Below are 48986 nucleotides of genomic sequence, written 5' to 3'. Positions count from 1 at the left end.
GCCCCGCGGGCGCCCCCCGCGGGGGGGGGGGGTGGGGGGGGGGGGGGGGGGGGGGGGGGGGGGGGGGGGGGGGGGGGGGGGGGGGGGGGGGGTGGTGTGGGCGCGCGGAGCGCTGCCCGCGCACCCACGGAGGGGGAAGGGAGGGGGTGCCCGGGTGGCCGCGATGGGAGGCGGGGCTGTGGGGGTGGTCCGGGATACTGGGGCCATGAGGCTGACCGAGTTCTGGCGACGGATGTATGCGCACTTCGGGGAGGGGTATGCGGAGTCGTTCGCGTCTGATCATGTGATGAGTGAGTTGGGTGGGAGGACGGTGCGGCAGGCGTTGGAGGCGGGGTGGGAGGCCAAGGACGTTTGGCGGGTGGTGTGTGAGACGCAGGGGGTTTCGGCGTTGCTGCGCTGAGCGGCCGTCGCGGGGCGGTGGGTCAGACTGTCCGGGTGACTACGAGTGGTGAGCGGGAGCGCCTCGGCGAGGCGGTGCGGGGTGTCGAGGGGGAACGGGCGGGGCGTGGCGGGGTGTTGTGGGGCGGGATGCCGCCCTGGTTGCCGCGGGCGATGGTGTTGTTCCTGGTGCTGGTGGGGTTGTTCCAGCTCGCGGACTGGGCCTTCCGGCAGCTGATCGATCTGTTCGTGATGCTGTTGGTGGCGTTCTTCCTGTCGTTGGCGCTGGAGCCGGCCGTGGACCGGATGGCGGCGCGAGGGGTGCGCCGGGGGGTGGGGACCTTCCTGGTGTTCGTGGCGGTCGGGGTCGCGGTGGTGGGGTTCCTCGCCGCGCTCGGCACGTTGTTGGTGGACCAGGTGGCGAAGATCGCGGGGGACATGCCGCACCTGGTCGACAATCTGATCGGCTGGGTCAACCGGACGTTCCACCAGGACCTCTCGCTGGGTGAGTTGCAGAAGCGGCTGCTGAAGGACTCCGGGACGATCGAGGGGTACGCCCAGCAGGCCGCGGACAACGTCTGGGGCGTCTCCTCGACGCTGATCGGCGGGCTGTTCCAGACGTTCACCGTGGGGCTGTTCACCTTCTACTTCACCGCCGAGGGGCCGCGGGTCCGGCGAACGGTGTGCTCGCTGCTGCCGCCCGCAAGGCAGGCGGAGGTGCTGCGGGCCTGGGAGATCGCGCTGGCCAAGACCGGCGGCTACCTGTACTCCCGGGCGGTGCTGGCGGTGGTGTCGGCGGCCGGGCACTGGGTGATGTTCGCGCTGATCGACCTGCCGTACTCGGCCGCGCTGGCCATCTGGGTCGGCGTCATGTCGCAGTTCGTGCCGACCATCGGGACGTACCTGGCGGGCGCGCTGCCGGTGTTGGTCGCCCTCACCGTGGAGCCGGTGGACGCGTTGTGGGTGCTCGTCTTCACGGTGGTCTACCAGCAGGTCGAGAACTACGTGCTGCACCCGAGGATCACCGCCAGGACGGTGGACGTGCACCCAGCGGTGGCCTTCGGCGCGGTGATCGCGGGGGCGGCGCTGCTGGGGGCGGTGGGCGCGCTGATCGCGATCCCGGCGGCGGCGACCTTGCAGGGCTTCGTCGGGACGTACGTGCGGCGGTACGAGGTGGCCACCGATCCGCGGATCGACCGGGGCGAGCAGCGGCGGGCCCGGCGGGAGCTGCGCCGGGAGGCGGCGCGGCGGCTGCGCCGGATGGTCGGCGGCGACGGGGAGTGACGGACGGTGCGGGGCGGGCGGCGGGGAGTGACCCGGCCGACCCGCCCCGCGGCGCGTTCGGACCTGCGAAGCTTGAATCGAACAGTTGTTCTTTGTACTCTCCGGCGAGGAGTTTTCCACAGGCGGAGCCGGGTGGGGCTCGTTTGTCAGTGGGACGCGCTAGCGTCGATGACGATGAAGCGCACAGCACAGAACCCGAGGGAAAAAGCCATGGCAGGTACGGACCGCGAGAAGGCCCTGGAGACCGCGCTCGCCCAGATCGAGCGGCAGTTCGGCAAGGGCTCGGTGATGCGCCTCGGTGAGAAGGCGAACGAGCCGGTCGAGGTGATCTCCACCGGGTCCACCGCCCTGGACGTCGCCCTCGGGGTCGGCGGCATCCCGCGCGGCCGAGTGATCGAGATCTACGGCCCCGAGTCCTCCGGTAAGACCACTCTGACCCTGCACCTGGCCGCCAACGCCCAGCGGGCCGGCGGCACGGTCGCCTTCGTCGACGCGGAGCACGCGCTCGACCCCGAGTACGCCAAGAAGCTCGGCGTGGACACCGACGCCCTGCTGGTCAGCCAGCCGGACACCGGTGAGCAGGCCCTGGAGATCACCGACATGCTGATCCGCTCCGGCGCGATCGACCTGGTGATCATCGACTCGGTCGCGGCCCTCGTCCCGCGCGCCGAGATCGAGGGTGAGATGGGCGACTCGCACGTCGGTCTGCAGGCCCGCCTGATGAGCCAGGCGCTGCGCAAGATCGCCGGTGCGCTGAACCAGTCGAACACCACCGCCATCTTCATCAACCAGCTGCGCGAGAAGATCGGCGTGATGTTCGGCTCGCCGGAGACCACGACCGGTGGCCGGGCGCTGAAGTTCTACGCCTCGGTCCGGCTGGACATCCGCCGGATCGAGACCCTGAAGGACGGTACCGAGGCGGTCGGCAACCGCACCCGCGTCAAGGTCGTCAAGAACAAGGTCGCCGCGCCGTTCAAGCAGGCCGAGTTCGACATCCTCTACGGGATCGGCATCAGCCGCGAGGGCGGCCTGATCGACATGGGCGTCGAGCACGGGTTCATCCGCAAGTCCGGCGCCTGGTACACCTACGAGGGTGACCAGCTCGGCCAGGGCAAGGAGAACGCCCGCAACTTCCTGCGCGACAACCCGCAGCTCGCCGACGAGATCGAGCGGAAGATCAAGGGCAAGCTCGGCATCGGCCCGAAGACCGAGGAGCCGTCCGAGGCCGCGCCGGAGGCCGCCGCTGCCGACGGAGCCGCGAAGCCGATCACCGCGACCGCCGCCAAGACGGCCGCGGCGAAGAAGACGGCGGCGGCTGCCAAGGCCTGAACCGTTGACGCAGTACGACACGGTGGGCGGTGGCCCGGCGGGCCCCGAGGACGACGACTACGGGCCGCCGGACTGGTTCGCCGCGGTCGCGGAGGAGCCCGAGCCCGATCCGCGACCGTCGGCGGGCGGGCCGCGGGCGCGCTCGCAATCCCGTCGGGGGCGGCGGGAGCGCGCGACCACCACGCAGTGGGCGTCCGGGCCGTGGGAAGCCGGCCCGGAACCGGAGTTCGACCGGACTCCTGCCCGGGAGCAGCCGACGGGGACCCCGGTCGAGGCACTCGGCCTGGTCTCCGCCTCCGAGCTGCCCACCGGCCGCCGTCGGCGTCGCTCGGCACTGGCCGAGGAGACGGAGGCCACGGACGGTGCGATGCCCGGGGAGCGGGATCCGGGCGGGGCCGAGGCGGCCGGTCACGGGGGTGTGGCCGCCTCGCCCGCCCGAACGCGCCGCGGCCGTCGGAGCGCGCGCTCGGAGGAGGGACTGCCGGACGAGGAGGCGGGCACTGCCCGTACCTCCCGCAGGCGGGCCGAGGAGGAGGCCGATCCGGAGAACCGCGCCCGGGACATCTGCCTGCGGCTGCTCACCGGCGCGGCCAAGTCCCGCAAGCAGCTCGCCGATGCCCTGCGCAAGCGGGAGATCCCGGAGGACGTCGCCGAGGAGGTGCTCACCCGGCTGGAAGAGGTCGGGCTGATCGACGACGCCGCCTTCGCCGCGGCCTGGGTGGAGTCCCGGCACGCCGTGCGGGGCCTGTCCCGGCGGGCGCTGGCCCAGGAGCTGCGCACCAAGGGCGTGGCGGCCGACCTGGTCGAGCAGGCCCTCGCCCAGCTCGACCACGACGACGAGACGGACGCGGCCCGGGCGCTGGTCGAGCGCAAGCTGCGGTCCACCTGGGGACTGGACCCGCAGGTCCGCACCCGGCGGTTGGTCGGGATGCTCGCCCGGCGCGGCTACTCCGAGGGGCTGGCCTTCCGGGTGGTGCGCGGCGTGCTGGAGGAGGAGGCGTCCGGTGAGCCGCCCGGGACCGGGTGGGAGTAGCGGAGGTCCGGCATGTTTCTTGGTCCGAACCTGGGCAAGTCTTGACCCTTTCGTGACCCGCACCTAGCCTCGCACTCAGTGCGGGGCCGCTTCCGGACGTGCCCCGCGCAGTGACGGCCCGCGCAGGCACGGCCCGCGCAGGCACGGCCCGCGCAGGCACGGCCCGCGCGGGAACGGGGGAGTGGGCGGATGAGGATCTCGTCGGGCACCGACACGGGCGCAGTCCTGGTGCCGGTCGTCGGGGCGGGCGTCGCCGTCCTGCTGGTGCTGGCGGCGTTGGCCGTGGTGATCGGCCGGCTGCGGGCCGCGCAGCGGCAGGCCTTGGCGGAGGCCGAGCAGGGCCGCCGACGGGCCGAGGAGCAGGCCGCCCGGCAGCGGGCCGAACTCGCCCGGCGCGAGGAGGACCTGGCCGAGGAACTGCGCCGGCTGCGCCACCGGGAGGACGAACTCGCCGAGCGTTCGGCCGAGTTGGAGCGCTCCCGGAGCGAGGTCGAGGCGCTGGCGGCCCGTCGGGCGGCGGCGCTGGAGCGCGCCGCCGGGCTCTCCGCCGAGCAGGCGCACGCACAACTCCTGCGCGAGGCCGAGGAGTCGGCCCGGCGGGAGGCGGCTGTCACGGTCCGGGAGATCGAGCGCGTGGCGAAGGAGGAGGGCGAGCGCCGGGCCCGGGACATCCTCGCCGGGGCTCTCCAGCGGCTGGCCTCGGAGCAGACCGCGGAGACCGCCGTCACCGTCTTCCGGCTGCCTGGCGAGGAGATGAAGGGCCGGATCATCGGCCGCGAGGGCCGCAACATCCGCGCCTTCGAGGCGGTCACCGGCGTCAACCTGATCATCGACGACACCCCCGCCTCGGTGCAGCTCTCCTGCTTCGACCCGGTCCGCCGGGAGGTCGCCCGGCTCACCCTGGAACAGCTGGTCGAGGACGGCCGGATACAGCCGAGCCGGATCGAGCACGTCCACGAGCGCAGTCGGTCGGAGGTCGAGCAGCGCTGCGTACGGGCCGGCGAGGACGCCCTGCTGGACGCCCGGGTCGGCGGGATGCACCCCGAACTCGTCCGTACCCTGGGCTCCCTGCGCTACCGAGCCTCCTACGGGCAGAACGTGCTCGGGCACCTGCTGGAGTCCGCGCACCTGGCCGGGATGATGGCTGCCGAGCTGGGGGTGGACCCGGAGCCGGTGCGCCGGGCGGCGCTGCTGCACGACATCGGCAAGGCGCTCACCCACGAGGCCGGGGGCAGCCACGCGGCGGTCGGCGCGGACTTCGCCCGGCGGTACGGGGAGTCGCCCGAGGTGGTGCACGCGATCGCCGCGCACCACGGCGAGGTCGAGCCCCGTACGGTGACGGCCGTGCTGACCCAGGCCGCGGACGCCTGCTCGGGCGGGCGGCCGGGGGCGCGCAAGGAGTCGCTGGAGCTGTACGTGCGGCGGTTGGCCAGGCTGGAGGAGATCGCGCGCTCGCACCCGGGGGTGGCCGAGGTGTACGCGATGCAGGCCGGGCGCGAGGTGCGGGTGATGGTGCGGCCGGACGCGGTGGACGACCTCGGTGCGGAGCTGATCGCCCGCGAGGTGGCCCGGCAGGTCTCGGCGGAGCTGTCCTACCCGGGCCAGATCCGGGTCACGGTGGTCCGGGAGAGCCGGGCCACGGCGGTCGCCGGCTAGCTCGCGGAGTCCACCTGCTGGGGCTCCGGGGTCGCTTCCGGCTCGGGCTCCGGCTCGGGCGGGGCCGCGATCGGGGCCGGGCCGCCGCGGGCGCGGTCGGCGAGTGCCAGGAGGTCCTCGGCGGCGGCGCCCTGGGTGACGCCGACCAGGTGGCCGTCCGGGCGAATCAGCAGCACGGTGTGCGGTCCGGCGCCCGGGTACTCCTCGGTGACCAGCACCTCGGCGGGCACCGGCAGCGCGGCGGCGGCCTCGGCGAGCCGGGGCATCAGCCCGGCGCCGAGCCAGTGCTCGGCCGACCAGACCGCGGTGCCGGGCGCGACCAGCAGCAGCAGGAAGGCGGCGCCGAGCCGGGCGTGCAGGTGGTCCGGGGTGCCGTCGGTGGCGAGCACCGGCAGGTCCGGGACGAGCACGCCGGGTGCGGTGGCGGGCAGCAGCTCGCTGAGCGAGGTCACACCGCGCGCGCCGCGCTGCACCGGTACCCGGCCGGGCACTCCGGAGGGCGCCGCCGGGTAGGCGGGTGCGCCGCCGAACCGTCCGGTGCCCAGCTGGCCGTCGGCGAGCAGCGGGGCGTGCTTGCGGAAGCCGCCGACCAGCAGCGAGCGCCGGGTCTGCTGCCAGCCGCGCAGCGGGCGCAGCAGGGGCATGGACTGGTCGACGGCGCGCAGCCGGGCGCCGACCGCGCCGCGGCGTTCGGCCTCGTAGCCGTCCAGCAGGGAGCCGCCGGGCTGGGGGCCGCCGGAGTGGAGGTGCCAGGCGAGGGCGAGCCGCCAGGCGAGGTTGTCGGCGTCGCGCAGCCCGTCGGCGAGGTTCTGCATGCCGAGTGCGCCGTGCAGGTGGGCGGCGTCGCCGGCCAGGAAACAGCGGCCGCTGCGGAAGCGGGCGGCGAGGCGCTGCTGGGCGGTGTGGTCGGCGGCGGCGAGCAGCTCGTAGCGGGGGAGTTCGCCGCACCAGCCGGTGAGGGTGGAGGTGACCCGGGTGAGCAGGGTGTCGCCGGTGACGATGCCGGGCCAGGTGGCGTGCGGGTCGACCTGTTCGGTGGGCGCGGGCCGGCCGGGCGGCAGTCGCCAGTCGAGCCGCCAGACGCCGTCCGGAAGCGGGCGGGCGGTGGCCTCGCGGTCGCCGCGCCACGGGGGTTCGCGGTGCAGCCGGGCGCCGTCGAAGGGCAGGTCGACCCGGACGGTGGCGATGGCGTTGCGGTCGACGGCCGGGCGGCCGGGGAAGCGGATCCTCAGCAGTTTGCGGACGGTGGAGCGGGCGCCGTCGCAGCCGACCAGGTGGCTGCCGCGCCACCAGGTGGTGGAGCCGTCCTGGGTGCCGTGGGTGCGGACGCTGACCCCGTCGCGGTCCTGTTCGAGCTCGACGACCCGGTTCAGCGGGACCAGCCGGACCAACGGGGTGCCGGTCAGGGCGTCGCGCAGGCCGCGCTGGAGGCGGTGCTGGGGGAGGTGGAAGGTGGGCGCGTCGGTGAGGTCGATCCGCAGCACCTCCTGGCGGCGCCGCCAGATGGCGAAGGAGTCCCACAGCGCCGAGTCGGAGACGGCCCGGGAGTAGCCGATCCGGGTCAGGAAGGCGGTGGCGTCCGAGCCGAGGACGAGGCTGCGGGGGCCCTCCGGGCAGAGCCCCGAGCCCTCGTCCAGGACGATGGTCGGCACCTCGTGCCGGGCCAGCGCGAGGGCCAGGGCCAGACCGACCGGTCCGGCCCCGACCACGATCACCGGGTCCATGCGGGGACCTCCGGGCACGAACCGGCCCATGGGCCGGCGTCAGTTACCGCTGCCGCATATGCCGCGTGGATGCTCCCGGGAGGTGTCACGAACAGCAATGCAACAGTTCACCTGCGTGTCCGTCAAGCAGCAGCTGAAGTGCGCCGGTTCGCGCCGCGACGGCCGCGTGCTTCGATCCACCGCGCGAGCGCGGTCAGCAGCAGGCACAGGAGGATGTAGATCGGCGCGATCACCAGCACCACGGGGATGTAGGGGAAGCCCGCGGCGTTCATCGGCTGGCTGGCGATCTTCTTGCCCATGAACAGCAGCTCGTTGTACGTGATGATGTAGCCGAGCGAGGTGTCCTTGAGGGTGACGACCAGCTGGCCGATCATCGACGGCAGCATCGAGCGGACGGCCTGCGGCACCAGGATGGTGGACATCACCTGGGTCTTGCGCATCCCGAGGGCGTACGCCGCCTCCCCCTGGCCGCGCGGGACGGCGTTGACGCCGCTGCGGATGATCTCGGCCTGGACCGAGCCGTTGTAGAGCGTGAGGCCGAGCACCAGCGCCCACATCGGGTCCTTGGCGAAGAACGCGTAGTAGAGCGCGACGATCAGGATCAGCAGCGGCATCGCCCGGAAGAACTGGACGATCGCGGTGCAGACCCAGCGGACCGGCCTGTGGTCGGAGAGCGTCCCGGAGGCCAGCAGCGCGCCCAGGGTGAGCGAGAAGGCGGCCGCCAGGCCGAAGGCCTTCAGGGTGGCCAGCAGCCCGTCCACGATCATCTGCTGGACGAAGTTGTACTGGAACGGGTCCCACAGGTCGGCGTCGAACTGGCCGTTGTCGGCGAGCGCGCTGACGACGTACCAGAGGAGCCCCGCGATGCCGAGCAGCGAGAGGACGCCGAACAGCCGGTAACGGGCGCGGGTCCGGGGGCCGGGGATGTCGTAGAGGACGCTCGCCGAGCCCTGCCGCTGGAACAGGTTCATCGGGCCACCGCCAGTCGGGATTCCAGGAAGCGGAAGAAGGAGGCGACCGTCGCACTGATCAGCAGGTAGGCGCAGGCCACCCAGAAGAAGATCGAGAAGATCGAGTAGCCGCGCTCGGAGAAGGTCTGCTGGGCGCTGTACAGCTCGCTGACGCTGAACGCGCCGGCGATCGCCGAGTTCCTCGGCAGTGCGATGAACACGCTGCTCATCGGGCCCAGCACGGTCCGGGAGGCCTGCGGGAGGATCACCAGGCTGAGGGTCTGGAAGAAGCTCATGCCGAGGCTGCGGGCCGCCTCCGCCTGGCCGAGCGGCACGGTGTTGATGCCGGAGCGGATCACCTCGCAGACGAACGAGGCGGTGTACCCGCCGAGCGCCAGCACCGCGAAGGTGAGGTGGCTGAAGTGCACCCCGAGCGGTGGCAGGCCGAAGGTGACGGCGAAGAACAGCAGGGTCAGCGGTGTGTTGCGGAACAGCGTCACCCAGGTGGTGCCGAAGGCGCGCAGGACCGGCACCGGGGAGACCCGGAAGGCCGCCAGCAGGGTGCCCAGCAGCAGGGCGAGCAGGGCGCTGAGCGCGCTCAGCTCGATCGTCTGCAGGAAGCCGTCGCGGAACAACGCGAAGTTGTCCTGCTCGAACAGGAACCCCATCCGGCGGCCCTCCTCTCACAGATGGTCGGGAAGCGGGGGTGGATCAGTAGCGGTCGAGGGTCGGGATCGCCGGAGCGGCCGAGCCGGACGCGCCCAGGGTCGCGTCGTAGGCCTTCTTCCAGTCGCCGTTGTCCTCGTGGGCCTTGAGGGCGTCGCTGATCGCGTCGCGCAGCGCCTTGTCGTCCTTGTTCAGGCCGACGCCGTAGTTCTCCTTGGTGAACGGCTTGCCGACCACCTTGAGCTTGGGGGCGTACTTGGAGGCGTAGCCCTTGAGGATCGCGTCGTCGGTGGTGACCGCGTCGACCTCGCCCGACATCAGCTTCTCGACGCAGGCCGAGTAGGTGTCGAACTGGGTGATCTTCGGGTTGTACTGCTTGATGTTCTGGATCGAGGTCGAGCCGGTGGCGGTGCAGATGTTCTTGCCGCTGATGCTGTCCGGGCCGGTGATCGAGGTGTTGTCGCTCTTCACCAGGAAGTCCTGGCCGGCGATGTAGTAGGGGCCGGCGAAGGAGACCGTCTTCTTGCGCTCGTCGTTGATGCTGTACGTGCCGACGTAGAAGTCGATCTGGCCCTTGGCGATGGCCGGCTCGCGCTGCGAGGAGACCAGGGTCTGCCACTTGATCTGCTGCGGGGTGAAGCCGAGGTCGGCGGCGACCATCTTGGCGATCTCGATGTCGAAGCCGCTGCGGTCGCCGCTGGCGACGTCCTCCCAGCCGAGGTTCGGCTGGTCGGCCTTGGCGCCGATGATCAGCTGGCCGCGCTTCTTGGCCTCGGCGATGACCGGGGAGTCGACCTTGACGTCGGTCTTGACCGTGTAGGTCGGCAGCGCCGGGGCGTTGCTCGCGCTCGCCGCGTTGGAGGCGGGGGTGCCGTCCTTGCCGCAGGCGGCGGTGGCGGTGAGCGCGACGGCACAGAGCGCCACGGCGAGGGTGCGGGAAGTCCTCATGAGGGTTGTACTCCTGGGGATGGGCCACGGTGTCGACCGGGCTCTGGCGTCTGGAAGTCGTGCACGGGCAGGGCCGTCCGCCACCGTTGCCGGAGGCGGCCCCGCGTGGTCTCGAAGCGTCAGTGGTGCAGGATCTTCGAGAGGAAGTCCTTGGCGCGGTCGGAGCGCGGAGCGGTGAAGAACGCGTCCGGGGTGTTCTGCTCGACGATCTTCCCGTCGGCCATGAACAGCACCCGGTTGGCGGCGGAGCGGGCGAAGCCCATCTCGTGGGTGACGACGACCATCGTCATGCCGTCGGCGGCCAGCTGGCGCATGACCTCCAGCACCTCGTTGACCATCTCCGGGTCGAGCGCGGAGGTCGGCTCGTCGAAGAGCATCACCTTCGGCTTCATCGCCAGCGCCCGGGCGATCGCCACGCGCTGCTGCTGGCCGCCGGAGAGCTGGGCGGGGTACTTGTCCGCCTGAGCCCCGACGCCGACCCGGTCGAGCAGCTCCCGGGCGGTCTTCAGGGCGTGCGAGCGGAGCACCTTGCGGACCTTGACCTGGGCCAGGACCACGTTCTCCAGCACGGTCTTGTGCGCGAACAGGTTGAAGCTCTGGAACACCATGCCGACCTCGGCGCGCAGCCGGGCCAGCTCCCGGCCCTCGGCGGGCAGCGGTCGGCCGGACAGGGTGATCGTGCCGGAGTCGATCGTCTCCAGCCGGTTGATCGTCCGGCAGAGCGTCGACTTGCCCGACCCGGACGGGCCGATCAGCACGACCACCTCGCCCTGCTTGATCTCCAGGTCGATGTCCTGCAGGACGTGCAGCGCGCCGTAGTGCTTGTTGACCTTGCTCAGCACGACCAGCGGGGCGGCTGCGGGGGTGGAGTCCTCGACCGGGCTCTCGGTCATCGCGCCTGCTCCCTCATGTGTCGAACTGGGTCGTTTCATGCCTGCCCGGAAGTTCCAACTCCCTTGGGTGGCAATGGTGGTGCGAATCCGGGAGCCGCGACCGGCGGAGCCGCAGCCCCCGGTGGGGCGACCTTAGGAGCGCTGACGGTGCCCCGTCAGCCGATCTGAGCGGAACTTGAGGATCACGAAACGGCCACACGATGCGTACGGACTGTTCGCGAGGGTGTCGACGGGGCATGTCACAGCGGGAATCCGCGCCGGTGCTCGCCGTCCCCCACGAGCCCGGTGGGCGGTCGAGCCTGGCGCCGGGCCGCCCGCTGGCCCATACTGCGCAGGACCGGGCCCCGAACGGATCGGCCCGGCGATCACGTGGGGGAGGGAGGAGAACGGGATGCGACTGCTGCTCGTCGAGGACGACGAACGCGTGGCCGCGGCACTGGTCGCGGTGCTCGGCCGGCACGGCTTCCAGGTGCGGCACGCCCGCAGCGGGCACGAGGCGCTGGACGCCCTGGTGCCGGACGGCAACGAGCCGTACCGCGTCGTGCTGCTCGACCTCGGGCTGCCCGACCGCGACGGCTTCGAGGTGTGCAGCCGGATCCGGGCCGGCAGCGGTGTGCCGGTGATCATGGTGACCGCCCGCGCCGACATACGCTCCCGGATCCACGGCCTCAACCTGGGCGCCGACGACTACGTCACCAAGCCGTACGACATGGGCGAGCTGCTCGCCCGCATCCACGCGGTCGCCCGCCGCGGCGCCCAGCCTTCCTCGGTGGCGGTGCCCTCGCCCGACGCCGTACCGCAGCAGCGCGGCCCGCTGGAGTCCCGCGGCATCCGGATCGACCGGGAGCGCCGCCGGGTCAGCGTGGGCGGCCGCGACGTGCCGCTCACCCGCAAGGAGTTCGACCTGCTGGCGCTGCTCGCCCAGAGCCCCGGCGTGGTCTACCGGCGCGAGCAGATCTTCAGCGAGGTCTGGCGCAGCGGCTGGGAGGGCAATGGCCGCACCCTGGAGGTGCACATCGGCTCGCTGCGCAACAAGCTCGCACTGCCGGGCCTGGTCGAGGCCGTGCGCGGCGTCGGCTACCGGCTGATCCCCGACTGCCCGACCTCCACCGCGGCCGACCAGGCCCCGTCCGCCCCCGCGGAGCACTGACCGCACGTGCGCACCCGCCTGCTCGGCATCCTGATCGCCCTCATGCTCTGCGTCCTGGCCGCCCTGGGGCTGCCGCTCGCGGCGGCGTTCGCGGCGGCCGAGCAGAGCCGGGTGGTGGTCGACCGGCTCGACGACGCCGCCCGCTTCGCCCAGGACCTGCCCACCTCGGGCGCCGCCGCCCTGGACTCCGCGCTCAAGGCCGACCCGGAACCCGCCCCCGGCGACCTCAGTCGGCGGCACGCGATCGAAGCCGAGGTCCAGCGCTACTTCGACCTGTACGGCGTGCGCCTGGGCATCTTCCAGCGCGACGGTGCACCGATTGCGGTGGCGCCCGCCGACTGGCGGCTGCCCGCCGTCGGCTGGGGCGCCCAGGCCTTCCAGGAGGCGCTGGACGGGCGGCGCAGCCACAACCCGCCGCAGGTCTGGCCGTGGACCGAGGACCGGACGATCACCGTCGCCGCCCCGGTGGTGCGCGACGGCGACGTGGTCGCGGTGGTGCTGAGCGAGTCCCCGGCCGGGGCGCTGCGGGCCCGGGTGCTGCACAAGTGGCTGGTGCTCGCCGGCGGCGAGGCGGCCGCGATGGCCGTCGCCGTGCTGCTGGCCGTGCGGCTCACGGAGTGGGTGCTGCGCCCGGTGCGCACCCTGGACCGGGCCACCCACGACATAGCGACCGGACGGATGGCCGCACGGGTCGCGCCCGGCGGCGGACCACCCGAACTCCAGCGGTTGGCACGCTCCTTCAACGAGATGGCGGACCACGTGGTGCACGCCATGGACCAGCAGAAGGCCTTCGTCGCGGACGCCTCGCACCAGCTGCGCAACCCGCTCTCGGCCCTGCTGCTGCGGGTCGAGGTGCTCGGCCTGGAACTGCCCGAGGGCCACGAGGAGGAGCTCGGTGGCGTCCGCGAGGAGGGCTCCCGGCTGGCCCGGGTGCTGGACGACCTGCTCGGGCTGGCCACCGCCGAGCACGCCCGCCCCGCACCCGAGCAGACCGACCTCGCCCGGCTGACCCTCGCCCGGGTGGACGGCTGGCGGCCGGTGGCCGAGCAGCGCGGGATCGACCTGCGCTGGGAGGGCCCGGCACTGGCGATCGGCATGGCGGACCCGATCGGCTTCGGCTCCGCGCTGGACGCCGTCCTGGACAACGCGCTCAAGTTCGGCCCGTCCGGCAGCCAGGTGCGGCTGCGGGTCGCGGTCCGCCGGGACGAGGTCGCGGTGACCGTCAGCGACGCCGGGCCGGGCCTGACCGAGGACGAGCTGTCCCGGGCCGGGGACCGGTTCTGGCGCAGCCCGCGGCACCAGAACGTGGACGGCTCCGGGTTGGGCCTGTCCATCGCCCGCACCCTGCTGGCCGCCGGCGGCGGCTCGCTCGGCTTCGCCCCGGTCGATCCGACCGGTCTCGCGGTGACCCTCGCGGTGCCGCGGCCGGAACAGCCTTGAGACCGGTCCCCTACGGTTTCACCGATCGGTAGTAGCGCGCCGCGCCCACGTGCAGCGCCAGCGGGTCGGTGTAGACGGCGGTGCGCAGGTCGACCAGCTGGGCGGCGTGCACCTGGGCGCCGATCTGGTCCCGGCTGTCTATCACCGCCCGGGTCATGCCCTCCACCAGGCCCGGGTCCACGTCGTCCCGGGTGACCAGCAGGTTGGGCACGGCCATGGTGGCGACGGGATCCTTGGGCTCGGCGTTCGGGTAGGTGCCCTTGGGCATGGTGGCGGCCCGGTACGCGTCGACGCCGTCGCCCTCCGCCTTGTGCAGCGCCTCGGACAGGTCGGCCAGCGGGACGACCCGGATCCGGAAGTGGTCGGAGAGGTCGGTGAGCGCGCTGGTCGGCAGACCGCCGGACCAGAAGAAGGCGTCCAGCTTGCCCGCGCGCAGCTCGTCCGAGCCGTCGCTGACGCCCGCCGGGACGGCGGTGACGTCGTGGTCCGGGTCCAGGCCCGCCGCCGACAGCAGCCGCCTGGTCACCAGGTTCACCCCGGACCGCGGCAGGCCGACGCCGACCCGAAGGCCCTTGAGGTCGGCGGTGCGGTGCACCGGGGAGTCGGCCGGGACGATCAGCTGCAGGTAGTCGTCGTACAGCCGGGCGATCGCCCGCAGCCGGTCCTTGCCCGGGCCCTGGTAGGCGGCGACCGCGTCGGCGGTGGCGATGGCGAAGGTGTCCTGGCCGGTGATCACCCTGGTCAGGTTCTCCACCGAGCCGTCGGTGCTGTCCAGGGCCAGCCGCATCCCCGGCATGGTCTGCGACACGTGGGCCTGGAGCAGTTGCCCGTACCGGTCGTAGACCCCGCGCGGGACGCCGGTGGCGAAACGGGTCTCCCCGCGCGGGTACCCGGGCGAGCGGCCCGCCGACAGCCACCAGCCGCCGAGGCCGGCGACCAGCAGCACCAGCACCAGCACCGTCCGCCACAACGGGCTGCGGGCCGCGCGGCGGACGGCGGCGCCGAGACGTGACGGATCGGTGGGGGTCATGCAGGGATACTGCCAGGCGCCCCGGCCGAACGGGAGGGGAACGGCTCGGCGAAGCTCCGGGCCCGGCCCGGCGAAGCTCCGGAAAAACCGGCTCGCGGCTGCCCGTACCCTGGTCTGGTGAGCGGTGAGAGCGGATTGAAGAGCTACAAGGTCGTCACGCACGGCTGTCAGATGAACGTCCACGACTCCGAGCGGCTGTCCGGCCTGCTGGAGGACGCCGGGTACGTCAAGGCCGGCCCGGACGGCGACCCGGACCTGGTCGTGTTCAACACCTGTGCGGTGCGCGAGAACGCCGACAACAAGCTGTACGGCAACCTCGGGCAGCTCGCGCCGGCCAAGAGCCGCCACCAGGGCATGCAGATCGCCGTCGGCGGCTGCCTGGCGCAGAAGGACCGCGAGACCATCGTCAAGCGCGCCCCCTGGGTCGACGTGGTGTTCGGCACCCACAACATCGGCCACCTGCCGGCGCTGCTGGAGCGGGCCGCCGTCGAGCGCAAGGCCCAGGTCGAGATCCTGGAGTCGCTGGAGACCTTCCCCTCCACGCTGCCCACCCGCCGCGAGTCCGCGTACGCGGCCTGGGTCGCCATCTCGGTCGGCTGCAACAACACCTGCACCTTCTGCATCGTCCCCGCGCTGCGCGGCAAGGAGGAGGACCGCCGACCCGGCGACGTCCTCGCCGAGATCGAGGCGCTGGTGGACGAGGGCGTCATCGAGGTGACCCTGCTCGGCCAGAACGTCAACGCCTACGGCTCCGACCTGGGCGACCGCGAGGCCTTCTCCAAGCTGCTGCGCGCCGCCGGCCGGATCGAGGGCCTGGAGCGGATCCGCTTCACCTCGCCGCACCCGCGCGACTTCACCGACGACGTGATCGCCGCGATGGCCGAGACCCCGAGCGTGATGCACCAGCTGCACATGCCGCTGCAGTCCGGCTCCGACCGCGTCCTCAAGGCGATGCGCCGCTCCTACCGGCAGGAGCGTTTCCTCGGGATCATCCGCAAGGTGCGCGAGGCGATGCCGGACGCGGCCATCTCCACCGACATCATCGTGGGCTTCCCCGGCGAGACCGAGGAGGACTTCGAGGAGACGATGCACGTCGTCCGCGAGGCCCGCTTCACGAACGCCTTCACCTTCCAGTACTCCAAGCGCCCCGGCACCCCCGCCGCGGAGATGGCGGACCAGGTGCCGAAGGAGGTCGTCCAGGCCCGCTACGACCGGCTGATCGCCCTCCAGGAGGAGATCTCCTGGGACGAGAACAAGAAGCAGGTCGGCCGCACCCTGGAGGTCCTGGTCGCCGAGGGCGAGGGCAAGAAGGACGACCGGACCCAGCGGCTGTCCGGGCGCGCGCCCGACAACCGGCTGGTCCACTTCAGCAAGCCGGAGGAGCCGGTGCGCCCGGGCGACATGGTGACCGTCGAGATCACCTACGCCGCCCCGCACCACCTGCTGGCCGAGGGCCCGGTGCTCGCGGTGCGCCGCACCCGGGCCGGCGACGCCTGGGAGAAGCGCCAGGCCAAGCCCGCCGACAAGCCGGCCGGCGTGATGCTCGGCCTGCCGAAGATCGGCGCCCCGGCCGAGCTGCCGCTGGCCGCCCCGGCGGGCGGCGCCTGCTGCGGCGACTGACGCCCGTGCCCTGACGGCGGCCCGGTGGGAGCGTTGGTCTCCCACCGGGCCGCCGTCGTCGGGAGCCGCTCGGGTCCTGCTGAGGGGATCCGGACGGCAGGCCCTAGAGTGATCGGCATGCTGGTAGCCGCCGCCGTGTGCCCCTGTCCGCCGCTGCTCGTCCCCGAGGTCGCCGCCGGGGCCGCGCCCGAGCTGGACGCTCTGCGCGCCGCCTGCGACGAGGCGCTGGCGGCGCTGGTCGCGGCAGAGCCGCAGCTGGTCGTGGTGGTCGGTGCCGGTCCGGAGGCCGAGGTGTGGACCGAGGGCGGGGCCGGGTCCTTCCACCGCTACGGCGTGCCGCTGGTCGCCAAGCTGCCCGGAGCGCGGGTCGAGGGCCCCGAGCTGGCGCCCTCGCTGACCGTCGGCGCCTGGCTGCTGGAACGCGCCGGGGTGACCCTGCCGACGCACGCCTGCGCGGTGCCCGCCGACGCCCCCGCCGACCGGATGCTCGGCCTCGGCCAGGGCCTGGCCGGCCTCGCCGACCGGGTCGCCCTGCTGGTCCTCGGCGACGGCAGCGCCTGCCGCTCGCTGAAGGCGCCCGGCTACCTGGACGAGCGGGCCGAGGGCTTCGACGCCGCCCTGGCCGCCGCCCTGGGCGCCGCCGACCTGCCCGCCCTCGCCGCCGTCGACCCGGCCCTGGCCGCCGAGCTCAAGGCCGAGGGCCGGGCGCCCTGGCAGGTGCTGGCCGGTGCCGCCGAGGGCGCCGGCCTCACCGCGCGGCTGGGGTACCAGGACGCGCCGTACGGCGTCGGCTACTTCGTGGCGTCCTGGTCCTGACCGGTCACGGCTGCGGGGGCCGGGGGGTCTGACCCTCCTCGCCGCCCGGCTTCGGCTTGTGGGCGAAGTCGCCGACCGCGTCCTTGGCCCTTCCGGCGCCGTGCTCGATCTTGTCGCTGTACTTGCCCTTGGTGGCCTTGTCGATCGCACCGCCGGCCTTGTCCACGATCTGCTCGATCTGGTCGCTGTGCTTGCCCGCGAGCTCGCTGGCCCTCTCCTTGAGCTCCTCGGCCTTGCCCTTGAGGTTGTCCATCAGACCCATGACGATCTCCTTCGTTCCCTGTCTCCGGCACAACGCGCGCGCCTGGTAAAGAGTTCGCAAAATCGACGCTCGGCTGCGGAAACGTCCGGAGACGGTCCGGGGAACAGTCACATCCTCGCGCAGTCGCCGGCGGGCGGCAGCCCGGCCCCGGGCGCCGCGGCGGTTTGCGAGACTGGAGCGGTGAGCAGCTCCCGTGTGATCAGCATCGTCGGCGCGACCGCCGCCGGAAAGTCCGACCTGGCCGTCGCCATCGCCCGCAGCCTCGGCGGCGAGGTGATCAACACCGACTCGATGCAGCTGTACCGGGGCATGGACATCGGCACCGCCAAGCTGACCATGGACGAGCGCGGGGGAGTGCCGCACCACCTGATGGACGTCTGGGACGTCACCGAGGCCGCCAGCGTCGCCGAGTACCAGCGGCTGGCCCGGGCCGAGATCGACCGGCTGTTCGCCGCCGGGCGCACCCCCGTCCTGGTCGGCGGCTCCGGGCTGTACGTCCGGGCCGCGATCGACGAGATGGAGTTCCCCGGCACCGACCCCGGGGTGCGCGCCCGGCTGGAGGCCGAGCTGGAGCAGGCCGGCCCGTACGCGCTGCACCGGCGGCTGGCCGAGCTGGACCCGGCCGCCGCCGAGGCGATCCTGACCGGCAACGGGCGGCGGATCGTCCGCGCCCTGGAGGTCATCGAGATCACCGGGCGGCCCTTCACCGCCAACCTGCCGAGCAACACCGCCGTGTACGAGGCGGTGCAGATCGGCGTGGCCGTCCCCCGCCCCGAACTGGACGAGCGGATCACCCTGCGGGTCGACCGGATGTGGGAGGCCGGACTGCTGGACGAGGTGCGGGAGCTGGAGGAGGCCGGGCTGCGGGAGGGCCGCACCGCCTCCCGGGCGCTGGGCTACCAGCAGGTGCTCGCCCACTTCGCGGGCGAGTGCACCGAGGACGAGGCGCGGGCCGAGACGGTCCGGGCCACCAAGCGCTTCGCCCGCCGTCAGGAGTCCTGGTTCCGCCGGGACGACCGCATCCACTGGCTCTCCCGACCGGCCGGCACCGACCCGGTCGAGTTGCTGGAACGATCCCTCGAACTGATCGGCCGTCAGCAAGGGCAGGGCGCATAGGGCCCGTGTGCGAACTCCTGCCCTCGGGAGTTCGCACACGGGCCCCGGGGGCGCGTTCCGGCCAATCCGGCGGTGCACCTGCGCGCGCAGGTGACCGTGCAGAACGCACCGGGGGTCACGGCCCGATCACGTGATGGCCACGGATCACCCGAGGACCCCGGTCAGGCCCCGAACGTCCCCTCTGGACATGCCATCATCGATGCCATAAGGGTCGGCCCGGGCGGGTCGACCGTGCCCGGCCGCGAGTCCGCTCGTGTCGAACTGTCAGGGGAGGCCGTGTGTCGACCGGTACCGGCCCCGAACCCGGCCAGAGCGGTGGCGTCACCGCACCGGCCGAGGAGTTCGACGAGTCGACGATGGGCGACCTCCCCGTGCTGACCGGCCTGGAGGCGCCGACCTCCTACGCCTCCGCGGTGCCCGCGCTGGACACCCGCACCCCGCCGGACGCCGCCGTGCACGAGCGGGAGATCCGGCCACTGCGCCGGCTGCGGTGGTGGCAGACCCTGCCGATCGCCCTGCTCGGCACCCTCGGCTCGCTGATGTTCGCCTTCCCGCTCGCCTTCGGCTCGGCCGGGGCGCGGGCCACCATGGTCGGCATGCTCGGGCTGCTGTTCACCGCCGCCTCGTTCGGCTGGGGCGCGATGGCCGCCCGGCACGCCGGCTACAAGTGGCCCGGGCTGCCGCGCCGGGGCTCCGGGCGGCGGGCAGGCTGGAAGGCCATCGTGGTCTACACCCTGATCGCGCTGGCCGCCTGCGTGCTCGCGGTGTGGCGGGTCGCCTACCTGCGCTGAGGGGTTCGCCGGACCTCCATACAATCGGAGGGGTGAGCGCATCCTCTCCTCGGCAGTCCTCCGCCCGGCAGTCCTCCGCCCGCCGGGCCGGCCCCCCCTTCTTCAAGGGGCACGGCACCCAGAACGACTTCGTGATCGTGCCGGACCCGGACGGCGTGCTGGAGATCGGCCCGGAGGCGGTCGCCGCGCTGTGCGACCGGCGGGCCGGCATCGGGGGCGACGGGCTGCTGCGCGTGGTGCGCGCGGCCGCCGACCCGGCCGCCGCGGACCTGGCCGACCGGGCCGAGTGGTTCATGGACTACCGCAACTCCGACGGCAGCATCGCCGAGATGTGCGGCAACGGCCTGCGGGTCTTCGCCCGCTTCCTGGTCGAGGCCGGCCTGGCGGAGCCCGGCGAGCTGGCGATCGCCACCCGCTCCGGGGTGCTCACCGCGACGGTCGCCGAGGACGCCGGGGACGGCACGCCCGGCGAGGTCACCATCGGCATGGGCCGCGCCCGGCTGCCTGGCCCGGAGGGCATCGAGGTCGCGGTCGGCGAGCGGCGCTGGCCGGCCCTGAACGTCAACATGGGCAATCCGCACGCGGTGGCCTTCGTGGAGAGCCTGGACCACGCCGGGGACCTGCGCAGCGCGCCGCTGACCAGCCCCGAGGGGGCCTACCCGGAGGGCGTCAACGTCGAGTTCGTGGTGGACCGCGGCCCGCGGCACGTGGCGATGCGGGTGCACGAGCGCGGCTCGGGCGAGACCCGTTCCTGCGGCACCGGCGCCTGCGCCGTCGCGGTGGCGGCCATCCGCCGGGACGCCGCCGACCCGGCGGTCACCGGCGAGGCGGTCTCGTACACGGTGGACGTGCTGGGCGGCCGCCTGGTCATCACCGAGCACCCGGACGGCCGGGTGGAGATGACCGGGCCGGCGGTGATCGTGGCCGAGGGGCGGCTCGACGGGCGCTGGTGGGAGTCGTTGCTCCAGGGCTGACGGCTCGGTTTGCCCAATTCGTTCGGTGACGAATCCCCCCGATCGGGTGATACCGGTCGCGGACGGGAATCACCGCGTCGCGGAACGTGCTCTGCTCGGTAGCATGGACCACCGGGTCGATCACCCCACGGGGAGGGGCAGCGCCCGGCGACGTTGCCGGAGGTGCCGATGACCATCGAAGCCGGGCAGCCCCCTCTCGCGGGGCAGCCGACGAGCGCACGGCAGGCCGGGGCCAGGAGGCCCCTGGGGGAGCTCGGCCGGGCCGCCCTCGGGCGGGCCGGGCGGGCCGCCTTACTGGCCACCGGGCGCCCGCCCGTCCCGGACGCCCTGGAACCGCTGGTCCGGGTGCACCGGCAGCACCATCCGCAGGCGGACCTCGCCCTGCTGGCCCGGGCGTACCGGCTGGCCGAGGCCAGCCACCGCGGCCAGAAGCGCAAGAGCGGTGAGCCGTACATCACCCACCCGCTGGCCGTCACCATGATCCTGGCCCAACTCGGCGCAGGGACGACCACCTTGGTCGCCTCGCTGCTCCACGACACCGTCGAGGACACCGAGTTGACGCTGGAACAGGTGGGCGCCGGGTTCGGGCCCGAAGTCGCCTACCTGGTCGACGGGGTGACGAAGCTGGAGAAGGTCGACTTCGGCGCCGCCGCCGAGGCGGAGACCTTCCGCAAGATGCTGGTCGCCACCGGGGACGACGTCCGGGTGATGGTGGTCAAGCTCGCCGACCGGCTGCACAACATGCGCACCATCCGGCACATGAAGCCGGCCAGCCAGGCGCGGATCGCCAAGGTCACCCGGGACGTGCTGATCCCGCTGGCCGAGCGGCTCGGCATCCAGGTGCTCAAGGCGGAGCTGGAGGACATCGTCTTCGCCACCCTGCACCCCGAGGAGCACGCCCGCACCCGCGCCCTGATGGCCGGTCACGAGGCCGAGCCGGACACCCTGCTGGAGCCCTTCGCCCGTCGGCTGGCCCGTCAGCTGGCCGAGGCCGGGGTCGCCGCCGAGGTGACGGTACGGCCCCGGCACTGCGTCTCGCTGCACCGGGTGCTGGTCAAGCGGGCCGCCGCGCCCGGGCCGGACGGGCAGCCGCAGCGGCCGCAGCCCGCCGACTTCGGGCGGCTCCTGGTGGTGGTCGAGGAGAACGCCGACTGCTACGCCGTGCTCGGCGAACTGCACACCTGCTGGACACCGCTGCCCGGGGAGTTCAAGGACTTCGTCGCCGCCCCCAAGTTCAACCTCTACCAGTCGCTGCACACCGCCGTGGCGCTGGACGGCGCGGTGGTGGAGGTGCTGGTCCGCACCCGGCGGATGCACCAGGTGGCCGAGACCGGAGTGGTCGCGCTCGGCGACCCGTCCCGCACCGGCGCGAGCCAGGACGCCGACGAGCTGGACCGCACCGACCCGGCCCGGCCCGGCTGGCTCAGCCGGCTGCTGGAGTGGCAGCAGGAGACCCCCGACCCGGACGCCTTCTGGTCCGCGCTCACCGCCGACCTGGCCGGCGACCGCGAGATCACCGTGGTGACGGAGAGCGGTGAAACGCTTCAGCTCAGGGCCGGGGCCAGCTGCGTGGACGCCGCCTACCTGCTCGGCGAGGAGACCGGCCACCGGTGCATCGGCGCCCGGGTCAACGGCCGGCTGACCGCGCTGTCCACCGTGCTCCAGGACGGGGACGTGCTCGCGGTGCTCACCGAGGGCCCCCCGGCCGGGAGCGGCCAGCGGGGCGCCGAACCCTCGGGGCCCTCGCCGGAGTGGCTGGCGCACGCCCGCACCCCCGCCGCCCGGCTGGCCATCGAACGCTGGCTGGCCGACCACCCGGCCCGGCTGCCGGTGGTGCGCACCGGTCCGGCCGGCGGCCAGCCCGCCCCGCCCGCGCACCCGGCGGGCGAGCGCCGGGCCGCCCCGGTCGCGGTGGCCGGCCGCCCCGGGGCGACGGTGCGGCTGGCCCGCTGCTGCACGCCCGTTCCCCCGGACGAGGTGGCCGGCTACCCGATCCGCGGCGGCGCGGTGGCCGTGCACCGCACCGGCTGTCCCGCCGGGCAGCGACTGCGCGCGGACGGGCGCACCGAGCTGGAGGTCCGCTGGCGGCCGGAGGACGCCCCCGGGGCCGGACACCGGGTCACCCTGCGGGCCGAGGCGCTGAACCGGCCCCGGTTGCTCGCCGACCTCACCGCGGCGATCTCCGCCGAGGGCGTCGGCATCGTCTCCGCCGAGGTCGAGCCGCCGCAGGAGCTGCGGGTCCGGCACACCTACACCGTCGAACTGCCCGCGCCGGGCGCGCTGCCCGCACTGATGCGGGCGATGCTCAGGGTCTCCGGGGTCTACGACGTGAGCCGTCCGCACGCGCCGGAGGGGACCCGGACCCGGCACGGCGGAAATGGGGATGACCGGCCCGCGCCGGGCATGCGACCATCATGGGGAATTCACGGCCGGTCCACGGCGTTCTCAGGGCACGGGAGCTCTGGCGGGACCCAGGGGCCCCCTCCGCAGCATTCCAGCGACCAAAGGACAGAATGACCTCCACGTTCGACACCCGCGACCACGCCGACGCCCCGCGCCGCCTCGACGGTCTGCGAGCGGAAGCCCTCATGGACGAGGACCTCGCGGCCATCGACGAGGACCTCGGCCACAACTACGACGGCGACCAGTACGACCGCAGCGAGCGCGCGGCCCTGCGCCGGGTCGCCGGCCTCTCCACCGAACTCGAAGACGTCACCGAGGTCGAGTACCGCCAGCTCCGTCTGGAGCGCGTGGTGCTCGTCGGCGTCTGGACCGACGGCACCCTGGAGGAGGCGGAGAACTCGATGGCCGAGCTCGCCGCGCTCGCCGAGACGGCCGGCTCCGAGGTCCTGGACGGCGTCATCCAGCGCCGCGACAAGCCCGACGCGGCCACCTACATCGGCTCCGGCAAGGCGCAGGAGCTGCGCGACATCGTCGCCTCCAGCGGCGCCGACACCGTGGTCTGCGACGGTGAGCTCACCCCCGGCCAGCTGATCCACCTGGAGGACGTGGTCAAGGTCAAGGTCGTCGACCGGACGGCCCTGATCCTGGACATCTTCGCCCAGCACGCCAAGTCCCGGGAGGGCAAGGCACAGGTCTCGCTCGCGCAGATGCAGTACATGCTGCCGCGCCTGCGCGGCTGGGGTCAGTCGCTGTCCCGGCAGATGGGTGGCGGTGGCTCCGGCTCCTCGGGCGGCGGCATGGCCACCCGCGGTCCCGGTGAGACCAAGATCGAGACCGACCGGCGCCGGATCCGGGAGAAGATGGCGAAGCTCCGCAAGGAGATCGCCGAGATGAAGAAGGGCCGCGACACCAAGCGCCAGGAGCGCAGGCGCCACCAGGTGCCGTCCGTGGCCATCGCCGGGTACACCAACGCCGGCAAGTCCTCCCTCCTCAACCGGCTCACCGGCGCGGGCGTGCTGGTGGAGAACGCGCTGTTCGCCACCCTGGACCCGACCGTGCGCCGGGCCCAGACGCCGAGCGGGCGGCTGTACACCCTGGCCGACACCGTCGGCTTCGTCCGGCACCTGCCGCACCACCTGGTCGAGGCCTTCCGCTCGACCATGGAGGAGGTCGCCGACGCGGACCTCATCCTGCACGTGGTGGACGGCTCGCACCCCGAGCCGGAGACGCAGCTGGCCGCCGTCCGCGAGGTCATCGTCTCGGTCGAGGCGCAGAACGTCCCCGAGATCGTGGTGATCAACAAGGCGGACGCCGCCGACCCGCACGTGCTCCAGCGCCTGCTGCGCCGCGAGCCGCACGCCATCGTGGTGTCGGCCCGCAGCGGCACGGGCATCGAGGAGCTGCTGAAGCTCATCGACGACGAGCTGCCGCGGCCGGCCGTCGAGGTGCGGGCCCTGGTGCCCTACACCCAGGGGGCGCTGGTCTCCCGGGTGCACAAGGAGGGCGAGCTGCTCGCCACCGAGCACACCGGCGAGGGCACGCTGCTGCACGCCAAGGTGCCGGCCGAGCTGGCCGCCGAACTGGAGCACTTCGCGGTCGCGCTGCACGGCTGACCGGCCTGCTGAAGTAGCCCCCGGACGATCGCGTCCGGGGGCTACTTCACGTTCTTGGTGAAGTAGTCGAAGGCCTGCTTCGCCTGGTCCTGGAGGGACGGCCCGGCCAGGTGGCCGACCGGGTCGCGGTCGCCGATCGAGCTGACGCTGACCAGGTTGGGCTTGCCGTCCTTGGTGATGAACCAGCCACCGCCGCCCGCGCCGCCGGTCATGGTGCAGCCGATCACGTACATCGGCGGGCTGGCCGGATCGAAGGACAGCCGGCCCGGCGCCGCGGTGGAGTCGCAGTGCTGCAGCTCCATGCCGTCGAAGGGCCGCTCGACCGGGTAGCCGAAGGCGGCGGCCGAGGTGATCTGCTCGCGGGGGGCGTTGAACCAGACCGGGACGGAGCCGCCGACGGTCTCCTCCAGGGAGCGGCCGGAGTCGGACTCGCCGCGCACCCGGACGATCCCGTAGTCGTACTGGTCGCGGGCGCCGACGCCACCCTCCTGCAGCCAGGTCGGCGACACCAGGGCGCGCACCGCCGTCCAGCGGCCGTACGGGGCGGCCTGCTGGTCGCCGTACGGCTTGCCGCGGGCCGCCCGGCCGTCCCGGTTGCTCGCCTGTCCGTCCCGGTTGAAGGCGGGCACGAAGACCAGGTTCTTCACCCAGCCGCCGCCCCTGCCGTCGTGCAGACAGTGGGCGGCGGTGTAGACCAGGTTGCTGCGGCCCGGGTTGAGCGGGTCGGAGACCACCGTGCCGGAGCAGACCGCGTCGCCCTGGGAGGTGGTCATCAGCAGCTTGCCGACCACGGCGGAGTCCGGGCCGTACGGGTGCGGTTGGGGCCGGGCCTGGACGGTGGCCGGCGGGGCGTCCCGCTGGACGGTGCCCGGGGAGGCGGCGGTCAGCGAGTACTCGGGGGTGGGACGGGCCCTGGCGGCCTCCGTCCGGGCGGTCGTCCAGTAGCCGGGGGCCACCTGGTTGGTGAAGCCGCTGTCGGCGACGTACCGGGCCCAGTCCTCCAGCTTCCAGCCGCTCAGGTCGCCGAGGCTGGTCGGCGCGGCCCTGGGCAGCGCCGCGGGCGGGGCGGGCGGGGCGGCGGGGCCGTCCGGCCCGCAGGCGGCCGCGGTGAGCGTCAGGGCGGCGAGCAGCGCGGCGCTGGCCGTGGCGGCCCGCCGCCCCCGGGTGCCGGTGGTGCGGATGGTGCGCAAGCTGAGGTGTCCCCCGTGGTGGTGCCGGTCACTGCTTCCTGGAGATCCAGTCCAGGGCCTGCTTGGCGACCGTCTCCAGGTACGGGCCGCTCAGCGAGGTGTGGTCCTGGGTGCCGATCGAGGTGTTGCTGACCAGGGCGGTCCGGCCGTCCGGCATGGTGGCGAACCAGCCGCCGCCGCTGGCGCCCTGGGTCATGTCGCAGCCGATGGTCAGCATGGACGGGCGCTTGGCGTCGAAGGACAGCCGGGTGGGCTTGCCGCCGTCGCACTTGTAGAGCTCCTGGCCGTCGAACGGCTTGACCAGCGGGTAGCCGACGGCGGAGACCTTGAGCTGGTCGCGGGGCGCGTCGAACCACACCGGGGCGGCCGAACCGACCGTCTCCTCCAGGGACTTGCCGGTGTCGTTCTGGTTGTGCACGCGCATCACGGCGAAGTCGTACTGGTTGGCGGCGTCACCGGTCGAGCCGCCCTCGACCATCCACTGCGGGGAGGTGACGACCTGGTCGGCCCACCAGGTCCCGAGCGGGGCCAGTTCGGCCAGCGGGGCCTTCCTGCCCCCGCTGGAGGCACCCGAGTTGTTGTACGCGGGGACGAAGACCAGGTCCTTGTAGAAGGTGCCGCCCTTGCCCTCGTGGACACAGTGCGCGGCCGTCCAGACCAGGTTGCTCCGGCCCGGGTGCTGCGGGTCGGCGATCACCGTCGCCGAGCAGTTGCCCCGGCCGCCCTGGGCGGAGAAGAACACCTTCCCGGACGGCTGCTTGAGGTACGGGCGGGGCACCTGGACGGCCTTGACCACCGGCGGCTCCGGATCGGTCACGCCGTCGGCGGCGGCCGGCTTGGCGGTCGGCGGGGCCGGGTCGGCGGGCTTGGCGTCACCCATCTTGTCCGGGTTCCAGAAGTCCTTCACCACCGGGTTGTTGAAGACGTGCTTGGACGCCCACTTGTCCCAGTCGTCGAACTTCCACTTCTTCAGGTCGTCCCAGCTCTTCGGCAGACCCTCCAGCAGGCTGCTCGGCAGTCCGGACGGCAGGGTGATCCCGCCGATGACGCCGCCGGGGGTCGCCGGGGCGCTCGCGTCCGCGGCGGGCGGCGGCGCAGGGGTCCCGGCGCCGCCGGCCGGGCCGTCCGGTCCACAGGCGCTCGCGGCCAGCAGCGTTCCGGTGACCAGGGCGGCGGCCAGGGCTGACCGGTGGATCGATGGCATCTGTGCGCTTCCCCCTGTGCTCGGTCGGACTTCGGTGTGGCGGCTCACCGCCCTGGAGTCTTCCATCGCCGGGGAGGACGGCGGCGGCCACCCCCCGGGTTCCGGAGCTGACCGGACGTCACCGGTCCGTGACGCGCGACCGTTCCCCTCGTTGGCACAGCAGGGCCGCCCCGCCCGGTGGTGCACTATCCCCGGTCTTCACCCGGACGAGTGATCGGTCCTTGTGATCACCCGTCGGGGATAGGTAACCCTTACCTGACGCGACGGTGCGAGCGCCCGCCGACCCCCTCCACCACCAGCGCGCGTCCGCACCCCCACGCGCACCAAGGAGCAGCCTTGAGCACCGCCCTCACCGGAGCCCCGCCCGTACCGCCGCCGATGGCGGAGCGGGCCGCCTCGCCCGACCCGCTGCTGCACCCCGATCCCGCCGTCGCCGCCGAACAGGCCGCCGTGGAGGCCCTGTTGCGGTGCTGGACCCGGGAGACCGGAGCCCGCCCCGCGGCGGACGGCCGACTGCGGATCGACGTCCTCGGCGGCGCCGCCCGGCTCACCGCCCCGGTCCGCCACTGGTCGCCCGGCGGCTGGCACCGCTTCGGCCCGGCCACCCTCTCCGCGGGGGAGGGGACCGCGGAGGCCCCGGTGGACGCCGTCACCGCCGCCGCGCTGCTCGCCGCCGCGGCCGCAGAACGGCCCGACCCCGGACGGGTCGCCGACCTCGCCGCCCGGGTCGCCGACTCGGTGATGCGCACCGCCGAGATCCTCGCCCACCGCCGCACCGGCGCCGAACCCGGCGGGCCGGAGCGCTCCCACTTCCTCGCCGCCGAGCAGTCCCTGCTGCTCGGCCACCCGCTGCACCCCACCCCGAAGAGCCGCGACGGCCTCGGCCCGGCCCAGAGCGCGGCCTACTCGCCAGAACTCCACGGCTCCTTCCCGCTGCACTGGTACGCCGTGGACCGTGCGCTGCTCGCGGCCGACTCGGCCGTCGCCCAGAGCGCCGACCGGCTCACCGCCGCCCTGCTCGGCGGCGGCACCGCCCTGCCCCCCGGCACCGCCGCCCTGCCGCTGCACCCCTGGCAGGCCCGCGAACTCGCCCACCGACCGGCCGTCGCCGCCCTGCTCGCCGACGGGCTGCTGCACGACCTCGGCCCGGCCGGCGAGCCCTGGCACCCCACCTCCTCGGTGCGCACCGTCTACCGGCCCGGCACGCCGTGGATGCTCAAGCTCTCGCTCGGCCTGCGGATCACCAACTCCCGCCGGGAGAACCTGCGCAAGGAGCTCCACCGCGGCCTGGAGGTGCACCGCCTGCTGGAGAGCGGCCTCGCCGCCGAGTGGCGGGCCGCCCACCCCGGCTTCGACATCGTCCGCGACCCGGCCTGGATCGGCGTCGACCACCCCGACCTCGGCGACCCGGGCGGCCTGGACACCGTGCTGCGCGCCCAGCCCTTCGCGCCCACCGACCGCGCGCTGTGCGTGGCCGGGCTGGTCGCCGAACAGCCGCGCGGCACCGGCACCACCGTGCCGTCCCGGCTCGGCGACACCCTGCGCTCGCTCGCCGCCCGCACCGGCCGCCCGCTGCGCACCGTCGCCGCCGAATGGTTCCTGCGCTACCTGGACGCCGTCGTGCTGCCCGTCCTCTGGCTGGACGGCCGGGGCGGCATCGCGCTGGAGGCGCACCAGCAGAACAGCATCGTCCTGCTGGACGCCGACGGCTGGCCCAGCGGCGGCCGCTACCGCGACAACCAGGGCTACTACTACCGGGAGAGCGCCGCCGAGCGGCTCACCGCCCGACTGCCCGGACTCGGCGCGCGCAGCGACACCTTCCTGCCCGACGCCGTCATCGACCACCACTTCGCCTACTACCTCGGCATCAACCACGTGCTCGGGCTGATCGGGGCCCTCGGCTCCCAGGGCCTCGCCGACGAGACCGTGCTGCTGGCCGGGCTGCGCCGGTTCCTGGCCGACCCGCGGGCGGCCGCCACCGGATCGGCGCTGCCCGCACTGCTGCTGGACGCGCCCACCCTGCCCTGCAAGGCCAACCTGTTCACCCGGATCAACGGCCTGGACGAGCTGGTCGGGCCGGTCGCCACCCAGTCCGTGTACGTGGACATCCCCAACCCGGTGGCGGGTGGCTGATGCGGGTCGACCCGCCCGGGTGGGGTGAAGTCCCCACCCCGGCCGGCCGGTTCCGGCTCGGCCCGGTCCGGCTGCCCGCCGACCTGGAGCTGCTCACAGGCTGGATGAACGACCCCGAGGTCGCCGAGTTCTGGGCGCTCGCCGGGCCGCCCGCCGTCACCGAACGGCACGTCCGGGCCCAACTCGACGGCGACGGGCACAGCGTGCCCTGCCTGGGCCTGCTCGGTGGCGCGCCGATGAGCTACTGGGAGGTCTACCGGGCCGACCTCGACCCGCTCGCCGCGCACTACCCGGCCCTGCCGCACGACACCGGTGTGCACCTGCTGCTCGGCCCCGCCGCCAGCCGTGGCCGGGGCCTGGGAGCCCACCTGCTGGCCGCACTGGCGGGAATGGTCTTCGGTCACGTTCCTTCCTGCGAGCGCGTGGTGGCCGAACCGGACGTCCGCAACCTGCGCTCGGTCCGGGCCTTCGAACGGGCCGGATTCCGGGCCGCCGCCGAACTCGACCTGCCCGACAAGCGCGCCGCCCTGATGGTCCGCGACCGAGACCCGCTCCCCGCCTAGGAAACGCCAGTGGACACCCTCCTCCCGCACGACCCCCCGTACGACCTGCTTGGCGTCGGCATCGGCCCGTTCAACCTCTCGCTCGCGGCCCTCGCCGAGCCCGTACCCGGCCTGCGCACGCTCTTCTGCGACCAGCGCCCGGAGTTCCGCTGGCACCACGGCATGCTGGTGGACGGCGCCCGGATGCAGGTGCCCTTCCTCGCCGACCTGGTCTCGCTGGTGGACCCGACCAGCCCATGGTCCTTCCTCAACTACCTGCGCGCCCAGGACCGGCTGTTCCCGTTCTACTTCGCCGAGCGCTTCCAGCTGCCCCGCCGGGAGTACGACCACTACTGCCGCTGGGCCGCCGAACGGCTGTCCAACTGCCGCTTCGGCACCGAGGTCACCGCCCTGCACCGGGAGGGCCCGCTGTTCCGGGTCGAGCTGACGGACACCGCGACCGGGCGGCGCACCGAGGCCAGGGCCCGCAACCTCGCGCTCGGCGTCGGCACCCGGCCCGTGCTGCCCGAGGCCTTCGCCGGGCTGGCGAACCACCCGCGGGCCTTCCACTCCGCCGAGTACCTGGACCGCCGCGCCGACCTGGCCGGCGCCCGGGACATCACCGTGGTCGGCAGCGGACAGTCCGGTGCCGAGGTCTTCCTCGACCTGCTCCGCCGCCACGAGGGCGACGGCGTCCGGCTGCGCTGGCTCACCCGGACCAGGGCGCTCGCCCCCATGGAGTACTCCAAGCTCGGCCTGGAGCACTTCACCCCCGACTACACCCGCTACTTCCACGGCCTGCCCGGCCCCGTACGGGACGCCCTGGTCACCGCCCAGTGGCAGCTGCACAAGGCCGCCAGCGCCGAGACGCTCGCCGAGATCCACGACCACCTCTACGAGCGCACCATCGGCCGCCCGATCGACACCGCCCCGGTCGAGATCACCCCGGGCACCGCCGTCACCGATGCCCGCCCCGGCCCCTGCGGCGGCCTCGAACTGTGCTGCCGGCACACCGACTCCGGCGCCGAGCACGTGGTGCGCACCGATGCCGTGGTGCTCGCCACCGGCTACCGCGCCGCCCGCCCGGCCGCCCTCGAACCGCTCGCCCACCTGATCGACTGGGACGAGTCCGGGCGCTACCGGGTCGACCTCGACCACAGGGTCGCCACCCGGCCCGGGCTCGCCGGCGGCCTCTACGTCCAGAACGCCGAACTGCACACCCACGGCGTCGGCACCCCCGACCTCGGCCTCGGCGCCCACCGGGCCGCCGTCATCCTCAACGCCGTCACCGGACGGACCGTCCACCGGCTGCCCGAGCGCACCGCCTGGACCGGCTTCGCGCCGCCCGTCCCCGCCGCGGCCACCGTCCCGGCCGTCCCCACCGCCCCGACCGAACCACCCGCCCCCGTCGTCCCCCGCCCCCAGGAGCTGACCCGTGCCGCAACCGTCGGCCGCTGAACCGCCGCTCTACCTGCCCCCGCACCTCACCGCCGGGCACTGGCAGCGGGCCGGCCGCGCCCTGCTGGCCAAGATGCTCGGCGAGTTCGCCTACGAGGATCTCATCAGGCCCGTCCCGGGCGCGCTCGACGGGGAGTACCTGCTGAAGCTGCCCGAGGCCGAGTACCGCTTCGCCGCCCGGCGCGGCGCCTACGACAGCTGGCAGGTCGACCCGGAGTCGGTCCGCTGCTCCCAGCCGGACGGCCTGGACCCGCTGCGCTTCCTGCCGTACGCCCGGGAGACCCTCGGGATGCGCGGCGAGACCACCGCCCACCTGATCCGCGAACTCTCCGCCACCCTGACCGCCGACGCCCGCCAGCTCGCCACCGCGCTCACCGCCGCCGAACTCGCCGACCTCGACCACCCCGCTCTGGAGGGGCGGCAGGGCGGCCACCCGTGGATCGTCCCCAGCAAGGGCCGGATCGGCTTCTCCGGCACCGACTCCGCCCGCTGGACCCCGGAGGCCCGCAGCCCCCGCCCGCTGCCCTGGATCGCCGTCCACCGCCGGCTCGCCCAGTACCGCGGCGTGCCCGGCCTGGAGCACCCCGAGCAGCTGTACGCCCGCGAGGTGGACGACGTGGCCGCGCTGCGCGCCCCGCTCGGCGCCGACGCCGACGACTACCTGCTGCTGCCCGTCCACCCCTGGCAGTGGGACGAGACGGTCCTGCCGCTGTTCGCCCCCTGGATCGCCTCCGGCGAGATCGTCCCGCTGCCCTCGGACGGCGACCCACGGCTGCCCCAGCAGTCCATCCGCTCCTTCTTCAACACCGCCCACCCCGAGCGCTGCACCGTCAAGCTGCCGCTGTCCATCCTCAACACACTGGTCTGGCGGGGACTGCCGGTCGAACGGACCCTCGCCGCGCCCGCCGTCACCGCCTGGCTGCACCGGCTGCGCGACGCGGACCCGTACCTGCGGGACGAGTGCCGGGTGATCCTGCTCGGCGAGATCGCCTCCGTCACCGTCGACCACCCCGTCTACCGGGAGATGCCCGAATCGCCGTACCAGTACAAGGAGCTGCTCGGCGCGATCTGGCGCGAGCCGCTCGGACCCTTCCTCGCCCCGGACGAACGCGCCCGCACCCTCGCCGCCCTGCTGCAGACCGGCTCCGACGGGCGGGCGCTGGCCGCCGAACTGATCACCCGCTCCGGCCTCACCCCCGCCGAGTGGACCGGCCGGCTGTTCGCCGCGATGCTGCCGCCGCTGCTGCACTTCCTCTACCGCTACGGACTGGTCTTCTCCCCGCACGGGGAGAACGCCATCGTGGTCTTCGACGAGCGCGGCACCCCGACCCGGCTCGCGGTCAAGGACTTCGTCGACGACGTCAACCTCAGCGACCAGGATCTGCCCGAACTGCGCGACCTGCCCGCCGAGGTCGCCGACGTGCTGCTGCGGGACGACCCCCAGGGCCTGTGCCAGTTCATCCACTCCGGGCTGTTCATCGGCGTCTTCCGCTACCTCGCCCCGCTGCTGGAGGCGCAGACCGGACTGCCCGAGGCCGAGTTCTGGGCCCTGCTGCGCGCCGGGATCCACCGCTACCAGGACCGCTTCCCCGAGCTGGGCGAGCGCTTCGAGCTGTTCGACCTGTTCCGGCCCCGGATCGACCGGCTCTGCCTCAACCGCAACCGGCTGATCATGGACGGCTACCAGGACCGCCCCCACCGCCCGCACGCCGTCCGGCACGGGACGGTGCCGAACGCCCTGGTCACCGTGGAGGTGCGCCTTCCGGGACAACGGGACCGGATTGTCACCCCGGCCCCGTAGGGTGGAAGGGTCATGACGAACGACTCCGAATCCCAGCCCGCGACGGACCTCGGCGACGAGGCCGAGGAAGCCGTCGCCGTCCCGCGCTCGCGGATCCCCGAGCTGCTGCACGCCGCGGTCGAGTCCGTCGGCGGCGTCGAGCGCCCCGGCCAGGTGCGGATGGCTGAGGCCGTCGCCGACGCCGTCGACCACGCCGAGCACCTGCTCGTCCAGGCCGGCACCGGCACCGGCAAGTCCCTCGCCTACCTGGTGCCGGCCCTCGCCCACGGCGACCGCGTGGTCGTCGCCACCGCGACCCTGGCGCTGCAACGCCAGCTGGTGGAGCGGGACTTGCCGCGGACGGTGGAGGCGCTGCACCCTGTGCTGCGCCGCCGTCCGCTGTACGCGATGCTCAAGGGCCGCTCCAACTACCTGTGCCTGCACCGGGCCAACGAGGGCACCCCGAGCGACGAGGGCGAGGGCCTGTTCGACCCGGTGGACGCGCTCGGCGGCCCCACCGGCAAGCTCGGACAGGAGGTGCTGCGGCTGCGCGACTGGGCGGACGAGACCGAGACCGGGGACCGGGACGACATGAGCCCCGGCGTCTCGGACAAGGCCTGGGCGCAGCTGTCCGTCAGCTCCAGGGAGTGCCTGGGCGCGAGCCGTTGCGCGTACGGGCAGGAGTGCTTCGCGGAGAAGGCCCGGGAGCGCGCCAAGCTGGCGGACGTCGTGGTCACCAATCACGCGATGCTCGCGATCGACGCGATCGAGGGCGCGCCGGTGCTGCCCGAGCACGGGTTGCTGATCGTGGACGAGGCGCACGAGCTGGTGAACCGGGTCACCGGCGCGGCCACCGCCGAACTGACCGTCGGCGCCGTCAACCGGGCGGTGAAGCGGGCGGCCCGGCTGGCCAACGAGAAGGCCGTGGACCTGCTGCAGGCCGCCGCCGAGAACTACCACGGCCTGATGGAGACCGCCCAGCCCGGCCGGGTCGAGGAGCTGCCCGAGTACCTGGCGTACGCGGTCACCGCGATCAGGGACGCCGCCCGGCAGGTGATCACCTCGCTCGGCGAGACCAGGGACAAGGGGCTCAGCGACGAGGACGCGGTCCGCAAGCAGGCGATGGCCTCGGCCGAGACCCTGCACGAGACCGCCGAGCGGCTGCTGGAGGACTCCGAGTACGACGTGATCTGGATCGAGCGCAGCGACCGCTACGGGCTGGGCACCGCCTCGCTGCGGGTCGCGCCGCTGAGCGTGTCCGGGCTGCTGCGCGAGGGGCTCTACAAGGAGCGCTCGGTCGTGCTCACCTCGGCCACCCTCAAGCTCGGCGGGGACTTCAACGGGGTGGCCGGCTCGCTCGGTCTTCCCAAGGAGACCCGGCTGCCGGACGAGCGCACGCCCGGCGACAACCCGGAGCCCGGCTTCGGGGAGGATTCCGTCCCGTACTGGCGGGGGATCGACGTCGGCTCGCCGTTCAAGTACCCCAAGCAGGGCATCCTGTACGTCGCCAAGCACCTCGCCGACCCCGGGCGCGATCCCGAACGGCCGGACATGCTGGACGAGTTGGAGGAGCTGATCGGTGCGGCCGGCGGGCGGACGCTGGGCCTGTTCTCCTCGATGCGCGGGGCGAAGGCGGCCGCGGAGGCGATGCGGGAGCGGCTGGACCACCGGATCCTGCTCCAGGGCGAGGACACCCTGGGCGAGTTGATCCGGGAGTTCGCCTCGGACGCGACCACCTGCCTGTTCGGCACGCTCTCGCTGTGGCAGGGCGTGGACGTGCCCGGCTCGGCCTGCCAGCTGGTCGTGATGGACCGCATCCCCTTCCCCCGGCCCGACGACCCGCTGATGAGCGCCCGTCAGAAGGACGTCGAACAGCACGGCGGTAACGGCTTCATGGCCGTCGCGGCGACGCACGCGGCGCTGCTGATGGCGCAGGGCGCGGGCCGGCTGGTGCGTGCGGCGGACGACCGGGGCGTGGTGGCGGTGCTCGACCCGCGGGTGGAGACCAAGCGGTACGGGGGATTCTTCCGGTCCTCGATGCCGGAGTTCTGGTACACCACGGACCGCAACCAGGTGCGCCGCTCGCTGGCGGCGATCGACGCCTCGGCGGCGCCGGTGCGGCCGGTGGTAAAGCGGGGCTGAGGGCCCTACTCCGCCTTCGGGCCCTCCTCCGCCTTCGGGCCCGTGAACGCCGGAGGGGCTCCCCGCTGCCGCGGTGGAGCCCCTCTCCGGTGTGCGGCGGTCCGCGCCGATCAGAGCCGGCGCAGGACCGCGACGACCTTGCCCAGGATGGTGGCGTTGTCGCCGTTGATCGGCTCGTACGCCGGGTTGTGCGGCATCAGCCAGATCCGGCCGTCCTCGCGCTTGAGCCGCTTCACGGTGGCCTCGCCGTCGATCATCGCGGCCACGATGTCGCCGTTCTCGGCGACCGGCTGGCGGCGCACGGTGACCCAGTCGCCGTCGCAGATGGCCGCCTCGATCATCGAGTCGCCGCGCACAGTGAGCGCGAACAGCTCGCCCTCGCCGACCAGCTGGCGGGGCAGCGGGAAGACGTCCTCGACGGTCTGCTCGGCCAGGATCGGGCCGCCGGCGGCGATCCGGCCGACCAGCGGCACGTAGGAGGTGGAGGGGCGCCCGGCCGTCTCGGCGGTGTTGGGGCGGGCCACCTCGACGCCGCGGACCTCGTAGGCGCGCGGGCGGTGCGGGTCGCGGCGGAGGAACCCCTTGCGCTCCAGGGCCATCAGCTGGTGGGCGACCGAGGAGGTGCTGGACAGGCCCACGGCCTGGCCGATCTCGCGCATGGACGGCGGGTAGCCGCGGCGCTGGACGGAGTCGCGGATGACCTCGATCACCCGGCGCTGGCGCTCGGTGAGGCCGGCCTCGTCGGTGCGGATGCCGGGGGGGCGGCCGGGCATCGCGCGGGCCGGCGAGGGGTGGGTGTCGTCCATGGCGGGGGGGTGTTCGATCGGCTGGTCGGGAACACGGCCGGTGGTGGAAACGGCCGGGCCGGAGAGGCGGTGGTCTTCGCTACGGTCCATGCTGATGTCCACGCTCTGCTGATTCGTGGTGCGCTGCCCCACCTTGAACTGGGAGTGTTCCTGCACCGGGATGGTGTTGCTTTCGATGGTGTTCACGGCGGCCCCTCTCGACGGCTGTCCTCTCCCTTTTCCAGCCCAACGCACCTCGTATCGAAAGGTTGCGCCAAACACACGTTCGAGTGAATTATTCGGGAGTTGGCTGACTCGATCAAGGCTTTGTTGTACATCGAGCAATTGTTCGACCGGATGTCGACTCCGGAAGTCTAATCCGCGGCGACACGCCAGGGGCGCCGTATCCCCCGAAGGCCTAGATGTAGTGGCTAGAGTCCTCCCCGTGCCCAGTACTAGTGGTCGCATCGCATGATCAGCTTGCCGAGGTCCGGGGCGCATCGCTTAGACTCAACCGGTCCGCACGTCCTGCCAGGGAGGGATCCCCAGGTGCACTGCCCCTTCTGCCGGCACTCCGACAGCCGCGTTGTCGACAGCCGGACCACCGAGGACGGCAGCTGCATTCGCCGTCGTCGACAGTGCCCGGACTGCGGTCGCCGTTTCACCACCGTGGAGACGGCCGCGCTCATGGTCATCAAGCGCAGTGGCGTCACCGAACCCTTCTCCCGGCAGAAGGTGATCACCGGAGTCCGCAAGGCCTGCCAGGGCCGCCCGGTCACCGAGGACGCCCTCGCCCAGCTCGGGCAGCGGGTCGAGGAGTGCGTGCGCGCCAGCGGCAACGCGGAACTGACCACCCACGACGTCGGGCTGGCCATACTCGGCCCGCTGAAGGAACTCGACCTGGTCGCGTACCTGCGCTTCGCCAGCGTGTACCAGGCGTACGACGGACTCGAGGACTTCGAGGCCGCCATCGCGGAGCTCCGCGCCGAGCAGCCCGCCACCGAGGCGGACGGCACCTGCGTGCCGGTCCCCGCCGCCGCGCCCTAGGAGGCGCGCCGGGCCCCCGCGGGCCCGCCACGGCCGACACGCCACGAGGCCCCCACGGGCCGTCAGCACCACAGGCCCCGCGTGGGCCCACGCGTGCCCGGAAACGGGGCGCGAAACACTACGAACCGTGCGTAAGCGGGCGGGGTCTCCGCCTGCCCGCACACCGGAAGAACGAACCAGCGGTGCCCGGACTTTTCGGGGCACTTCGGGCGTTTGCCCAGGAGGAGGAGCGAGAAGTGACAGACACCACGAGCGGTTCCGCACGCGGGTCGAAGTCCGAGAAGGCCGCGGCCAAGGGCGCCAAGGCCCCGAAGGGCGGTCTCCGGATGGAGCGCATCTACACCACCCCTGGCGTGCACCCGTACGACGAGGTCCGCTGGGAGCGGCGCGACGTCGTCATGACCAACTGGCGCGACGGCTCGATCAACTTCGAGCAGCGCGGGGTGGAGTTCCCGGACTTCTGGTCGGTCAACGCCGTCAACATCGTCACCTCCAAGTACTTCCGCGGCGCCGTCGGCACCCCGCAGCGCGAGTGGAGCCTCAAGCAGATCATCGACCGCGTGGTGCTCACCTACCGCGCGGCCGGCGAGAAGCACGGCTACTTCGCCACCAAGGACGACGCCGAGATCTTCGAGCACGAGCTGACGCACGCCCTCCTCCACCAGGTGTTCAGCTTCAACTCGCCGGTCTGGTTCAACGTCGGCACCAAGCAGCCCCAGCAGGTCAGCGCCTGCTTCATCCTGTCCGTCGACGACTCCATGGAGTCGATCCTCGACTGGTACAAGGAAGAGGGCATGATCTTCAAGGGCGGCTCCGGCGCCGGCCTCAACCTCTCCCGCATCCGCTCCTCCAAGGAACTGCTGTCCTCCGGCGGCAACGCCTCCGGCCCGGTCTCCTTCATGCGCGGCGCCGACGCCTCGGCCGGCACCATCAAGTCCGGTGGCGCAACCCGCCGCGCGGCCAAGATGGTCGTGCTCGACGTCGACCACCCGGACGTCGAGGCCTTCATCGAGACCAAGGTGAAGGAGGAGGAGAAGATCCGCGCCCTGCGCGACGCGGGCTTCGACATGGACCTCGGCGGCGACGACATCACGTCCGTCCAGTACCAGAACGCCAACAACTCGGTCCGCGTCAGCGACGAATTCATGACCGCCGTCGAGAACGGCACCGATTTCGGCCTGCGCGCCCGGATGACCGGCGAGGCCATCGAGACCGTCGACGCGAAGAAGCTGTTCCGCAAGATGGCCGAGGCCGCCTGGGCCTGCGCCGACCCCGGAATCCAGTACGACTCCACCATCAACCACTGGCACACCTGCCCCGAGTCCGGCCGCATCAACGCCTCCAACCCGTGCTCGGAGTACATGCACCTGGACAACTCCAGCTGCAACCTCGCCTCGCTGAACCTGATGAAGTTCCTGCGCGAGGACGACTCGTTCGACGCCGCGGCCTTCGCCAAGGTCGTCGAGCTGGTCATCACCGCGATGGACATCTCCATCTGCTTCGCCGACTTCCCGACCGAGAAGATCGGCGAGACCACCCGCGCCTACCGTCAGCTCGGCATCGGCTACGCCAACCTCGGCGCCCTGCTGATGGCCACCGGCCACGCCTACGACAGCGAGGGCGGCCGTGCCCTGGCCGGTGCCATCACCTCGCTGATGACCGGCACCGCCTACCGCCGCGGCGCCGAACTCGCCGGTGTGGTCGGCCCGTACGACGGCTACGCCCGCAACGCGGCCGCGCACCAGCAGGTCATGAAGCAGCACGCCGACGCCTCCCTGGACGCCGTCTCCTTCGACGACCTGGACGCCCCGGTCTGGCTCGCGGCCAACAAGTCCTGGCAGGACGTGCTGCGCATCGGCGCGCAGAACGGTTTCCGCAACGCCCAGGCCTCGGTGCTCGCCCCGACCGGCACCATCGGCCTGATGATGGACTGCGACACCACCGGCGTCGAGCCCGACCTCGCCCTGGTCAAGTTCAAGAAGCTGGTCGGCGGCGGCTCGATGCAGATCGTCAACGGCACCGTCCCGCGCGCCCTCAAGCGCCTGGGCTACCAGGACGAGCAGATCGAGGCGGTCGTCGCCCACATCGCCGAGCACGGCAACGTGGTGGACGCGCCCGGCCTGAAGACCGAGCACTACGAGGTGTTCGACTGCGCGATGGGCGAGCGCTCCATCTCCCCGATGGGGCACGTGCGGATGATGTCGGCGATCCAGCCGTGGATCTCCGGCGCCATCTCCAAGACGGTGAACATGCCGGCCGGCGCGACCGTCGAGGACGTCGAGGAGATCTACTTCAAGGCGTGGAAGATGGGCGTCAAGGCGCTCGCCATCTACCGCGAGAACTCGAAGGTCGGCCAGCCGCTCTCGGCCAAGAAGAAGGACTCCGAGGACAAGTCCGAGGAGACCGCCGTTCCCATCGCGGTCGAGAAGGTCGTCGAGTACCGCCCGGTCCGCAAGCGCCTGCCCAAGGGCCGTCCGGGCATCACCACCTCCTTCACGGTCGGTGGCGCCGAGGGCTACATGACCGCCAACTCCTACCCGGACGACGGCCTCGGCGAGGTCTTCCTGAAGATGTCCAAGCAGGGCTCGACCCTCGCGGGCATGATGGACGCCTTCTCCATCGCCGTCTCGGTCGGCCTGCAGTACGGCGTGCCGCTGGAGACCTACGTCTCCAAGTTCACCAACATGCGCTTCGAGCCGGCCGGTCTGACCGACGACCCGGACGTGCGGATGGCCCAGTCGATCGTCGACTACATCTTCCGCCGCCTGGCGCTGGACTTCCTGCCCTTCGAGACCCGCTCGGCACTCGGCATCCACTCCGTCGAGGAGCGCACCCGCCACCTGGAGACGGGCTCCTACGAGCCGCTGGAGGCCGAGGAGCTCGACACCGAGTCCCTGGCCCAGTCCGCCCCGGTGGCCCCCGCCAAGCCGGCCCCGGCCGTCGAGGCGCCCAAGCCGGCCCCGAAGCAGGCCCACAACTCCACGGAGCTGATGGAGATCCAGCTCGGCCTCAACGCCGACGCGCCGCTCTGCTTCTCCTGCGGCACCAAGATGCGCCGCGCCGGCAGCTGCTACCTCTGCGAGGGCTGCGGCTCCACCAGCGGCTGCAGCTGACCGCCGGACTGACCCCGCGCGGGTGAGCCGCCGCTGAGGCGGGGCGAGGACTTCGAGTCCTCGCCCCGCCTCTTTTCTCTTCCCGGCGACTCTTCCCTTCCCGGCGACGCCGATGTCACGAATGCGGGCGGTGTCCGGTCCGTAGGGGTGACGGCGTGTTCCGAGAGGAGTGGTGCGGCGATGGGGACGGTGCTGGTGACCGGGGCGACGGGGACCTTGGGCCGGGAGGTGGTGCGGCTGTTGCTGGCACGCGGGGTGGCGGTGCGGGGGTTGAGCCGGCGGGCGCGGGAGGCGGGTGACGGGGTCGAGTGGGTGGTCGGGGACCTGGTGACCGGGGCCGGGATCGCGGCGGCGGTCGCCGGGGTCGAGACGGTGGTGGACTGTGCGACCACGCAGGGGAAGGAGGACGTGGCGGCGCTCGGGCGGCTGGTGGCGGAGGCCCGGGAGGCCGGGGTGCGGCACCTGGTGTACGTGTCGATCGTGGGGATCGACCGGGTGCCGGTCGCGTACTACCGGGCGAAGCTCGGCTGCGAGCGGGTGCTGCGGGAGTCGGGGCTCGGGTGGACGGTGCTGCGGGCGACGCAGTTCCACGACCTGCTGCTGAAGGCCTTCGACCTGAGCGCGAAGCTGCCGGTGTTCCCGGTGGTGAGCGGCGCGCTGATCCAGCCGGTGGAGGTCCGGGAGGTGGCGGGGCACGTCGTGGAGCGGGTGGGGCGGGAGCCGGCCGGGTTCGCGCCGGAGGTGGGCGGGCCGCGGGTGCGGTCGTACCGGGAACTGGCCGGGGCGTACCTGCGGGCGTCGGGCCGGCGGCGGTTGGTGGTGCCGCTGTGGATCCCGGGTGCGGCGGGCCGGGCCCTGCGGGCGGGTGGGCTCACGGCGCCGGAGCGGGCGGTGGGCCGGGGGACCTTCGAGGAGGCGCTGGCGCGGCGGGTCGGGTGAGCTCCACAAGGTGTCAACCGGGGTTGACGCACGCTCGGTTTGTCAACCATAGTTGACGCCATGAGCGAGAGCGGAGAACTCGCGGCCGCCGCGAGCAGTCGTGATCCCGCCGTGGGGCTCCGGGCGGTCCGCGCCCTGCGTGGTCTGGCGGACCGCCTGGAGTCCCTACAGGTGGAGAACGCCCGGTCGCAGGGCTGGTCCTGGCAGGACATCGCGGTCTGCCTCGGGGTCACCAGGCAGGCGGTGCACAAGAAGTACGCACGGCGGACGCCCGGCAAGGGCGAGGACGGAGGCTGAGCGATGTTCGGGCGTTTCACCGCAGCGGCACGGCAGGTCGTGGTCGTCGCGCAGGGGAGGCGAGGGGGCTGGGGCACGGCCACGTCGGGACGCAGCACCTGCTGCTGGCGATCCTGGCCGGGCCGGACGACCCGGTGGCCGAGGTCCTGATCGGCATGGGCCTGGACCACGAGGCGGCGCGCCGCTCGGTGGTCCGGCTGCTCGGGCCGGGGGGGCGACGCCGAGGGGCTGCTCGGGGCGCTCCGGGTGGAGGACGGCCTCGGGCTGCGGGTGGTCGTCGACCACGGGCTGGACCCGGCGGCCGTGCACCAGGCGGTGGAGGCGAAACTGGTCCGAGTGGGCCGGTTCGGCGTGGATGAAGGAGTTTGGCCGTCAACTAGCGGCTTGAGGCCAATGTCTGAATCGATATGATCGGCCCAAAGCGTGAACCGATCAGCCGCCCGGAGACGTTTCGCGACGTCGTCGGGCGGTCTGGTATGCGCCCGACCAGCTGTCGGCGGCCGCAACCGTCGCCGACCCGCCGCCCGCGCCGCCGCCCGCCGACGTTGCCGAGGACCGCACCGATGAGAGAAGCCACCAGCCCCGACGGTCGGCCGCGCCGCCGTCCGGCGCCACGCACCGCCGCCCTGACCGCGGCCGCCGTCCTGCTGGCGCTGGTCGCCGCACCGGTCGGCATCGGCCGGGCCCTGGGCGCGCACCAGCCGCTCACCGCCGTCGCCGTGGCTGCCGTGGGGGTGCTCTGGCTGATCGCGGTGGGCGTCGCCGCGAGCGGCGCCGAGCGCTCCCGCCGGCTGGCCGAGGAGCTGGCCGCCCAGCACGAGGAGACCCGGGCCGCGCTGGTCGCCGCGGGCACCGCCCGGCAGGCCGAGACGGCCGCCCGGGACCGGGCCGCCGCCGCGCTCACCGAACGCGACGCCGCTCGCGCCGAGCAGGCCCGCGCCGAGGCCGACGTCGCAGCCGCGCACACCGAGCTGGCCCGGCTGCGGACCGAGCGGGACGCCGAGCGGGCCGAGGTCGAGGCGGAACGGGAGCGGGCCGCCGCCGAGCGGGCCGAGCTGGAGCGGATCCCCGAGGGCGTGCTGCCCGAGGTGGTGAAGAAGCTGCGTGGGGGCGCGGCCGTGGACAGTGCGCTGGCCGCCCACCGCAAGCACCCCCAGTACGCGCTGCTGCGCGCCGTCGGCGAGGAGATCGGCCGGGGCGAGCGGCTGCGGGCCGCCGCGCTCGCGGTCTGCGCGACGGCCGCCGGCCGGGTCCAGGCGCTGGCCACGAGCATGCACGCCGAACTGCGCGAGATGCAGCACCGGCACGACGAGGAGGTCCTCGGCGACCTGCTGCGACTGGACCACTCGACCGCCCAGGCGGGCCGGATGGCGGACAGCATCGCGGTGCTCACCGGCGCCCGCTCGGGCCGTCGTTGGGCCAAGCCGATCGCGGTGGAGTCGGTGCTGCGCGGCGCGCTCGGCCGGATCGGCGCCTACCAGCGGGTGCGGCTGCACAACGCCAGCACCGCCGCGGTCGCCGGCTTCGCCGCCGAGGGCGTGATGCACGCACTGGCCGAACTGCTGGACAACGCCACCAACTTCTCCGCCCCGCCGGCCGAGGTGCACGTCTACGTCGAGGAGGTGCCGGCCGGTCTGGCGGTCACCGTCGAGGACAGCGGGCTGGGCCTGAGCGACAGTTGGCTGCGCCGGGCCGAACGCGCCGTCTCCGCGGAGCCGCTGGACCTGGCGACGCTCTCCGCCGGCACCCGGCTGGGCCTCGCGGTGGTCGGCGTGCTGGCGCGCAAGCACGGGCTGCAGATCTCCTTCCGGCCGTCGGCGCGCGGCGGCACGGGGGTGGTGATGCTGATCCCGCAGCAGCTGGTCACCCACCTGGCTCCGGCGTCCACCCCTGCGCCCGCGCCCGCCGCGGAGGCCGTGCGCCCCGCGCTCACCCCCGCCCGCCCACTGCCCGCCCCACTGCCGCCGGTCCCCGGCGCTCCCACCGCCGCACCGGTCCAGGCCCCGACCGCGACGGCGGTACCGGCCCCGACCGCGACGGCGGTTCCGGCTCCCACCGTCCCCGCCCAGGCCCCGTCCGCGCGCGCCCGGATGACCGACAGCGGGCTGCCGCAGCGCCGCCGCGGGCAGACGCTGGCCACCACCGCCCCGGCGGCGGCCCCGGCCACCAAGCCCGTACGGACCGACGCGGCGCGCGCCGCCGCCCGGTTCGGCGCCTTCCGCCGGGCCGCCCAGCCGGCGCTGCCCGCATCCGGGGCGACGCCGACCGCGGACACCGACACCACGCCCGACGCTTCCCCCGTCACCGAGAAGGACTCCTGATGAGCAGCGCCACCGACCGCGACCTCGACTGGCTGTTGGAAAACCTGCTGGCGGCAACCCCCGGCACCCGGCACGCCCTGGTTCTCTCCGCCGACGGCCTCAAGCTCTGCCACACCGCCGGGCTGAGCGCCGACCAGGCGGACCAGTTGTCCGCGATCGCCTCCGGGCTGCAGAGCCTGGCGCACGGCGCCTCGATCGAGTTCGGCGACGGCAGCGGCGGCGTGCGGCAGTCGATGACCGAGTTCCACGGCGGCATCCTGTGCATCGTGGCGGCCGGCGAGGGCGCGCACCTCGCGGTGGTCACGGACGACGACGCGGACGTGGGCGTGGTCGGCCACAACATGCACGGCCTGATCGAGCAGATCGGCATCCACCTCAGCGCGCCCGCCAGGGGCGGGGAATCCGGCGGGGCCGCCGCGCAAGAGAGCGCCGGGATATGACCGGCGGGCCGGTGTTGCCGGGCCGGGACGACGACCCGGACCGCCTCTACACCATCACCGGGGGCCGCAGCCGTGCCCCGGAGAACGCCTTCGACCTGGTCACCCTGATCGTCACCGAGCGGCAGCCGGCGCCGGGGATGCAGTCGGAGCACGCCCGGATCCTGCGGATGTGCGAGGCCCCGACCGCCGTGGTGGAGGTGGCCGCGGAGCTGTCGCTGCCCGTCTCGGTGGTGAAGATCCTGCTCGGCGACCTGCTGGAGTCCGGGGCGGTCACCGCCCGCCACCCCAGGTTCGCGCCGAACAAGGCCCGGCTGCCCGATCTCGACACGCTGAAGCAGGTGCTGCATGGCCTCCAACGGCTCTGACGTCCCGCCGGTGGGGCGCACCCCGCTGCGGGCGACCGCCGACAACGCGCTGAAGATCGTCGTGGTCGGCGGCTTCGGGGTGGGCAAGACCACCCTGGTCGGCTCGGTCAGCGAGATCCGCCCGCTGAACACCGAGGAAGTGATGACCCGGGCGGGGGAGGGCATCGACCCGGCCGGCAGCTGGGGCAAGCGCTCCACCACGGTCGCCTTCGACTTCGGCCGGATCACCCTGTCCGAGCGGCAGGTGCTCTACCTGTTCGGCGCGCCCGGGCAGGAACGTTTCTGGTTCCTCTGGGACCGGCTGTTCAGCGGCGCCCTGGGCGCGGTCGTCCTGGTGGACACCCGGCGGCTGGAGGACTCCTGGTACGCGATCGACCGGCTGGAGCACCACGGCACCCCGTTCATCGTCGCCCGCAACAACTTCGGCGAGCCCGGCCACACCCTGGAGCAGGTCCGCGAGGCCCTGGACCTGCCGCCCGAGGTCCCGCTGGTGGACTGTGACGCCCGAGACCGCGAGTCCGGCAAGCGGGTGCTGATCTCACTGGTCCACCACCTGGCCGCCCTGGCGGGGGCCGACGCCGACGCCCTGGCGGGGGCCGACGCCGCCGCCCCGGCCGACGCCGAGGCCCTCGCGCCCGTCCCCGCCGCTGCCGAGCCGCCCGCCCTCGCCGGAGCACCCGACGCGATCTACGAGGAGAGCACCCCGTGACCGAGCCCGCCGTCACCCCGCCCCCGGGCTGCCCGGCGCACGCCGGCGCCACGCCGCTGTACGGGCCGCGCTTCCAGACCGACCCGGCCCAGCTCTACCGCGAGCTGCGCGCCGCCCACGGCCCGGTCGCCCCGGTCGAGCTGGCCGGCGGCGTGCCCGCCTGGCTGGTCATCGGCTACCGGGAGCTGCAGCAGGTCACCGGCCAGTCGCAGCTGTTCGGCCGGGACTCCAGCCGCTGGCACGCCTGGGACACCCTGCCCGCCGACTGGCCGCTGAAGCCGATGATGGCCCCGGTGCCGTCGATGCTGTACACGGAGGGCGAGGAACACGTCCGCCGCTCCCGGGCGGTCACCGACGCACTGGCCGGGATCGACCCGTACGAGCTGCGCAAGCACTCCGAGGAGATCGCCGACCGGCTGATCGACGGGTTCGCCGGGCGCGGCGAGGCCGATCTGGTCGCCGAGTACGCCCACCTGATGCCGTTGCTGGTGCTCTGCCGGGTGTTCGGCCTGGATGAGGAGCGGGCGCCGGAGCTGGTCGACGCGGTGCTCACCATGCTGGACGGCGGTCCGGGCGCGCCGGCCTCCGCCCAGCGGCTGCTGGAGCTGATGCTCGAAGTGGTCCGGACGAAGGCCGAGTACCCGGGCGCGGACGTGGCCTCGCGGATGCTGGCCCACCCCGCGGGCCTGGACCACGACGAGATCATGCGCGACCTGAGGGTGCTGTTGATCTCCGGTCACCAGCCGAGCTCGTACTGGATCTCCAACGCCTTGCGGCTGATGCTCACCGACGAGCGGTTCTCCGCGTCGCTGGCGGGCGGGCGGCGCAGCATCAGCCAGGCGCTCAACGAGGCGCTCTGGGAGGACACGCCCGTCCAGATCTTCGCCGGCCGCTGGGCGGTGCGGGACACCCAGCTCGGCGGCCAGCGGATCGGCGAGGGGGACATGCTGCTGCTCGGCTTCGCCGGGGCCAACGCGGATCCGTCGGTGCGCCGGCCCGACGGCCGCCCGGCCGAGGGGAACCGGGCGCACATGAGCTACTCGTACGGCGAGCACGGCTGCCCGTTCCCGGCGCAGGAGGCGGCCGAGGTGATCGCCACCACCGCGATCGAGGTACTGCTGGACCGGTTGCCGGACCTGCGGCTGGCGGTGGCCGAGCACGCCCTGGTGTGGCGGCCCTCGGCCTGGGTGCGCGGGCTGGTCGCGCTGCCGGTCGCGTTCACCCCGGGTCACTGACGCCCGTCGTCACCGCACGAGTCGACCTCGTGTCCCCGTGCTCCGTTTCCCCGTACGAGAAGGAGAGTTGCCGCCGATGACCGTTGCCCCGGCCCCGATCGCCCTCGACCCGCTGGCCCGCGACAACGCCGCCGAGGGTGCCCTGCTGCGGGCCGCCGGTCCGGCGGTTCCGGTGGTGCTGCCCGGCGGGGTCGCCGCCTGGGCGGTGACGCAGCACGCGGCCGCGCGCGACCTGCTCACCGACGCCCGGCTGGTGAAGGACGCCCGGCACTGGGCGGCCTACCAGCGCGGCGAGGTGCCGAGGACCTGGCCGCTGATCGGCCTGGCGGTGCCAGGTCCGAGCATGGTGACCACGGACGGTGCGGAGCACCGCCGGCTGCGGGCGCTGGTCGCCCAGGCCTTCACCCCGCGCCGGGTCGAGCTGATGCGCCCGCGGGTGGAGGAGACCACCCACGCGCTGCTGGACGCCCTGGCTGCCGGGGACCCGGAGGTCGACCTCAAGTCCGCCTTCGCCTTCCCTTTGCCGATGACGGTGATCTGCTCGCTGCTGGGCGTCCCGGAGTCGGACCACGGCCTGCTGCGCGACCTGTACGAGCGGTTCTTCGGCACCAAGCCCGACCCGGAGGGCATCCAGGCGACCGTCGCCGGTCTGAACGCCTTCGTCAACGGCCTGGTGGCGCAGCGCCGTTCGGCACCGGGCGAGGACCTGGCGAGCGTGCTGCTGGCGGCGGACACCGAGGGCGGGGCGCTCACCGACGAGGAGGCGGCGGCCACCCTGCGGGTGATCATCGCGGCCGGCCACGAGACCACGGTGAACCTGATCGGCAACGCGGTGCGGGCGCTGCTGGCGCACCCGGACCAGCTGGAGCTGGCGCGTTCGGGCCGGGTCTCCTGGGACGCGGTGGTCGAGGAGTCGCTCCGTTGGACACCGCCGACCAGCAACTTCCTGTTCCGCTTCACCGCCGCTGACATCGAGGTCGGCGAGCTGGTGATCCCGGCGGGCGAGCCGGTGCTGGTCTCGTACAACGCGATCGGCCGGGACCCTCTGCAGCACGGCGTGACGGCGGAGCTGTTCGACATCACCCGGGACCCGACCCGGCACCTGTCCTTCGGGCACGGTCCGCACGTCTGCCCGGGCTCGCCGCTGGCCCGGCTGGAGGCGGGGGTCGCGCTGCCCGCGCTGTTCGAGCGCTTCCCCGGGCTGTCACTGGCGGTGCCGGACGGCGAGCTGCGGCCGAGCCCGTCGATGGTGGTGAACAGTCTGCTGGAGCTGCCCGTGCGGCTCTGGTGACGGCCGGACGAGGATGGTGAGGCCCTGTCCGGGTTCCGGGCGGGGCCCGGCGTCCGGTGCCCGGCGCCCGGTGCCCGGTGCCCGGTGCCCGGTGCCCGGTGCCCGGTGCCCGGTGTCCGGTGTCCGGTGTCCCCGGGCGTCGCTGTGGTCGTCGCTGCGGTCGTCGGGTTTCCGAGGTCACGGTCGGGGCACCGGTGTGTGAAGGTCGACCATGGACCTTGGCGGCGGCCGACGGCTGCGTTAACGTCGTCCAATCGGTTCGGCCGCCCGCTCCCCCAACGATCCCTGCCCGCCCATCTCCGGTACAGCGCAATGTCGTTCAGCCCACCCCAGGCAGCACGCCCTGGCGAGGAGGACCGCATTGACCCTCAACCCGACCGCGCCGTCCCCGAGTTCCCGCCGCCGACTGGTCGCCGTACCCGCCCTCCTGGCGGCACTGGCCCTGACCGCGGCCTGCTCGAACAGCTCCGGCGGTTCGGGTGACGGCGGTGGAGCCGCCCGGACGCTGACCGGCGACTGCGCCAAGTACCAGCCGTACGCGGGGCATTCGGGCACCACGGTGACGATGTTCGCCTCCATCCTCAGCCCGGAGTCGGACAACCTGGAGAAGTCCTGGGCCGAGTTCAGCAAGTGCACCGGGATCAAGATCAGCTACGAGGGCTCCAACGACTTCGAGTCGCAGCTGCCGGTCCGGGTGGCCGGCGGCAACGCCCCGGACTTCGCGATCATCCCGCAGCCCGGCCTGCTGGCGCAGATGGTCAAGAGCGGCAAGGCGGTCAAGCCACCGGCCCAGACCGTCGCCAACCAGGACAAGTGGAGCCCGGTCTGGAAGACCTACGGCTCGGTCGACGGCACCTTCTACGCGGCTCCGATGAGCGCCAACATGAAGTCCCTGGTCTGGTACTCGCCGAAGGCCTTCGCGGCGGCCGGCTACGAGGTGCCCAAGACCTGGGCGGACCTGATGGCGCTCAGCGACCGGATCGCCAAGGCGGGCGGCCCCAAGCCCTGGTGCGGCGGCATCGCCTCCGGCACGGCCACCGGCTGGCCGGCCACCGACTGGCTGGAGGAGGTGGTGCTCGGCACGTACGGCGGCGACGTCTACGACCAGTGGGTCGGCCACCAGGTGAAGTTCTCCGACCAGAAGATCACCGCGGCGATGCAGACCGTCGCCGGTTGGATGCTCAACCCGGCGTGGGTGAACGGCGGTTACGGCGACGTCAAGTCGATCGCCACCACCACCTTCCAGGACGCGGGCGCGCCGGTTCTCACCGGCAAGTGCGCGATGCTCCAGCAGGCCTCGTTCTACGAGGCGCAGTGGCCCAAGGGCACCAAGGTCGCCCCGGACGGTGACGTCTTCGCCTTCCACCTGCCCGCGGTCAACCCGGCGATCGCCAACCCGGTCGAGGGCGGCGGCGAGTTCCTGGCCGCGTTCTCCAGCAAGCCCGAGGTGCAGGCGGTGCAGAACTACCTGTCCAGCTCGGACTGGGCGAGCAGCCGGGTGAAGACCGCGAGCGGCTGGGTCTCGGCCAACCAGGGCGTGGACAAGAGCCTGTACACCGACCCGATCGACAAGCTCTCGGCGGAGGCACTGACCGACCCGAGCGCGACCTTCCGCTTCGACGCCTCCGACATGATGCCGGCGGCCGTCGGCTCCGGGCAGGAGTGGAAGTCGCTGACCGCCTGGTTCGCGGAGGGACAGTCGGTCCAGAAGGTCGCGGGCGACATCGACGCCGCCTGGCCGAAGTAGACCGGTCCGCACCGGGCCCGATGAGGCCCGTCGTCCGGGCGTGCACCTCGGGACCACCTGTCGCGGGGGGGGGGGGGGGGGGCGCCCCCCCCCCCCCCCCCCCCCCCCCCCCCCCCCGCCCGGCGCGGGGGGCGGGGGGCGTAGGGGGCGGGCCCCGGGGCGCGGGCCGCCG

General features: G+C 73.3%; 41 protein-coding genes. 31 read left to right on the top strand and 10 right to left on the bottom strand.

Annotation, left to right across the window (positions count from 1 at the left end; genetic code table 11):
• Window positions 1-205 precede the first annotated feature (205 nt).
• From ACH4J0_RS37280 to rny, 5 genes are all read left to right on the top strand, one after another.
• The gene (locus ACH4J0_RS37280) at window positions 206-400 is read left to right on the top strand and encodes a DUF3046 domain-containing protein (RefSeq protein WP_030285284.1); all 195 of its coding nucleotides are present in this window, start codon (window positions 206-208) and stop codon (window positions 398-400) included.
• 35 nt (window positions 401-435) lie between these two features.
• Window positions 436-1662: an AI-2E family transporter gene (locus tag ACH4J0_RS37275; protein ID WP_396245624.1), complete on the top strand. Its 1227-nt coding sequence runs from the start codon at window positions 436-438 to the stop codon at window positions 1660-1662.
• Between the two features lie 210 nt (window positions 1663-1872).
• Window positions 1873-2991, top strand: coding sequence for a recombinase RecA (gene recA / locus ACH4J0_RS37270; protein ID WP_396245623.1), 1119 nt, complete (start codon window positions 1873-1875; stop codon window positions 2989-2991).
• A 4-nt stretch (window positions 2992-2995) separates the two neighbouring features.
• Window positions 2996-4024, top strand: coding sequence for a regulatory protein RecX (locus tag ACH4J0_RS37265; protein WP_396245622.1), 1029 nt, complete (start codon window positions 2996-2998; stop codon window positions 4022-4024).
• Window positions 4025-4213: 189 nt separating this feature from the next.
• Window positions 4214-5680 (top strand): ribonuclease Y, encoded by a 1467-nt coding sequence (gene rny / locus ACH4J0_RS37260; protein WP_396245621.1) that lies wholly within the window; start codon window positions 4214-4216, stop codon window positions 5678-5680.
• On the opposite strand, the gene ACH4J0_RS37255 is transcribed toward rny, so the two are convergent.
• From ACH4J0_RS37255 to ACH4J0_RS37235, 5 genes are all read right to left on the bottom strand, one after another.
• Window positions 5677-7404: an FAD-dependent monooxygenase gene (locus tag ACH4J0_RS37255; protein ID WP_396245620.1), complete on the bottom strand. Its 1728-nt coding sequence runs from the start codon at window positions 7402-7404 to the stop codon at window positions 5677-5679. The two genes, rny and ACH4J0_RS37255, sit on opposite strands and share 4 nt — an antisense overlap.
• Window positions 7405-7526: 122 nt before the next feature.
• Window positions 7527-8375: an amino acid ABC transporter permease gene (locus ACH4J0_RS37250; protein WP_396245619.1), complete on the bottom strand. Its 849-nt coding sequence runs from the start codon at window positions 8373-8375 to the stop codon at window positions 7527-7529.
• Window positions 8372-9022 (bottom strand): amino acid ABC transporter permease, encoded by a 651-nt coding sequence (locus ACH4J0_RS37245; RefSeq protein WP_396245618.1) that lies wholly within the window; start codon window positions 9020-9022, stop codon window positions 8372-8374. The genes ACH4J0_RS37250 and ACH4J0_RS37245 overlap by 4 nt, the downstream gene beginning before the upstream one ends.
• 43 nt (window positions 9023-9065) lie before the next feature.
• On the bottom strand, window positions 9066-9968 hold the full coding sequence (locus tag ACH4J0_RS37240) for a glutamate ABC transporter substrate-binding protein (protein ID WP_396245617.1): 903 nt from the start codon (window positions 9966-9968) through the stop codon (window positions 9066-9068).
• 119 nt (window positions 9969-10087) lie between these two features.
• Window positions 10088-10861, bottom strand: coding sequence for an amino acid ABC transporter ATP-binding protein (locus tag ACH4J0_RS37235; protein WP_396245616.1), 774 nt, complete (start codon window positions 10859-10861; stop codon window positions 10088-10090).
• A 391-nt stretch (window positions 10862-11252) separates the two neighbouring features.
• On the opposite strand from ACH4J0_RS37235, the gene ACH4J0_RS37230 reads away from it, so the two are divergent.
• On the top strand, window positions 11253-12011 hold the full coding sequence (locus ACH4J0_RS37230) for a response regulator transcription factor (RefSeq protein WP_396245615.1): 759 nt from the start codon (window positions 11253-11255) through the stop codon (window positions 12009-12011).
• Window positions 12012-12017: 6 nt separating this feature from the next.
• The gene (locus ACH4J0_RS37225) at window positions 12018-13451 is read left to right on the top strand and encodes a sensor histidine kinase (RefSeq protein ID WP_396245614.1); all 1434 of its coding nucleotides are present in this window, start codon (window positions 12018-12020) and stop codon (window positions 13449-13451) included.
• Between the two features lie 10 nt (window positions 13452-13461).
• Here the strand turns inward: ACH4J0_RS37225 and ACH4J0_RS37220 are convergent, their stop codons facing one another.
• The gene (locus tag ACH4J0_RS37220) at window positions 13462-14481 is read right to left on the bottom strand and encodes a TAXI family TRAP transporter solute-binding subunit (RefSeq protein ID WP_396245613.1); all 1020 of its coding nucleotides are present in this window, start codon (window positions 14479-14481) and stop codon (window positions 13462-13464) included.
• 117 nt (window positions 14482-14598) lie between these two features.
• Between ACH4J0_RS37220 and miaB the strand changes: the two genes are divergently transcribed.
• Complete coding sequence (gene miaB, locus ACH4J0_RS37215) at window positions 14599-16101, top strand: tRNA (N6-isopentenyl adenosine(37)-C2)-methylthiotransferase MiaB (protein ID WP_396245612.1); 1503 nt, start codon at window positions 14599-14601, stop codon at window positions 16099-16101.
• Window positions 16102-16218: 117 nt separating this feature from the next.
• Window positions 16219-16917 carry a class III extradiol dioxygenase subunit B-like domain-containing protein gene (locus tag ACH4J0_RS37210; protein WP_396245611.1) on the top strand — a complete coding sequence of 233 codons (699 nt, stop codon included), beginning with the start codon at window positions 16219-16221 and terminating at the stop codon, window positions 16915-16917.
• A 4-nt stretch (window positions 16918-16921) separates the two neighbouring features.
• Here ACH4J0_RS37210 and ACH4J0_RS37205 read toward each other — a convergent pair whose 3' ends face one another.
• Window positions 16922-17179 carry an antitoxin gene (locus tag ACH4J0_RS37205; protein WP_396245610.1) on the bottom strand — a complete coding sequence of 86 codons (258 nt, stop codon included), beginning with the start codon at window positions 17177-17179 and terminating at the stop codon, window positions 16922-16924.
• 180 nt (window positions 17180-17359) lie between these two features.
• Here ACH4J0_RS37205 and miaA point away from each other — a divergent pair, with 180 nt between their 5' ends.
• The 5 genes from miaA (at window position 17360) to hflX (ending at window position 24076) form a co-directional block, all read left to right on the top strand.
• On the top strand, window positions 17360-18295 hold the full coding sequence (gene miaA, locus ACH4J0_RS37200; RefSeq protein ID WP_396245609.1) for a tRNA (adenosine(37)-N6)-dimethylallyltransferase MiaA: 936 nt from the start codon (window positions 17360-17362) through the stop codon (window positions 18293-18295).
• A gap of 278 nt (window positions 18296-18573) precedes the next feature.
• Window positions 18574-19086, top strand: a complete 513-nt coding sequence (locus tag ACH4J0_RS37195) for a hypothetical protein (protein ID WP_396245608.1) — start codon at window positions 18574-18576, stop codon at window positions 19084-19086.
• Between the two features lie 32 nt (window positions 19087-19118).
• Entirely contained in the window at window positions 19119-20060 is a 942-nt protein-coding gene (dapF, locus tag ACH4J0_RS37190; RefSeq protein WP_396245607.1) for a diaminopimelate epimerase, read from the top strand.
• A 168-nt stretch (window positions 20061-20228) separates the two neighbouring features.
• Window positions 20229-22577, top strand: coding sequence for a RelA/SpoT family protein (locus ACH4J0_RS37185; protein WP_396245606.1), 2349 nt, complete (start codon window positions 20229-20231; stop codon window positions 22575-22577).
• Complete coding sequence (gene hflX, locus ACH4J0_RS37180) at window positions 22574-24076, top strand: GTPase HflX (RefSeq protein WP_396245605.1); 1503 nt, start codon at window positions 22574-22576, stop codon at window positions 24074-24076. The genes ACH4J0_RS37185 and hflX overlap by 4 nt, the downstream gene beginning before the upstream one ends.
• A 41-nt stretch (window positions 24077-24117) precedes the next feature.
• Here the strand turns inward: hflX and ACH4J0_RS37175 are convergent, their stop codons facing one another.
• Together ACH4J0_RS37175 and ACH4J0_RS37170 are read right to left on the bottom strand one after the other, a co-directional pair.
• Entirely contained in the window at window positions 24118-25266 is a 1149-nt protein-coding gene (locus tag ACH4J0_RS37175) for a trypsin-like serine peptidase (protein WP_396245604.1), read from the bottom strand.
• Between the two features lie 28 nt (window positions 25267-25294).
• On the bottom strand, window positions 25295-26470 hold the full coding sequence (locus ACH4J0_RS37170) for a trypsin-like serine peptidase (protein WP_396245603.1): 1176 nt from the start codon (window positions 26468-26470) through the stop codon (window positions 25295-25297).
• 240 nt (window positions 26471-26710) lie between these two features.
• On the opposite strand from ACH4J0_RS37170, the gene ACH4J0_RS37165 reads away from it, so the two are divergent.
• The 5 genes from ACH4J0_RS37165 to ACH4J0_RS37145 are packed head-to-tail and all read left to right on the top strand — an operon-like array spanning window position 26711 to window position 34525.
• The gene (locus ACH4J0_RS37165; RefSeq protein WP_396245627.1) at window positions 26711-28603 is read left to right on the top strand and encodes an IucA/IucC family protein; all 1893 of its coding nucleotides are present in this window, start codon (window positions 26711-26713) and stop codon (window positions 28601-28603) included.
• On the top strand, window positions 28495-29166 hold the full coding sequence (locus tag ACH4J0_RS37160) for a GNAT family N-acetyltransferase (protein WP_396245626.1): 672 nt from the start codon (window positions 28495-28497) through the stop codon (window positions 29164-29166). The genes ACH4J0_RS37165 and ACH4J0_RS37160 overlap by 109 nt, the downstream gene beginning before the upstream one ends.
• A gap of 9 nt (window positions 29167-29175) precedes the next feature.
• Window positions 29176-30603: a lysine N(6)-hydroxylase/L-ornithine N(5)-oxygenase family protein gene (locus ACH4J0_RS37155; protein ID WP_396245602.1), complete on the top strand. Its 1428-nt coding sequence runs from the start codon at window positions 29176-29178 to the stop codon at window positions 30601-30603.
• Complete coding sequence (locus ACH4J0_RS37150; protein WP_396245601.1) at window positions 30581-32404, top strand: IucA/IucC family protein; 1824 nt, start codon at window positions 30581-30583, stop codon at window positions 32402-32404. Before ACH4J0_RS37155 ends, ACH4J0_RS37150 begins: the two co-directional genes overlap by 23 nt.
• A 12-nt stretch (window positions 32405-32416) precedes the next feature.
• A complete protein-coding gene (locus ACH4J0_RS37145) occupies window positions 32417-34525 on the top strand; it encodes an ATP-dependent DNA helicase (RefSeq protein WP_396245600.1) in 2109 nt (702 codons plus the stop codon).
• 110 nt (window positions 34526-34635) lie between these two features.
• Here the strand turns inward: ACH4J0_RS37145 and lexA are convergent, their stop codons facing one another.
• Window positions 34636-35517 (bottom strand): transcriptional repressor LexA, encoded by an 882-nt coding sequence (gene lexA, locus ACH4J0_RS37140; protein ID WP_396245599.1) that lies wholly within the window; start codon window positions 35515-35517, stop codon window positions 34636-34638.
• A 342-nt stretch (window positions 35518-35859) separates the two neighbouring features.
• On the opposite strand from lexA, the gene nrdR reads away from it, so the two are divergent.
• From nrdR to ACH4J0_RS37080, 12 genes are all read left to right on the top strand, one after another.
• Window positions 35860-36357, top strand: coding sequence for a transcriptional regulator NrdR (gene nrdR, locus ACH4J0_RS37135; RefSeq protein ID WP_396245598.1), 498 nt, complete (start codon window positions 35860-35862; stop codon window positions 36355-36357).
• A gap of 236 nt (window positions 36358-36593) precedes the next feature.
• Window positions 36594-39470 carry a vitamin B12-dependent ribonucleotide reductase gene (locus ACH4J0_RS37130; RefSeq protein WP_396245597.1) on the top strand — a complete coding sequence of 959 codons (2877 nt, stop codon included), beginning with the start codon at window positions 36594-36596 and terminating at the stop codon, window positions 39468-39470.
• 180 nt (window positions 39471-39650) lie between these two features.
• On the top strand, window positions 39651-40409 hold the full coding sequence (locus ACH4J0_RS37125; protein ID WP_396245596.1) for an SDR family oxidoreductase: 759 nt from the start codon (window positions 39651-39653) through the stop codon (window positions 40407-40409).
• A gap of 60 nt (window positions 40410-40469) precedes the next feature.
• The gene (locus ACH4J0_RS37120) at window positions 40470-40706 is read left to right on the top strand and encodes an RNA polymerase subunit sigma-70 (RefSeq protein WP_396245595.1); all 237 of its coding nucleotides are present in this window, start codon (window positions 40470-40472) and stop codon (window positions 40704-40706) included.
• Window positions 40604-41065, top strand: a complete 462-nt coding sequence (locus tag ACH4J0_RS37115) for a Clp protease N-terminal domain-containing protein (RefSeq protein WP_396245625.1) — start codon at window positions 40604-40606, stop codon at window positions 41063-41065. The genes ACH4J0_RS37120 and ACH4J0_RS37115 overlap by 103 nt, the downstream gene beginning before the upstream one ends.
• A gap of 204 nt (window positions 41066-41269) precedes the next feature.
• A complete protein-coding gene (locus tag ACH4J0_RS37110; protein ID WP_396245594.1) occupies window positions 41270-43027 on the top strand; it encodes a sensor histidine kinase in 1758 nt (585 codons plus the stop codon).
• Window positions 43027-43467: a roadblock/LC7 domain-containing protein gene (locus ACH4J0_RS37105; protein WP_396245593.1), complete on the top strand. Its 441-nt coding sequence runs from the start codon at window positions 43027-43029 to the stop codon at window positions 43465-43467. The genes ACH4J0_RS37110 and ACH4J0_RS37105 overlap by 1 nt, the downstream gene beginning before the upstream one ends.
• Window positions 43464-43832, top strand: a complete 369-nt coding sequence (locus ACH4J0_RS37100) for a DUF742 domain-containing protein (RefSeq protein WP_396245592.1) — start codon at window positions 43464-43466, stop codon at window positions 43830-43832. Before ACH4J0_RS37105 ends, ACH4J0_RS37100 begins: the two co-directional genes overlap by 4 nt.
• A complete protein-coding gene (locus ACH4J0_RS37095) occupies window positions 43813-44541 on the top strand; it encodes a GTP-binding protein (RefSeq protein WP_396245591.1) in 729 nt (242 codons plus the stop codon). Before ACH4J0_RS37100 ends, ACH4J0_RS37095 begins: the two co-directional genes overlap by 20 nt.
• Window positions 44538-45776, top strand: a complete 1239-nt coding sequence (locus tag ACH4J0_RS37090) for a cytochrome P450 (RefSeq protein WP_396245590.1) — start codon at window positions 44538-44540, stop codon at window positions 45774-45776. Before ACH4J0_RS37095 ends, ACH4J0_RS37090 begins: the two co-directional genes overlap by 4 nt.
• A gap of 76 nt (window positions 45777-45852) precedes the next feature.
• Complete coding sequence (locus tag ACH4J0_RS37085) at window positions 45853-47067, top strand: cytochrome P450 (protein ID WP_396245589.1); 1215 nt, start codon at window positions 45853-45855, stop codon at window positions 47065-47067.
• Window positions 47068-47428: 361 nt separating this feature from the next.
• Window positions 47429-48814 carry an ABC transporter substrate-binding protein gene (locus ACH4J0_RS37080; RefSeq protein WP_396245588.1) on the top strand — a complete coding sequence of 462 codons (1386 nt, stop codon included), beginning with the start codon at window positions 47429-47431 and terminating at the stop codon, window positions 48812-48814.
• Window positions 48815-48986 lie beyond the last annotated feature (172 nt).

Source organism: Kitasatospora sp. NPDC017646 (assembly GCF_044329365.1).
GTDB lineage: Bacteria > Actinomycetota > Actinomycetes > Streptomycetales > Streptomycetaceae > Kitasatospora.
This window is presented reverse-complemented; position numbering and strand designations above follow the sequence as displayed.

What these genes read in the sequence shown, in the direction of transcription:
- ACH4J0_RS37280 (WP_030285284.1), top strand. Translation starts at nt 206, where the DNA reads ATGAGGCTGACCGAGTTCTGGCGACGGATGTATGCGCACTTCGGGGAG.
- recA (WP_396245623.1), top strand. Translation starts at nt 1,873, where the DNA reads ATGGCAGGTACGGACCGCGAGAAGGCCCTGGAGACCGCGCTCGCCCAG.
- rny (WP_396245621.1), top strand. Translation starts at nt 4,214, where the DNA reads ATGAGGATCTCGTCGGGCACCGACACGGGCGCAGTCCTGGTGCCGGTC.
- ACH4J0_RS37255 (WP_396245620.1), bottom strand. Translation starts at nt 7,404, where the DNA reads ATGGACCCGGTGATCGTGGTCGGGGCCGGACCGGTCGGTCTGGCCCTG.
- ACH4J0_RS37250 (WP_396245619.1), bottom strand. Translation starts at nt 8,375, where the DNA reads ATGAACCTGTTCCAGCGGCAGGGCTCGGCGAGCGTCCTCTACGACATC.
- ACH4J0_RS37245 (WP_396245618.1), bottom strand. Translation starts at nt 9,022, where the DNA reads ATGGGGTTCCTGTTCGAGCAGGACAACTTCGCGTTGTTCCGCGACGGC.
- ACH4J0_RS37240 (WP_396245617.1), bottom strand. Translation starts at nt 9,968, where the DNA reads ATGAGGACTTCCCGCACCCTCGCCGTGGCGCTCTGTGCCGTCGCGCTC.
- ACH4J0_RS37235 (WP_396245616.1), bottom strand. Translation starts at nt 10,861, where the DNA reads ATGACCGAGAGCCCGGTCGAGGACTCCACCCCCGCAGCCGCCCCGCTG.
- ACH4J0_RS37230 (WP_396245615.1), top strand. Translation starts at nt 11,253, where the DNA reads ATGCGACTGCTGCTCGTCGAGGACGACGAACGCGTGGCCGCGGCACTG.
- ACH4J0_RS37220 (WP_396245613.1), bottom strand. Translation starts at nt 14,481, where the DNA reads ATGACCCCCACCGATCCGTCACGTCTCGGCGCCGCCGTCCGCCGCGCG.
- ACH4J0_RS37210 (WP_396245611.1), top strand. Translation starts at nt 16,219, where the DNA reads ATGCTGGTAGCCGCCGCCGTGTGCCCCTGTCCGCCGCTGCTCGTCCCC.
- ACH4J0_RS37205 (WP_396245610.1), bottom strand. Translation starts at nt 17,179, where the DNA reads ATGGGTCTGATGGACAACCTCAAGGGCAAGGCCGAGGAGCTCAAGGAG.
- ACH4J0_RS37185 (WP_396245606.1), top strand. Translation starts at nt 20,229, where the DNA reads ATGACCATCGAAGCCGGGCAGCCCCCTCTCGCGGGGCAGCCGACGAGC.
- hflX (WP_396245605.1), top strand. Translation starts at nt 22,574, where the DNA reads ATGACCTCCACGTTCGACACCCGCGACCACGCCGACGCCCCGCGCCGC.
- ACH4J0_RS37170 (WP_396245603.1), bottom strand. Translation starts at nt 26,470, where the DNA reads ATGCCATCGATCCACCGGTCAGCCCTGGCCGCCGCCCTGGTCACCGGA.
- ACH4J0_RS37145 (WP_396245600.1), top strand. Translation starts at nt 32,417, where the DNA reads ATGACGAACGACTCCGAATCCCAGCCCGCGACGGACCTCGGCGACGAG.
- ACH4J0_RS37125 (WP_396245596.1), top strand. Translation starts at nt 39,651, where the DNA reads ATGGGGACGGTGCTGGTGACCGGGGCGACGGGGACCTTGGGCCGGGAG.
- ACH4J0_RS37120 (WP_396245595.1), top strand. Translation starts at nt 40,470, where the DNA reads ATGAGCGAGAGCGGAGAACTCGCGGCCGCCGCGAGCAGTCGTGATCCC.
- ACH4J0_RS37110 (WP_396245594.1), top strand. Translation starts at nt 41,270, where the DNA reads ATGAGAGAAGCCACCAGCCCCGACGGTCGGCCGCGCCGCCGTCCGGCG.
- ACH4J0_RS37105 (WP_396245593.1), top strand. Translation starts at nt 43,027, where the DNA reads ATGAGCAGCGCCACCGACCGCGACCTCGACTGGCTGTTGGAAAACCTG.
- ACH4J0_RS37100 (WP_396245592.1), top strand. Translation starts at nt 43,464, where the DNA reads ATGACCGGCGGGCCGGTGTTGCCGGGCCGGGACGACGACCCGGACCGC.
- ACH4J0_RS37095 (WP_396245591.1), top strand. Translation starts at nt 43,813, where the DNA reads ATGGCCTCCAACGGCTCTGACGTCCCGCCGGTGGGGCGCACCCCGCTG.
- ACH4J0_RS37085 (WP_396245589.1), top strand. Translation starts at nt 45,853, where the DNA reads ATGACCGTTGCCCCGGCCCCGATCGCCCTCGACCCGCTGGCCCGCGAC.